Origin of the sequence: Pseudomonas sp. P4795 (genome assembly GCF_048822895.1) — a bacterium.
Taxonomy (GTDB): Bacteria; Pseudomonadota; Gammaproteobacteria; order Pseudomonadales; family Pseudomonadaceae; genus Aquipseudomonas.
In genome coordinates this window covers 1-42334 of sequence record NZ_JBMFBT010000016.1, presented here as the reverse complement: position 1 = coordinate 42334, position 42334 = coordinate 1, and the positions used below count along the sequence as shown (strand labels likewise).

Annotated in this window: 49 protein-coding genes and 1 pseudogene; 25 read left to right on the top strand and 25 right to left on the bottom strand. The window is 54.9% G+C overall.

Translation table 11 applies throughout. From position 1 onward, the window contains the following. Positions 1–217 precede the first annotated feature (217 nt). The 6 genes from ACOI8A_RS27505 (at position 218) to ACOI8A_RS27480 (ending at position 3308) form a co-directional block, all read left to right on the top strand. Positions 218–622, top strand: coding sequence for a hypothetical protein (locus tag ACOI8A_RS27505; protein ID WP_420657947.1), 405 nt, complete (start codon positions 218–220; stop codon positions 620–622). A gap of 53 nt (positions 623–675) precedes the next feature. Beyond that, positions 676–1182 (top strand): single-stranded DNA-binding protein, encoded by a 507-nt coding sequence (locus ACOI8A_RS27500; protein WP_420657945.1) that lies wholly within the window; start codon positions 676–678, stop codon positions 1180–1182. Positions 1183–1376: 194 nt separating this feature from the next. Continuing rightward, entirely contained in the window at positions 1377–2204 is an 828-nt protein-coding gene (locus ACOI8A_RS27495) for a DUF932 domain-containing protein (protein WP_420657944.1), read from the top strand. Between the two features lie 54 nt (positions 2205–2258). Continuing rightward, a complete protein-coding gene (locus tag ACOI8A_RS27490; RefSeq protein ID WP_420657942.1) occupies positions 2259–2681 on the top strand; it encodes a hypothetical protein in 423 nt (140 codons plus the stop codon). Between the two features lie 23 nt (positions 2682–2704). Then, positions 2705–3034, top strand: coding sequence for a TrfB-related DNA-binding protein (locus ACOI8A_RS27485; RefSeq protein WP_011117442.1), 330 nt, complete (start codon positions 2705–2707; stop codon positions 3032–3034). Then, positions 3027–3308: a hypothetical protein gene (locus ACOI8A_RS27480; RefSeq protein WP_420657940.1), complete on the top strand. Its 282-nt coding sequence runs from the start codon at positions 3027–3029 to the stop codon at positions 3306–3308. Before ACOI8A_RS27485 ends, ACOI8A_RS27480 begins: the two co-directional genes overlap by 8 nt. Positions 3309–3496: 188 nt before the next feature. Here the strand turns inward: ACOI8A_RS27480 and ACOI8A_RS27475 are convergent, their stop codons facing one another. From ACOI8A_RS27475 to ACOI8A_RS27465, 3 genes are read right to left on the bottom strand one after another with little or no spacing between them, the layout of a single operon-like run. Continuing rightward, positions 3497–3772, bottom strand: coding sequence for a type II toxin-antitoxin system RelE/ParE family toxin (locus ACOI8A_RS27475; RefSeq protein WP_420657938.1), 276 nt, complete (start codon positions 3770–3772; stop codon positions 3497–3499). Continuing rightward, on the bottom strand, positions 3772–4044 hold the full coding sequence (locus ACOI8A_RS27470; RefSeq protein ID WP_420657937.1) for a CopG family ribbon-helix-helix protein: 273 nt from the start codon (positions 4042–4044) through the stop codon (positions 3772–3774). The genes ACOI8A_RS27475 and ACOI8A_RS27470 overlap by 1 nt, the downstream gene beginning before the upstream one ends. Positions 4045–4062: 18 nt before the next feature. Then, positions 4063–4803 carry a GIN domain-containing protein gene (locus tag ACOI8A_RS27465; protein ID WP_420657935.1) on the bottom strand — a complete coding sequence of 247 codons (741 nt, stop codon included), beginning with the start codon at positions 4801–4803 and terminating at the stop codon, positions 4063–4065. A 254-nt stretch (positions 4804–5057) separates the two neighbouring features. Here ACOI8A_RS27465 and ACOI8A_RS27460 point away from each other — a divergent pair, with 254 nt between their 5' ends. From ACOI8A_RS27460 to ACOI8A_RS27445, 4 genes and pseudogenes are all read left to right on the top strand, one after another. Further along, positions 5058–5492 carry a hypothetical protein gene (locus tag ACOI8A_RS27460; protein WP_420657933.1) on the top strand — a complete coding sequence of 145 codons (435 nt, stop codon included), beginning with the start codon at positions 5058–5060 and terminating at the stop codon, positions 5490–5492. Positions 5493–5574: 82 nt separating this feature from the next. Further along, positions 5575–6135 (top strand): recombinase family protein, encoded by a 561-nt coding sequence (locus ACOI8A_RS27455; RefSeq protein WP_420657932.1) that lies wholly within the window; start codon positions 5575–5577, stop codon positions 6133–6135. A 3-nt stretch (positions 6136–6138) separates the two neighbouring features. After that, positions 6139–9104 (top strand): annotated as a pseudogene (locus ACOI8A_RS27450) (Tn3 family transposase). 212 nt (positions 9105–9316) lie between these two features. Continuing rightward, the gene (locus ACOI8A_RS27445) at positions 9317–9580 is read left to right on the top strand and encodes an antirestriction protein ArdR (protein ID WP_420657930.1); all 264 of its coding nucleotides are present in this window, start codon (positions 9317–9319) and stop codon (positions 9578–9580) included. Between the two features lie 517 nt (positions 9581–10097). On the opposite strand, the gene ACOI8A_RS27440 is transcribed toward ACOI8A_RS27445, so the two are convergent. The 4 genes from ACOI8A_RS27440 to ACOI8A_RS27425 all read right to left on the bottom strand — a co-directional run bounded on the left by ACOI8A_RS27440 (position 10098) and on the right by ACOI8A_RS27425 (position 12582). Then, positions 10098–10883: a SprT-like domain-containing protein gene (locus tag ACOI8A_RS27440; RefSeq protein ID WP_011117444.1), complete on the bottom strand. Its 786-nt coding sequence runs from the start codon at positions 10881–10883 to the stop codon at positions 10098–10100. Between the two features lie 137 nt (positions 10884–11020). Continuing rightward, positions 11021–11407, bottom strand: a complete 387-nt coding sequence (locus ACOI8A_RS27435; RefSeq protein WP_420657928.1) for a hypothetical protein — start codon at positions 11405–11407, stop codon at positions 11021–11023. Positions 11408–11410: 3 nt separating this feature from the next. Next, the gene (gene stbB / locus ACOI8A_RS27430; protein WP_102605293.1) at positions 11411–12130 is read right to left on the bottom strand and encodes a StbB family protein; all 720 of its coding nucleotides are present in this window, start codon (positions 12128–12130) and stop codon (positions 11411–11413) included. Next, the gene (locus ACOI8A_RS27425; protein ID WP_420657926.1) at positions 12127–12582 is read right to left on the bottom strand and encodes a hypothetical protein; all 456 of its coding nucleotides are present in this window, start codon (positions 12580–12582) and stop codon (positions 12127–12129) included. Before ACOI8A_RS27425 ends, stbB begins: the two co-directional genes overlap by 4 nt. Before the next feature lie 428 nt (positions 12583–13010). On the opposite strand from ACOI8A_RS27425, the gene ACOI8A_RS27420 reads away from it, so the two are divergent. The 4 genes from ACOI8A_RS27420 to ACOI8A_RS27405 all read left to right on the top strand — a co-directional run bounded on the left by ACOI8A_RS27420 (position 13011) and on the right by ACOI8A_RS27405 (position 18727). Further along, complete coding sequence (locus ACOI8A_RS27420; RefSeq protein WP_420657925.1) at positions 13011–13403, top strand: hypothetical protein; 393 nt, start codon at positions 13011–13013, stop codon at positions 13401–13403. Next, positions 13396–14952, top strand: a complete 1557-nt coding sequence (locus ACOI8A_RS27415) for a type IV secretion system DNA-binding domain-containing protein (RefSeq protein ID WP_420657923.1) — start codon at positions 13396–13398, stop codon at positions 14950–14952. Before ACOI8A_RS27420 ends, ACOI8A_RS27415 begins: the two co-directional genes overlap by 8 nt. Positions 14953–14962: 10 nt before the next feature. Beyond that, positions 14963–17902, top strand: coding sequence for a MobF family relaxase (gene mobF / locus ACOI8A_RS27410; protein ID WP_420657922.1), 2940 nt, complete (start codon positions 14963–14965; stop codon positions 17900–17902). Between the two features lie 75 nt (positions 17903–17977). Continuing rightward, positions 17978–18727, top strand: coding sequence for a hypothetical protein (locus ACOI8A_RS27405; protein ID WP_420657921.1), 750 nt, complete (start codon positions 17978–17980; stop codon positions 18725–18727). A gap of 328 nt (positions 18728–19055) precedes the next feature. Here ACOI8A_RS27405 and ACOI8A_RS27400 read toward each other — a convergent pair whose 3' ends face one another. Genes ACOI8A_RS27400 through ACOI8A_RS27325 form a run of 16 tightly spaced genes read right to left on the bottom strand, consistent with a single transcriptional unit; the run spans position 19056 to position 31487 of the window. Continuing rightward, entirely contained in the window at positions 19056–19694 is a 639-nt protein-coding gene (locus ACOI8A_RS27400; RefSeq protein ID WP_420657920.1) for a KfrB domain-containing protein, read from the bottom strand. 47 nt (positions 19695–19741) lie between these two features. After that, positions 19742–20224, bottom strand: coding sequence for a KfrB domain-containing protein (locus ACOI8A_RS27395; RefSeq protein WP_420657919.1), 483 nt, complete (start codon positions 20222–20224; stop codon positions 19742–19744). Positions 20225–20238: 14 nt separating this feature from the next. After that, positions 20239–20844 carry a phospholipase D family protein gene (locus tag ACOI8A_RS27390; protein ID WP_420657917.1) on the bottom strand — a complete coding sequence of 202 codons (606 nt, stop codon included), beginning with the start codon at positions 20842–20844 and terminating at the stop codon, positions 20239–20241. After that, complete coding sequence (locus tag ACOI8A_RS27385) at positions 20834–21163, bottom strand: TrbM/KikA/MpfK family conjugal transfer protein (RefSeq protein ID WP_420657916.1); 330 nt, start codon at positions 21161–21163, stop codon at positions 20834–20836. Before ACOI8A_RS27385 ends, ACOI8A_RS27390 begins: the two co-directional genes overlap by 11 nt. Before the next feature lie 29 nt (positions 21164–21192). Then, positions 21193–22095 (bottom strand): lytic transglycosylase domain-containing protein, encoded by a 903-nt coding sequence (locus tag ACOI8A_RS27380; protein WP_420657914.1) that lies wholly within the window; start codon positions 22093–22095, stop codon positions 21193–21195. Then, positions 22079–23107 carry a P-type DNA transfer ATPase VirB11 gene (virB11, locus tag ACOI8A_RS27375; RefSeq protein WP_011475414.1) on the bottom strand — a complete coding sequence of 343 codons (1029 nt, stop codon included), beginning with the start codon at positions 23105–23107 and terminating at the stop codon, positions 22079–22081. The genes ACOI8A_RS27380 and virB11 overlap by 17 nt, the downstream gene beginning before the upstream one ends. Positions 23108–23116: 9 nt before the next feature. After that, a complete protein-coding gene (locus ACOI8A_RS27370; protein WP_420657912.1) occupies positions 23117–24400 on the bottom strand; it encodes a TrbI/VirB10 family protein in 1284 nt (427 codons plus the stop codon). Between the two features lie 2 nt (positions 24401–24402). Next, on the bottom strand, positions 24403–25194 hold the full coding sequence (locus tag ACOI8A_RS27365; RefSeq protein ID WP_420657911.1) for a TrbG/VirB9 family P-type conjugative transfer protein: 792 nt from the start codon (positions 25192–25194) through the stop codon (positions 24403–24405). Between the two features lie 25 nt (positions 25195–25219). Then, entirely contained in the window at positions 25220–25885 is a 666-nt protein-coding gene (locus ACOI8A_RS27360) for a VirB8/TrbF family protein (RefSeq protein ID WP_420657910.1), read from the bottom strand. A 3-nt stretch (positions 25886–25888) separates the two neighbouring features. After that, positions 25889–26752, bottom strand: a complete 864-nt coding sequence (locus ACOI8A_RS27355) for a type IV secretion system protein (RefSeq protein ID WP_420657909.1) — start codon at positions 26750–26752, stop codon at positions 25889–25891. Continuing rightward, the gene (locus ACOI8A_RS27350; protein WP_420657908.1) at positions 26740–27138 is read right to left on the bottom strand and encodes a hypothetical protein; all 399 of its coding nucleotides are present in this window, start codon (positions 27136–27138) and stop codon (positions 26740–26742) included. The genes ACOI8A_RS27355 and ACOI8A_RS27350 overlap by 13 nt, the downstream gene beginning before the upstream one ends. Beyond that, positions 27131–27343, bottom strand: a complete 213-nt coding sequence (locus ACOI8A_RS27345) for a hypothetical protein (protein ID WP_011475420.1) — start codon at positions 27341–27343, stop codon at positions 27131–27133. The genes ACOI8A_RS27350 and ACOI8A_RS27345 overlap by 8 nt, the downstream gene beginning before the upstream one ends. A gap of 28 nt (positions 27344–27371) precedes the next feature. Further along, entirely contained in the window at positions 27372–28061 is a 690-nt protein-coding gene (locus tag ACOI8A_RS27340) for a type IV secretion system protein (RefSeq protein ID WP_420657907.1), read from the bottom strand. Then, positions 28058–30742, bottom strand: coding sequence for a type VI secretion protein (locus tag ACOI8A_RS27335; RefSeq protein WP_420657906.1), 2685 nt, complete (start codon positions 30740–30742; stop codon positions 28058–28060). The genes ACOI8A_RS27340 and ACOI8A_RS27335 overlap by 4 nt, the downstream gene beginning before the upstream one ends. Beyond that, the gene (locus ACOI8A_RS27330; protein WP_420657905.1) at positions 30729–31022 is read right to left on the bottom strand and encodes a VirB3 family type IV secretion system protein; all 294 of its coding nucleotides are present in this window, start codon (positions 31020–31022) and stop codon (positions 30729–30731) included. The genes ACOI8A_RS27335 and ACOI8A_RS27330 overlap by 14 nt, the downstream gene beginning before the upstream one ends. Positions 31023–31025: 3 nt before the next feature. Next, on the bottom strand, positions 31026–31487 hold the full coding sequence (locus tag ACOI8A_RS27325; protein WP_420657903.1) for a TrbC/VirB2 family protein: 462 nt from the start codon (positions 31485–31487) through the stop codon (positions 31026–31028). Positions 31488–32426: 939 nt separating this feature from the next. Between ACOI8A_RS27325 and ACOI8A_RS27320 the strand changes: the two genes are divergently transcribed. The 11 genes from ACOI8A_RS27320 to ACOI8A_RS27270 all read left to right on the top strand — a co-directional run bounded on the left by ACOI8A_RS27320 (position 32427) and on the right by ACOI8A_RS27270 (position 40518). Further along, positions 32427–33200 (top strand): ParA family protein, encoded by a 774-nt coding sequence (locus tag ACOI8A_RS27320; protein ID WP_218585540.1) that lies wholly within the window; start codon positions 32427–32429, stop codon positions 33198–33200. Positions 33201–33210: 10 nt separating this feature from the next. Next, positions 33211–34137: a ParB/RepB/Spo0J family partition protein gene (locus ACOI8A_RS27315; RefSeq protein ID WP_420657901.1), complete on the top strand. Its 927-nt coding sequence runs from the start codon at positions 33211–33213 to the stop codon at positions 34135–34137. Beyond that, complete coding sequence (locus tag ACOI8A_RS27310; RefSeq protein WP_420657900.1) at positions 34134–34484, top strand: TrfB-related DNA-binding protein; 351 nt, start codon at positions 34134–34136, stop codon at positions 34482–34484. Before ACOI8A_RS27315 ends, ACOI8A_RS27310 begins: the two co-directional genes overlap by 4 nt. Then, a complete protein-coding gene (locus tag ACOI8A_RS27305) occupies positions 34481–34966 on the top strand; it encodes a hypothetical protein (protein ID WP_420657898.1) in 486 nt (161 codons plus the stop codon). The genes ACOI8A_RS27310 and ACOI8A_RS27305 overlap by 4 nt, the downstream gene beginning before the upstream one ends. 34 nt (positions 34967–35000) lie before the next feature. After that, on the top strand, positions 35001–35417 hold the full coding sequence (locus tag ACOI8A_RS27300; RefSeq protein ID WP_420657897.1) for a hypothetical protein: 417 nt from the start codon (positions 35001–35003) through the stop codon (positions 35415–35417). Between the two features lie 269 nt (positions 35418–35686). Then, a complete protein-coding gene (locus ACOI8A_RS27295; protein ID WP_420657895.1) occupies positions 35687–36316 on the top strand; it encodes a recombinase family protein in 630 nt (209 codons plus the stop codon). A 473-nt stretch (positions 36317–36789) separates the two neighbouring features. Further along, the gene (locus tag ACOI8A_RS27290; RefSeq protein ID WP_420657894.1) at positions 36790–37359 is read left to right on the top strand and encodes a hypothetical protein; all 570 of its coding nucleotides are present in this window, start codon (positions 36790–36792) and stop codon (positions 37357–37359) included. 39 nt (positions 37360–37398) lie between these two features. Continuing rightward, positions 37399–38160: a hypothetical protein gene (locus ACOI8A_RS27285; RefSeq protein WP_420657892.1), complete on the top strand. Its 762-nt coding sequence runs from the start codon at positions 37399–37401 to the stop codon at positions 38158–38160. Positions 38161–38303: 143 nt separating this feature from the next. After that, a complete protein-coding gene (locus tag ACOI8A_RS27280) occupies positions 38304–38801 on the top strand; it encodes a hypothetical protein (protein ID WP_420657890.1) in 498 nt (165 codons plus the stop codon). A gap of 9 nt (positions 38802–38810) precedes the next feature. Next, entirely contained in the window at positions 38811–40079 is a 1269-nt protein-coding gene (locus tag ACOI8A_RS27275; RefSeq protein ID WP_420657888.1) for a DUF1173 family protein, read from the top strand. Between the two features lie 43 nt (positions 40080–40122). Further along, on the top strand, positions 40123–40518 hold the full coding sequence (locus tag ACOI8A_RS27270) for a hypothetical protein (protein WP_011117394.1): 396 nt from the start codon (positions 40123–40125) through the stop codon (positions 40516–40518). On the opposite strand, the gene ACOI8A_RS27265 is transcribed toward ACOI8A_RS27270, so the two are convergent. Both ACOI8A_RS27265 and ACOI8A_RS27260 read right to left on the bottom strand, forming a co-directional pair. After that, a complete protein-coding gene (locus tag ACOI8A_RS27265) occupies positions 40515–41798 on the bottom strand; it encodes a Y-family DNA polymerase (RefSeq protein WP_420657887.1) in 1284 nt (427 codons plus the stop codon). The genes ACOI8A_RS27270 and ACOI8A_RS27265 overlap by 4 nt on opposite strands. After that, positions 41788–42216 (bottom strand): LexA family protein, encoded by a 429-nt coding sequence (locus ACOI8A_RS27260; RefSeq protein ID WP_011475352.1) that lies wholly within the window; start codon positions 42214–42216, stop codon positions 41788–41790. The genes ACOI8A_RS27265 and ACOI8A_RS27260 overlap by 11 nt, the downstream gene beginning before the upstream one ends. Positions 42217–42334: the final 118 nt, after the last annotated feature.

The window sequence follows — 42334 nt, the reverse complement described above, 5'->3', positions numbered from 1 at the left end:
AACGCTCGGCCTCTGAGCAGTTCTAAAAGCTCGCCAAAAGCAAGAGATTTAGCGAATTTCTCGCATGCGAGAACGACGACAGGCAGTCAACTTAGATTTGACCAATAGTTGACTTGTGGTGGTGGATTTGCGATAATTTCTACGTCGAAGCAATACCGCTAAGACAGCCTGGAACGAGCGGCGGCAACCGCCCAGGCAAATCGCGAAGGAGCATTCAATGAACACTCATACCCAGTTTCAAACCACCGCCTCGATCTTCCACAATTGGCTGACCGCTGATGACTTCCTGGCTTTTGCCAAAGGTATTTCTAAGCCGATGACTTCCAATATCGACGACATGAAAGCCAAGGTCGACGCGATCTTCTCTGACGCTTGCAAGCGCGGTTCGACGTACGAAACTGTCGTGCATAACTTCTTTTGCGCGGGTGTCGAGGGCGAGTTCGGCACAGACGAAACAGCCCCCGAGTACGCGGAAGTTTTCGTGTATGCCCGCGAATATGGCTACATGAATGCAAGCGAAAATGCGGCACGCGAACAGGAGGACGCCGAGAACGGCTATTGCCAACACGGCCTTGATGAAATGACGTGCCCGTGCGGTTGCTTCGAAGGCGACGAATACTAAATCCACCACCCCACAGCCCCGGTACGCCGGGGCATCTAAAAGGAGTTTTCATCATGGCCCGTGGCGTAAACAAAGTGATTCTAGTAGGGACTTGCGGTCAGGATCCCGAGGTTCGTTACCTTCCCAACGGTAACGCCGTGACCAATTTGAGCTTGGCCACCAGTGAGCAATGGACCGATAAGCAAACCGGGCAGAAGGTCGAAAAAACCGAGTGGCACCGGGTATCTATGTTCGGAAAGGTGGCCGAGATTGCCGGCGAGTATCTGCGCAAAGGTTCACAGGTCTACATCGAAGGCAAGCTGCAAACCCGCGAATGGGAGAAGGACGGTATCAAGCGTTACACGACAGAAATTGTCGTAGACATGCAAGGCACCATGCAGCTGCTGGGGGGCAGACCGCAGAACCAGGACGGCACCAACCAGGCGCCAAGGCCGCAGCAACAGCGGCGACCACAACAACCGGCCCCACAACAAGCGGCGCCCCAACCGCAGCCCGCATATGACCCCATGGATGACGAACCGTTCATGGACCCCTATCGTTTTTCTTGCCTGCTGCAGTAGACGTGACGGTCTGCGCAACCAGAGCCCGGCCCAGCGCCGGGCTTTTTATGATCAAAATAAGTACAATTAGATTGTACTAACAGTTGACCAAGTGACGATCTTTTGCGATAATTTCTACGTCGAAGCAATACCGCTAAGACAGCCTGGAACCAGCGGCGGCAACCGCCCAGGCAAATCGCGAAGGAGATTCAAAAATGCGTCTATCCAGCAGCTTCCGCAACCCTTGCATGGTTCGCAGCAACACCCCTTTGACTAACGACGAAATCGCGCGTGTAGCGCCGTCCATTTTTGCCGTCGAAGCGCACGACAGCCGCTCCGATCGCTACCGCTACATTCCAACCGTCGACGTGCTTACCGCGCTGCGCGCAGAAGGGTTTGAACCCTTCATGGCCTGCCAAACCCGCGTGCGTAACACCGACAAGATCCAGCACACCAAACACATGATCCGCCTGCGCCATGCGTCCAACATCATGGACAAGGAAGCCAACGAAATCATCCTGCTAAACAGCCACGATGGCACCAGCAGTTATCAGATGATGGGCGGGTGCTTCCGCTTTGTCTGCGCCAACGGCCTTGTACTGGGCGAAGCCGCGATGGATCAGAAAGTCCGTCACAGCGGTCGCCAAGACGTGATCGGCGAAGTCATCGAGGGGGCATATGAGGTGCTGGATCAATTCGCACTGATCGAGGATCAGCGCGAAACCATGAAACAGGTTCAGATCCGTCCCGAGCTGCAACACGCTTTCGCCGAGGCTGCATTAGCGTACCGCTACGACCCAGCCGAAGGCCCGGCGCCGGTGACAGCTTCACAGCTGCTCATGCCTCGCCGCCGTGAAGATCGCACCGATGATCTCTGGACCACATTCAACCGCGTACAGGAAAACACCATCAAGGGAGGGCTTACAGGTCGCAACAAGCAAGGTCGCCGCACCAGTACCCGCGCCGTCACCGGCATTGACCAGGACGTGAAGCTAAATCGCGCCCTTTGGGTTCTGGCTCAGCGCATTCGCGAAGCCGCCTAACAAGTCCAGGCCGGGCGCTACACGCCCGGCCTACCTCGCAAGGAGATAGCCGCCATGTCGAAAGTTTTCTTTGTACCAGGTCAAACCACAATCATTGACTACGCCCGCGAGATTGGCCCCAACATGTGGGCCGCACGCTGCAGCTGGCTAATGTTGCCGGAGATTCGTGTGCGTCACCCCGGCGCAGTGCTGGACGATCAAACCGCTTTCCTGCAGGCGCAGGAATCGGCCAACGGCACCAAGCCTGCGCGCATCACTGAGGCGCGCTTTGATTTTGCGGTCAGTCATGGCCAGGTGCTGGACTACTTCGCCGATGACACCGGCGATTCATTCATACTGCAGGCCCCCGAGGTCGGCGATTTGGTGCGCGTGTATGCCCGTTGTTTCGGTCATTGTTGGTCGTTCCTGTGTCTGCCGATCATCACCCATAGCGAGATCCGTTCCCGGATCTGCACAGCGGTGGCCACGAATCATTGACCACTGAAAAACGGAGTTACTACATGCAGTCGATTTACACCGCCGAGGACTGGAAAAGAATATCGCCGGTATTCGCCTCGCGTCGCTTGGCGGTCTCTACGGTAGAGATCGCCAAGGCCATCTTGGTAGATGGCCAGCGACCGCAAGACGTGGCCAACGCTAGGGACATGTCTAAACAGACCGTTCACGCAGCAGTAAAGCGAGTTCGGGCAATCCTAGACGAGCACGGGGCCAGTGAGCTGGTGCCCGTTATGGTCTGGTTACCGCCCGAGCTGGCCGCGCAAGTCATGGAGATGGCCAAGCCCTACATGGATGCCAAACCGGCAACGAAAAAGGGAGGCAAGGATGCGTAAGACCGATTTTAAATCATGGCTCAAAGACAACGGCATGGCCCTGCCGGTGCTGTTTGAAGATGATCCGGTGGCGTACACGTTCGCGCCTCAAACTGTGACCCTCACGCCGGAGTTGCTGCACCAGCTCGACCGCGTGCGCCTGTTGCAAGACGCCGCCGATGATCACAACTGCCCGGATCGGCAAGCTTTGGAAAGCGAAATTGAACAGGCGCACCGCTTTGTTAGCTGGACGCTGCAAGGAATCGTTTTCCCTAACCAGTCTGAAAGAGGCTAATGCCATGGAATCGGAACCTTGGAAGTTGATCATTATGTGCATGCTGACGGCAGCTATTTATCCGTTCGCCCATGACCTGATTATCTGGCTGAACTGGATCAGTGCGCCGATTATTTGGGTAAGGGGAGCCTACAGAATTCGGAAAAAATCGTACGCTAAGGTTTTCCGAGCCTTGGTAGGCCATCCATTCACCTATCTTCGCGGGTGTGCCACAGGCGCAGCAGGTAGATAGTCGAATCCACTATCTCGTAGCGCATCTCGTAATGGCCGACCTGGATTCGGCGAACATCCCGTGGTTCAAACTCCTCCAGTCGTTCGCCAATTCGTGGGTTGGCCAGCAGCGTGGTCGGGGCAACGGTAAGCTGCTGCACGGTGCGTGCGGCAGCATGCTGATTCACCGCAGCCAGAAATTCATACAACCGGGCAATGTCGGAAAGTGCCTTGCTTGTCCACTTCAACTCCATCAGCGCGGCACCGGCAACGGAGCATCGGTACTGAGGCTATCTGCCCAGGCCTGGACAGCTTGGTGGTCAATCACACGACCTGCATCAACGTCAGCCAAGGCTTCACGAGTCAGGCGACTCCGCTCTTCCTCCTGGTCAATCCAGGCCGATAGAGCTTGTTTGACGATCCAGTTCTTAGAGCGCTCCAAGCGCTCAGCCATCAAATCAACTTTCTCCGCCAGTTGCACAGGAACGTGAGCGGTGACGGATCGGGTTTTTGCGGTGGATGCCATAACAAGGTGACTCCTGAGTTAATTCTTCTTGAATTTGATGTCGCCAGATCCGGCAACGGAATGGTCGCGGATCGGTGGGTTACCACGGATTACGATGTCGCCAGAGCCCGCGACACGGGCCTTCACGGAGTCGCTGACATAAGCGTCGATATCGCCGGAGCCAGCGACCATTAGTTTCGCGGATGTAGCCACCAGCTCACTGGCGTCCACATCGCCAGAACCGGCCACCTCAGCGTCAAGGAGATCCACTTGGCCAAAGGCCGTGATGTCTCCCGATCCCTGGACGCCGAGATCGAGGACGGTCTGTTGAAGGTCGTACAGGGTCACATCACCACTGCCTTTGATGCGGATACTTGGCGCTTCAGGCAGCGCGATCCCAACGATGCTTCGGCCCTTGAACTGCATAGTGACGCCGCCTTGGCGTCCACCGACATTGATCGATCCACCTACAAAAATGTTGCCGGTACCAGAAATATGAATGTTGCCTCCGGCGCCACTGATGGAAACGCCTTCCTGCTCGATGACCAGCTTGTCACCCTCGAAGCGGGTCTTGATGCTACGAATAGCCTCTTGATTTTCCCCGGCCACGACCAGGTGCGCCGATGACGAGCGAAAGAACACGACATCCACCGCTCCCTTGACCACAATTTTGCGCACAGGGCAGATTGTTCGCTCCTCCTTCTCGTAGCTGGCTGCGCGCTCCCACGCGGAATCCCGATGGGTGGCATCCTGGAGTGTCAATGGGCTGGAATGGTTCATCGGTCTATCCTTGGTGATTTATTCTGCACAGATCTGCGTCAATTCGATTTACAATTAATCATAGTGAATAACTAGGGGCAGTCAAGCGCTATGTCAGGTTGGGCTATACCCTAACCTGATGTCAGGCTGCCAAGACCCATAGCGTCAGGTTAGAGTTAAAAGTACATTTTATTGACACTTGCTAACGAAGATCATAGATTTCAGCCTGACACAATTGACGTGCTGAACGTCATTGACATCAAAAAGGAATGAATATGCCATCGATCAAATCAACACTTGTCGCCGGAGCCAAGCCTGAGGCTGGAACTCTATTGCAGGTGCAGGAAAAAATGAGAACACGCCCAGGACAGTCGCTGGAATTTATGGTTTTTGAGGTCGAGTACGACCGAAAAAAATATTATTGCTGCTGGGCGGGTGGAGAGATAAAGGGTGGTGAACCGCATATGACCTTGGTTGGTCAGGCAGCTGTTGAGGCACTGTCCAATCTGCCGCTGGGCCGTAATGACTCGCTGATTTTCCAGGAGCTGAAGCTCGGATCTACACCACTTCGGAACAAAGTCAAAGCAACGCTTAAACGTGCACCGGCCAATTCAAAAATCTGTTTCATCGGAGATATGCAAGGTGAGTTGGATGGACACCTGGCGCAGGTATTCAACTTACAAAAAGGGTCTATCAGCGTCTCACATTGAGAGTCCCGGTATTGCAAGCAGGCTTAGAGGCAGCGAATGCTGCCTCTGATCATTAACCATTGGCCAAGCCTACGGAGGCACCTTGCAGGGACAACGTATCGGCTATGTCCGGGTCAGCAGCTATGACCAGAACCCGGAACGCCAGTTGGAACAAACCGAGGTGAACAAACTGTTCACCGACAAAGCCTCTGGCAAGGATACCCAGCGTCCGCAACTGGAAGCCATGCTCGGCTTCGTCCGTGAAGGTGATACGGTCGTGGTGCACAGCATGGATCGCTTGGCCCGCAACCTGGATGACCTGCGCCGCCTAGTGCAAAAGCTGACCAAGCGCGGCGTGCGTATCGAGTTTTTAAAGGAGGGCCTGGTATTCACCGGTGATGATTCGCCGATGGCCAACCTGATGCTGTCGGTTATGGGAGCCTTCGCCGAGTTCGAGCGAGAGCTCATCCGTGAACGACAACGCGAGGGCATCGCCCTGGCCAAGCAACGCGGCGCTTACCGGGGCCGCAAGAAAGCTCTGTCCGACGAACAGACCGTCGCAGTCCGGCAACGGGCCGTTGCCGGCGAACCAAAGGCCCAGTTAGCCCGTGAGTTCGGTATAAGTAGGGAAACCCTCTACCAGTACCTTCGCACGGATGACTGATACATGCCGCGTCGCTCGATACTCTCGGCCTCTGAGCGCGACACTCTGCTTGCGCTGCCGGAAAACCAGGACGATCTGATCCGCTACTACACCTTCAACGAGTCCGACCTGTCGCTGATCCGTCAGCGACGGGGTGATGCCAATCGCCTCGGCTTTGCCGTGCAACTCTGCCTGCTGCGCTACCCCGGTTACGCGCTGGCCAGCGACAGCGTGCTGCCAGATCCGGTCATTGAGTGGGTGGCACGACAAATTCAGGCTGCGCCCGAAAGCTGGGCGAAGTACGGTGAGCGCGATGTCACCCGCCGTGAGCATGCTCAGGAGCTGCGAACCTACCTCGGCTTGTTGCCATTTGGGCTGTCGGACTTTCGCGCTCTGGTACGTGAGCTGACCGACTTGGCCCAGCAGACCGACAAAGGTTTATTACTGGCCGGGCAAGCTCTGGAGAGTTTGCGTCACCAACGGCGGATCTTGCCAACCCTGACAGTGATCGACCGGGCCTGCTCCGAAGCCGTGGCACGGGCTAACCGAAGGGTCTACCGTGCCCTGATTGAACCGCTGAGCCAGCAGCATCGCAACAAGCTCGACGAACTGTTGACCATCAAGGCAGGCAGCAACAGTACTTGGTTGACCTGGCTGCGTCAGTCACCGTTAAAACCGAATTCGCGGCACATGATGGAGCACATCGAGCGACTCAAGATCTTCCAACTGGTGGCTTTGCCCGAAGGACTCGACCGGCACATCCACCAGAACCGTCTGCTGAAGCTGGCCCGTGAAGGTGGACAGATGACGCCTCAGGATCTGGGCAAGTTCGAGGATGAACGGCGCTACGCCACCTTGGTGGCTGTTGTGTTGGAAAGCACCGCAACGGTGACCGATGAGCTGGTGGATCTGCACGACCGTATTCTGATTAAGCTATTCAGCAGCGCCAAGAACAAACATCAGCAGCAATTCCAGAAACAGGGCAAGGCGATCAACGACAAGGTGCGCCTGTACTCGAAGATAGGCCAGGCCCTGCTGGACGCTAAAGCGTCGGGGGACGATCCCTTCGCCGCCATCGAGGCGGTCATGCCTTGGGATGAATTCGCCCAAAGCGTCACCGATGCCGAGCTGCTGGCCCGCCCCGAGGCCTTCGACCATCTGCACCTGGTCAGCGAGAACTTCAACACGCTGCGCCGTTACACCCCGGCCTTTCTAGAGGTGCTGCAACTGTGGGCCGCACCGGCAGCGCAACGCGTGCTGGATGCCATTCAGCAGCTGCGCGAGATGAACGCAGATAATCTGCGCAAGGTGCCGTCGGATGCACCGACCGCCTTCATCAAACCGCGCTGGAAATCGCTGGTGATCACGCCGGAAGGCATTGACCGGCGCTTTTACGAGATATGCGCCTTGTCCGAGCTGAAAAACGCGCTGCGCTCCGGGGATATCTGGGTCAAGGGTTCTCGACAGTTCCGTGACTTTGAAGATTATCTCCTGCCACCCGCGAAGTTTGCCGCACTCAAGAAGGAACAGGCGCTGCCATTGGCGATCAACCCCAACAGCGACCAGTACCTGGAAGAACGCTTGCAGCTGCTGAATGAGCAACTGGCCACCGTCGCCAAGCTGGCCAAGGACAACGAACTGCCCGACGCGATCCTCACCGAGTCCGGACTGAAGATCACGCCGCTGGATGCGGCGGTACCGGACACCGCTCAAGCGCTGATCGACAAGATCAGTCAGCTACTGCCGCGCATCAAGATCACCGAACTGCTGATGGACGTGGATGAGTGGACAGGGTTCACCCGTCACTTTACCCATCTGAAGGATGGGGCCTTGGCCAAGGATAACACCCTGCTACTGTCCGCAATCCTCGGCGATGCCATCAACATCGGACTGACCAAAATGGCCGATTCGAGTCGGGCATGACCTACGCCAAGTTGTCGTGGTTACAAGCCTGGCACATCCGCGACGAAACCTACTCGGCGGCACTGGCCGAACTGGTCAACAGCCAGTTCAGCCATTCCTTTGCGGCCAACTGGGGAGACGGCACCACCTCATCGTCCGATGGCCAGCGCTTCCGCGCAGGCGGTCGAGGCGAAAGCACCGGCCACGTCAACCCGAAGTACGGCAACGAACCGGGGCGGCTGTTCTATACCCACATCTCCGATCAATACGCACCGTTCAGCACTCGCGTGGTAAATGTCGGTGTTCGGGATTCGACCTATGTGCTCGATGGGCTGCTGTATCACGAGTCAGATCTGCGGATCGAGGAGCACTACACCGATACGGCGGGCTTTACCGATCACGTTTTCGCCCTGATGCACCTGCTGGGCTTTCGTTTTGCCCCGCGCATCCGCGACCTTGGTGAAACCAAACTGTATGTGCCACAGAGCGTGCAGGACTACCCGACACTGCGGCCAATGATCGGCGGTACGTTGAACATCAAGCACGTCCGGGCTCACTGGGACGAGATTCTGCGTCTGGCTGCGTCGATCAAGCAGGGCACGGTCACCGCCTCGTTGATGCTGCGCAAGCTGGGGAGCTATCCGCGCCAGAACGGCCTGGCCGTCGCCCTGCGGGAGTTGGGCCGGATCGAGCGCACGCTGTTTATCCTGGACTGGCTGCAAAGTGTCGAGCTGCGCCGCCGTGTGCATGCGGGCCTGAACAAAGGTGAGGCACGCAACGCCTTGGCCAGGGCGGTGTTCTTCAATCGCCTCGGTGAAATCAGGGATCGCAGTTTCGAGCAGCAGCGCTATCGGGCCAGTGGATTGAACCTGGTGACCGCCGCCATCGTGCTGTGGAACACGGTTTACCTGGAGCGGGCCACCCAAGGGCTGACTGACGCCGGAAAGCCGGTGAATACAGACTTGTATCAGTACCTGTCGCCGTTGGGCTGGGAGCACATCAACCTGACCGGCGATTACGTCTGGAGGCAGAGCCGCAAGCTTGAAGACGGTAAATTCAGGCCGCTACGACAGCCCGGAAAACCTTAGCGTACGATTTTTTCCGAATTCTCTAGGCTCCCCGGTAAAGGAAGCTGCTGCCAGTTTGGCGCTATCTGTAGTTGGAGCAGCCGCAATCTATGTCTTCTTCGCATGGTTGGGCTCTATACCAGGTGAAGATCCCCGACAACCAAAATGAATGGAACTCAGAAATGAAAACCGCCACATAGCGCAATTTCTACTGATTCGTGACGAGGTGCCACATGCAACACTCAATCTCTGACCTTCGAATGATCGCCCTTGAATGGCGACAAAATAATCAGGAACAGACTGGGGGGATCGTGTGTATTTGGGCGCGGTCTGCTTACTGCTGGAAAAACGAACTGCGCGACCCGAACCATGAAAGACCAGGTGTGTACGCGGTTTTAGAAGATGGCCAAGTATTCATTGCCGAAGGTGGTGATTATCAGAACGGGGCCGAACAGTGGGCAGAGGTTGCCCCAGGAACAAACAACAATCCCGCCTAGCTTTAGCCCCTAATTTCCCTTGCTGTGCGTGCCCCCTTCGGGGGGCGGCTGTCGTGAACCAAGCCCTGGCCAAAAGCGCGCCAGGTCTTGGCCCTTCGGGCTTCCATCCTCACGCCTCCGGCCTTCGGCCTGCGCGCTCCGCTTGCTTTGTAACGTACGGCACAGGGTTTACCTTGGCCGACCTCTCGGTCGGATTTAAAACCATCCGGCCTTGCGGCCGGGCGCTGCAGCAACTCACGGCCTAGATCTGCGCACGGCTCAGGAAATCGTCCTGCAGTTGCCCACCGTCCGGGCAAACAGCACGCCCGGCCCGTGGACAACTGCACCGCTCGCTCTGGCCTTTGTTGGGCCTCGCTCGCTGGACGATTTTTCGTGCGTGAGTTCCTGCAGCGCAAAAGCTGCCTTCGGCGACCAAGAGCTGCGCCCTTGGATCCGCACCTCTTACGTCGCCTGACCGGCAGCGGCCAGCCGCAATCAACTGACGTTCATCCTGAATCGTCAGAAATTCGCGACCGGCTCAACTGGGTGATGGATCTGCAGGGACTTCCACCAGTTCTTTTGAATCCACGAACGGCACATTGCAGTCGACGCATTGCACGCGACCGCTCAAACCTGGCTTGCCCCACAAATTCAAATGACAGCTCGGGCACGTGTATTTGCGTTTGTTCTTCGGATCCTCGGGGTTTGTGGCAGGTGTCAGCAACCCCGCAGAGGTTAGCGCCAGTATGTCTATAGTCGGATCAGCCACAGGCTGTTCGACAGGTTTACCATCAGGCCCATAAAGCTGAGTCGCTGACATGGCCACCCGTTGGGTAACCACGTCAATCCAAGAAAGCATGCCGCCCTGTTCAATCAGTTCCTGGCATGCAACAGCGAATGGCCCACCATCAATGATGTAGTGCGTCATCTGCTGGCCGCATTGCTTACCACCTGGCTCACCTGTATCGGACGGCATCAGTCCGATGGACTTCATTTTGTTGGCCCACTCGCGGTTGTGATAGCCGCTTCGTGATCGCGTGCCGAAGTGGTCTTGCCACTGATGAACCTGTTCATGTGCAAGCGTGGAAAGCGTCTGATCGATCCGACGATGCGCGAAGTACGCACAGTTGAGCGCAATCTCATCGCTTTTTCCCGCGCCGTTCCGGCGCAGGAAACGCGACGGCGAGAAATACCCAAACGTATTGGCTTTTCGCTGCAGGGTGAAGATGCAGCCGGGCAGCTGCCCGCCAAACAACTTTTCATTGAACCAGTCGTAGGCCCCTTCAATTTCTTCGTAAAGCTGCTGACTTGGCGTAGCGGACATAAGGACTCCTTTCTCGCATGCGAGAAAAACCCCAAAGCCTGATTACCAGCGGCGGGGCGGGTGTAATTCGTGGGAAAGCATATCCTGTATCGTACGATACAGGATATGCCCCAAAAAAAGGGGGCGTGCCCCCTCGATCAACCGAACAGCCTGAGCTGCTGCACTACAACCATGAGAAGTGCGCCGATAACCACACCGGCGCCGATGAGCATTGCGCAAAATCCCACGGCGCGGCGCTGCGCTTGCGCCGTGATCAGATTGGCCGAACTCCGGTTAATCTCGTTACCAATCCTTGCGACCGCTTCGCGTCCGGCAAGGATCAGGGCATTGCGCTCCTTTTCCATCATGGATTCGAAGTTCATCTGCGACTGGAGCAGAGCCTTACCCGAGCCATCGCGCACCGCCTCGGAGATCTTTGCCGCCAACTCGCCGTCGACCTGTTCCAGGCGACGGACGAGCGCGTCGAAATCCTCCATCATCTGCCCGACCATCGCTTCACGCGCTGTCGTAGCGTCCTTGGCCATCGCTTACTTCCCCTTTCCAAACAGCGTGGCGTACACCTGATCGAGGTTCTGCCAGGCCGACTTTGCCAGGCGCTGCACAGAGATCATCCGTTTGGCCTGTTCCTTTGCGGCATCGTCTTGCGCGGCTCGCAGTTGCTCGCGGTAATCCGTGGTGTCCTGCACCACAGCGGCGATGCTGGTTTTCAAAGCCCGGAGGCGTTCGAACACTTCGTTCGAGTAAATCACCGCATCACGCTTGAGCGTGAATTTCTTCTCCAGCTCGTGGAAACCCATCAGCGCCGCGAAGGTGTGCGGCAAGTCGTCCGCGTCGTCGATCTCGACCTTGTTGAAGACCACCAGAATCCGGCTGCGCGGAACGCCCAGCGCGGCCAGCGTCTTGATCGTGTTGATCGTGTCCGCTTGCTGTTTTTTCTCGGATACCGTGGGCACCAGGAAGAAATCGAATTCTTCGTGTGAGCCTGCAAACTGGCCCATGTACTTGAAAAAATCCTCGACGTTGGATGCTCCAACGTCGACCACGGCGTTGTCTTCCGTCATGAGAATTTCCGACAACTCACCGAACTGGCGACCCTTGAGCCGCTCGATCTCGGCGGCATCATCCGATGCGCCGGCATTGATCGTTTCTACTGCGAAGCGTACGCCGCCCATGCGTGGCGACAGCAGCGAATCGGACAAGGTTGTCTTGCCGGTGTTACCGCTGAAATTGACTACTGCGATTTTCATTTTGGCGTCCTTTTTCGACGGCCTGCATTCTCATACATGGCCAGATCTGAGGCGTTCTGATCATCCCCAGGATTCATAATCTTGCTCAGCTCATTCGGCCCCAACGGGGCCGCTTGACTGACCTTCGTTTCTCCATCTGTATCGTACGATACACCTCCTTCTATTTCTGGCTCCCCTCGCTCAACCACTGGCTGCATGCTTGGCGCTGGATTCGTAGTTTGGTTCGATTGCGTGGGCTTCTGTCGTTGCGTTTTTCGATACCGATACAGGTAACTTTTCAGCGTCTCCATGCTCAGCTCGATCCCCTGTTGTTTCAACACATCCAGGATCACTTGGCGACGTACACCCGCGCTCAGTTGTTGCTCAATCAATGGCATCACCTGGCGTATTTTCGCTGCCTTTGACTCAGGCCCTACCGCCATCAGTGCATCCGTTAGATCTTTGTCGCCCATTTTGCACCCTATCTGCACCCCTATTGCACTCTATGTGCATCTTACTCGCCCCCTACCTGTAGTCAAGTTGCACCCCTCTTGCACTCTCTTAGCACCCTTCCTGCACCCTTTCTGCATACCATCTGTGCTACCCCCCTACGGCCTACGGCCTGACTAGTGGATACGCCCTTAACAAGAGCTTCAACTTTTCCCCTTAACAGGGTCAAAGTCTCAATACACAACACGCACCCCCCTAGCGGGAGGTGACAGCCGCGCTGTGCGCGGCCTGCAGAGCAAAAGCGGTTTATTTGTGTGCTATACACATGTATTACAAAAGTACCATCTAGCCCAGCAAAATCAAGCTTTTTGTGTATTACATTTGCTATACACCTTTCCGACAGTTATCGTAAGCCTAAATATGTCCCATTTTTGGCTCAGAGAGGACCACCGTGGCGAAGACACTTCCCATACGTTTGAACGACGACCAAGAGGCTCGCCTTGAGCAAGCGGCAGCGTTGGCAGGCTACAAACACCTGTCCACCTACGTGCGTGACAGGGCTCTGGCCAACGAAAAATCGGGGGGCCGACAGACCGATTTGGACAGCTGGGCAGATCAGCAACGCATGCTTGGTTTGCTCGAAAACGTCAGCCAGGCACAGGCGCAAAATCAAACCCTTTTGACCATTGCTGTCTACTTGCTGCGCCAAGGTTTACAGCAAGGAAAGGTCAACCAATTGCGTGCCGAACTCAGCCATTTGGCCGATGCCGATCAGCTGATCAGTACGCTGTTGCCAGAGCTGGCCAGCGATATCGAACGTCTATCAGGAGAGGACAATGCATAAAAGAGAAGTCGATTCTGCAGTGATGACAGCCGGTTTCGGTTTGCCGATCGCTGGATGGGCAGCAGGCGTTTATTTGGCACAGATGCCGCTGACGCCATTCCCTGCAGCGTTCAAGGAAACGCTTCACAACGGCTGGCACAACCCGATTGTACTAGGGGCCACAATTGCCACGTCAGCGGTCGCCGCTTCGTTGGTTTATTACCTGTACGAATATTGTGACGATGGATTCCGGGGCGAGCAGTACCAGGAATTTTTACGGGGCTCGGAGATAAAAAATTGGCATACCGTCAAGGCAAAGGTGCGCCGCCGTAACGAGAAGACCAATCGCGAGCGGAAAAAGCGGGGGTTGGCCAAGTCGGACCCGATCATGATTGGCAAGCTGCCTATGCCTCTGCACCTTGAAGATCGAAACACGATGATCTGCGCGTCTATCGGTGCCGGTAAATCGGTGACCATGGAAGGCATGATCGCCTCAGCATTGAAGCGTGGTGATCGCATGGCCGTTGTCGACCCAAACGGTACGTTCTATTCGAAATTCAGTTTCAAAGGCGATTACATTCTCAACCCATTCGACGCTCGGTCCGCTGGCTGGACGATCTTCAACGAGATCCGTGGCATCCATGACTTCAACCGGATGGCCAAGTCGATAATTCCGCCCCAGGTAGATCCGAGTGACGAGCAATGGTGCGCGTACGCACGCGACGTATTGTCCGACACCATGCGCAAGCTGAAAGAAACCAACAACCCGAACCAAGACACACTGGTGAATTTGTTGGTGCGGGAGGATGGCGACACCATCCGCGCTTTCCTGGCCAACACGGACTCCGAGGGGTACTTCCGCGACAACGCAGAGAAAGCAATCGCCAGTATCCAGTTCATGATGAACAAATACATTCGTCCGCTGCGCTATATGAGCAAGGGCGATTTTTCCATCTACCAATGGGTGAACGATCCGAATGCCGGCAATCTGTTCATCACTTGGCGGGAGGACATGCGGGACACCATGAAACCGCTGGTGGCCACGTGGATTGACACCATCTGCGCCACGATCCTCAGCTCTGAGCCGATGACAGGCAAACGGCTATGGCTGTTCCTCGATGAGCTGCAGTCCCTCGGCAAACTGGAAAGCTTTGTTCCAGCGGCGACCAAAGGCCGGAAACATGGTCTGCGTATGGTCGGCAGTCTCCAGGACTGGTCACAACTCAACGCCAGTTATGGCCGTGACGATGCGGAAACCCTGCTTTCGTGCTTCCGAAACTACGTCATTCTTGCTGCAGCGAACGCCAAAAACGCAGGCATGGCCAGCGAAATCCTCGGCTCTCACGATGTGAAGCGTTGGCGGAAATCCTACACCGCGGGCAAGTTGACCAGGACAGAGGAAGTCACGCGGGATGAGCCGGTGGTTCAGGCTTCTGAAATCTCCAACCTTCCAGATCTGGTCGCCTACGTGAAATTCGGTGAAGACTTCCCGATCACCAAGGTGAAGACGCCGTACATCGATTACAAAGAGCGCGCCCAGGCAATCATGATCACCGGTCAAGCCGCGTAACGAGGTAGCCATGTTCAACGTTACCTCTATCAAGGGGAGCAACCAGTACGCGGCAGCTGGCTACTACACAGCTGCAGACGACTACTACGCAAAAGAGTCCCCCGGCGAATGGCAGGGAATAGGCGCCGAGCTTCTAGGACTGGAAGGGCCAATCGACCAGAAGGAGCTGGCCAAGCTTTTTGACGGCAAGCTTCCGAACGGCGAGGTGATGCCCAAGACCTTTGATAAGGAAACAGGTAATCGCCGGATGGGTTTGGACCTGACCTTCTCAGCTCCAAAATCTGTCTCGATGCAGGCCCTGATCGCCGGTGACAAGGACGTGGTAGCGGCGCACGACCGCGCAGTGACCAAAGCGATGGAGCATGTCGAGAAACTGGCGCAGGCCCGCCGAAAGGAACATGGCAAGTCCATGCTCGAACGGACGGGCAACCTGATTATCGGTAAGTTTCGGCACGAACTCAGCCGCGCCAAAGATCCTCAGTTGCACACCCACGCCGTGGTCATGAACGCGACCCGGCGTGAGGATGGTAAATGGCGAGCAATACACAACGACGATATTTTCAAGATCCAACCGCAGATTGACGCCATGTACAAGGGCGAGCTGGCCAAGGAGCTGCGCGAGCTGGGTTATGAAATCCGGGTTTTGGACAAAGAAGGGAATTTCGAGCTGGCCCATATTTCGAGGGACCAGATCGAGGCATTTTCGAGCCGTGCCAAGGTGATCGAGGAAGCGTTGGCCAAGGACGGTAAAACACGAAGCAACGCCACGGCCTTGGAGAAGCAAATTATTGCGATGGCCACCAGGCCACGCAAAGACGAGCGCGACCGTCATTTGGTCAAAGAATACTGGGTCACCAAGGCGCGAGATCTAGGTATCGAGTTCGGTGGCCGCAGTCAGCTTGATAACCGCGAGTACGGTAGGCGCTCAGAGAGCATCCATGCAGAACACAACCTGCCGGAAGGCATCACCGCTGGCCAAGCAGTGGTCCAATACGCCATCAACCATCTGACCGAACGTGAGCAGGTTGTCGGCGAGTCAGATCTGCGCACAGCTGCACTACGGCGCGCTGTTGGTCTGGCTTCGCCGTCCGAAGTAGACGATGAAATTAAGCGTCTGGTGAAACAGGGATCGCTGATCGAGTCCCCACCAACCTACAGGATGGCCACCGGTAAGGAGGGGGCAGCGGCGCTGTCACCTGCAGGTTGGCGTGCATTACTGAAAGAACAAAAGGGCTGGAGTGAAAAGGAAGCCCAGCAGTACGTCAAGATGGCGATCAATCGTGGCTCTTTGGTTGAAGCCGAAAAACGGTACACCACTCAACGAGCGTTGAAGCGGGAAAAGGCAATCCTCGCCATCGAGCGCAGCGGACGTGGCCAAGTCGCGCCGCTGTTGAGCAAAGAGCAGGTAGCGAAAGCACTGGAGGGCTCAACACTTTCTGCAGGCCAGTACCAGGCCGTGGAAGTGATCGTCAGTACGAGCAACCGATTCGTTGGCATCCAGGGCGACGCAGGCACCGGCAAAACTTACTCAGTTGATCGCGCTGTTAAGTTGATCGAGTCAGTCAATAACGCCATGACCGAACGGTCCACAACGACCGATGCGGTTTTCCGTGTCGTTGCTTTGGCTCCCTACGGGAACCAAGTAACCGCACTGAAAAACGAAGGGCTGGACGCTCACACACTCGCTAGTTTTTTCCATACCAAAGACAAGAAGCTGGACGAGCGGACAATCGTGGTCCTCGATGAGGCTGGTGTAGTCGGCGCTCGCCAGATGGAGCAGCTGATGCGAATCATCGAGCAGTCCGGCGCTCGACTGGTCCAGCTGGGCGACACCAAACAAACGGAAGCTATCGAGGCTGGCAAACCATTCGCCCAGTTGCAGCAAAACGGTATGCAAACTGCGCGGATCAAGGAAATTCAGCGACAAAAGAACCAGGAGCTAAAAATCGCTGTTCAGCATGCGGCTGATGGCAACCCGGGAAAGTCGCTTGAGCATGTCAATCATGTTGAAGAATTCCGGGAACCTGGCCAACGGCACCAAGCCATCGTTCGTGACTACATGTCGTTGACACCGCAAGAACGAAAAGAAGTATTGATCGTCGCCGGTACGAACAAAGACCGCAAACAGATCAACGCAATGACAAGGGAGTCGCTTGGCCTCGTTGGCAACGGAAAAGAGCTGCCAACGCTCAACCGCGTCGACACCACACAAGCCGAACGCCGGTACGCTCCAAGCTACAAAAAGGGAATGATCGTACAGCCCGAGAAGGATTACATAAGGGCTGGTTTGTCCCGAGGGGAGCTGTACACCGTTGACCAGGCCCTGCCCGGAAATGTGCTGGTGGTGAAGGACAAGAACGGAAACCGCGTTGAATTCAATCCTCGGAAGTTGACCAAACTCAGCGTCTACAACCTTGAGAAGCCGGAATTTTCCGTTGGCGATCTGGTGCGGATCACCCGTAATGATCAAAAACTGGATCTCACCAACGGCGACCGAATGCGCGTGGTTGGAACCGCCAATGGCGTCATCGAGCTGGCATCCCTCAAGGAGAAAGACGGCACGCCTGAACGGGTAGTGGCCCTCCCAACTAACCGGCCATTGCATCTAGAACACGCCTATTCCGCTACCGTCCACAGCGCCCAAGGTCTTACAAATGATCGAGTGATGATTTCCATCAACACGAAAAGCCGGACGACTTCACAAAACCTTTGGTACGTGGCCATCAGTCGGGCAAGGCACGAAGCGCGCATCTATACGGACTCAATAGCCGGATTGCCTGCCGCCATTGCAAACCGTTACGACAAAACCACAGCCCTCTCGTTACAGCAGGCGCGTGAGCGTCAGCGTAACGAGTCGATCAAGCCGCGCACGGTGTTGGACGGCAAGGCGCTGGAACGCAAACAGCGTTCGGCACTGGATGGAGCGAGCGCAGGAAAATCAGGCGTCTAGATGATTTTTTGAATTGTGTTGAAAATATGGGTTCCGGTGTTGCCGGAACCTTTCGCATTTAGATGACGGGATTTTATGGCTGATTGGAAGAATATAGGCCAGGCCAGGTGGTATGACTGCAAGCTGGGGACCATGAGAGACGAGGACTTGGCTCAGCTTGTCGGTACGAAAAAGAACGTAATTCGTTACCGGCGTCAGCTATTCGATATCGACGCTTGGAATGTAAGAATGGCCATCGAGCCCTACCGGCATTTGTTGGGCATAGAATCAACTCGCACTGTAGCGCGCCTTTGCGGGGTTTCAGCCTACAGCGTTGATCAATACCGCAAATCTTTAGGGGTCAAGGCCAAGCCGGGACCGCCCTCACTCCCAAAGCCAAAGCGTTTCCCGGTCAACCATCCGTTGCGTCCCTACAAGCCACTCTTGGGCATCGTGCATGACCAGGACGTGGCAGATCTCGCAGGCGTTTCAAAAACAACGGTTCGAAACTGGCGTGAAACGTTGGGGCGTCCCCCTGCCAAACCATTACCCAAAGAGCCAGCAACGCCCCGGCTAAAAAACTATGTTGGTCCATGGCTTGGTTACGAATCTCTGTTCGGATCGATGTCGACAGCGAAGATTAGCCGCGCCGTGGGCGTGCCCTTCGCCGTTGTAGAACAGCGGCAGAAGTTTCTAGGGGCGACTCCATATCAGCGGGTTTCAAAACTGGTCCGGTACCAACATTTGATTGGTCTGATCCCAATTGGCCTGTTAGCGAAACTCGCCGGCGTTTCCATCAGTCGCGCCAGTGAATTCAGAAACAGGGTGTTGGCTGAGCAGAGCTAGGATCGCCGCTGGCAGCCAGGGGTGCCCCCTGGACGGCAGAACAAAGCAACACCAAGGGCGCGGCCCTTGTCAACGCGCTGGGGTCGCCCAGGCCTCGGGTGCGCGGGGTGGTGAAGCTACCCCACACACCCCGGCGCAGACTGGGGGTCACTGCGCACCGTCAAGCAGAATACGCCTGCGGCGGTCCTGCGGACGCGGAACCCACCTTCGGCGGGGCCCCCGCCATTCCACTTGACCGCGCTTCGTTCTGACAGCATGGCGCGGTATGTCATTTATCGCAGGCAGCAAAAAGGGGGCTAAGCCCCCTTTTCAAACAATCTCCCTATGTTCAGCCTCGGCCCATTCCGCCAAATCCCTTGGGTTGGTGCGAAGGCACCTTTTGTTCATGCTGCAGCTGACGATCTTTGACGATGCCCACACCGGCGAATGGGTAACGAATGGACAAGTCTTTGCCAGGGTGAACAAGGCCGGACTTTGCACTGCTCAGCGCGGAGCGATCATGCGCAACGTGCGTGACGCGATCACCGTTCACGATCTGCTGTATGACTTGGTTCTCCTTGAACCCAACCACCTTACCTTCGTAGGTTTTGCCAGCGACAGCGCGCTCGTACGCAGGCATATCCATCGGTTTTGACTTGGCAAGTTCCTGTTCTGCAGGCTTACCAACTGCAGCACCGGCATGCTCCTTTTTGCTCAGCTCAAGAGCGCCTTTGAACGACGCCTTGAACTCAGCTGCACCAGGTGCATTATCAAACGGCAAATCCTTGTATGGCTTACCTTCATGCACACCGGTGCCAGCGTACATTTTCGGACGATCACCCGGCTCTTGTACCAGGATCATCGGTTTATTAGTCAAGTCAGCCTTGAACCACGCTTCTCCAGCGGCCTTTGCGTCAGTGAATACCTGACGTTCTTTGCCTTCCTGATTGATGGTGTAGGTGGTTTGGGTAACGTCTTCTTTGGCCATGTCCTAATCCTCTTATCTGTCCTAGATCTGCAGCAATTGAACGCGGTTTAAACCCGCCCTATTCCAGCGGCGCCTTTCGGCAGGTGTTCGGGTGATCTTTGCCCATCCAGCTCCATGGCTGGCTTCGCTATGCCGACGCTTTCAGACACATAGCGGATGCTCACTGACCTGTCACTGGTGAACACATTTGCTTGCACGCTGTTGAGTGACGTGCGCTTGTGTTCAATCAAAACATCGTAACCATTGACCCGCGAAGCTTGATAAAACGACTGTGAATCGCGGTGAACGATTGGGCCATCGTAGGCCCTGCCAATGTCCGGCTGAATAGCCGGACCGTACTTTTGAAACAGTTCGAAGGATGGCTCACTACTGCGCTTGTGATCGGTTGCCCAGTCTTCGGCATTCCGTGGCGAAGCGTTGACATGCTCCGCCACGTTCTCACCAGGTCGCTTGCCTCCAGTCAGCTGATAAGCACCACGTTCACCCTGTTGCGTTCGATCCTTGTCCATTGGGTTTTCGTCTTTTTCCATTGGTAGACCCTCGCTCAATACTGCGGTTTGAAAGCTTTGCCCTGATCCCAACGGCTTTGCCAGTGGTTCAGGTATTGCTCGGCGAGATCGGCATCATTCCAAACCACCAATGCGTTCTCGCTGTTGCTCTTGGCTGCTGCAGCGGAGTAGTTGAAGCTCCCGGTTTCTACCGCTTTGCCATCCACAACGATGAACTTGTCATGATGAATCGCGTAAGTGCTGATCGTGCGCGTCGGTATGCCAGCACGTACCAGGAGTGACAGCGCGTGTTTCCCTGCCCGCGAGCCGTTGCCCTGCAGGTTGCCTTGGTAATCAGCAACCACCGCCACATCGACCCCGCGCTGTTTCGCTGTGATCAATGCTTTCGCTACATCAGGACTGGTGAACACATAGGCCGAGAGCCTGATCGAGCTGGAGGCTGAATCGATGGTTCGCAGTACCAGGTCGCGGGCAGATCCTTCCGGAGAAAACCCCACCTCGATGCGACGAGCACCGTCAACCTCGACCGTCGCCGCTGACGGCTGGGCGTCCGTGGACTGGTCCGCCCAGGCAATTGGAGACACCAAGCCAAAGAACGCGGAGAAGGCAAAAGTGCGGACGGCGTGCAACTTAGAAACCATAGCGTGAGCCTCCCCACTTATCGTTTGCTTGTTTGGCCCCGGCCTGATCGTCAACACATTGCGCCACGAAATCACCGCGAGCAGCTGCAGTGCGTGAAGGGCTGAAGTTGCCGTGCTTGAATTTCACGATGCTGAAATAACGCTTGAGATACTTGTCGCAATCACCGTCGCGGGACATGCCAAGCAGACAGAGAGTTGCCCCGCAAGCATCCTCATCACTGTTTTGCCCATACGAAAAGTCAGTAGGGGGCTGCGCGCCTGCTTGGGCAACACCGGCAAATGCCAAAGTCGCCAGGAAAGCTAAAACTTGTTTGCGCATTGGGATCTCCTTTTCTCGCATGCGAGAAATCAATTAATTATCTGTACGAACGATGGGGTGGCTTGCTGCTGTACGGGCATTGCCGCTGGCTCAGCATTGGCAGGCGACGCGTCGAAGGCTGTGAAATGACGTTTTTCCTCGGGCGCATCGCCGGTATCCAACTGAACCTGAATCTGCGGCTTTTGCTGTGCTTGGGGCTGTGCCTGTGCTACCGCCTGACCATTTGCATCCGTGAAGGTCAGCCACGGGGCTGCAGGCTGCTCAGAGGCTCCCTGAGCGCGCTTACGCGCTTTCGAGGGGGATTTTGTGCTAGTGACTACAGGAATGGCTTGCGCGGCTTCCTGAACGTCGAACGCGGGCACAATCGGATCCTCTGCCGTTGGGTTACTTGCACGGTCGACCACTTTTTCGACGTAGGACATTTCCCCAGGATGGTCTGGTTTGAAACCGCGCAGTTCGTTGCCGCTGTAATACATCGACGTTGCTTTCAACAACGCTTCTTGTTTTGTGCTGCTGGTCTTGAGGGCCTGACTGTAATACTCGATCAGCAAATTGCTGATCGCCTGCAGGTTGCGGCAGGGCTCGAAAACGTCCTGATAGCTCAGGCCCCGGGCGCGCATGTTCGTGACAAGCAGTTGCCCCAAGCCCATCGCGTAACGGTGGCCATCCCGCTCCAGCTGTTCAGCCGTCGCAACGGCTTCACTTAGGGACTGCGGTTGACGCTCAAGACGAGTACCAACCACACCAATGGCGTAGGGGTTGAAAGAGGATTCATTGCCTATCAGCGCTTTGAGCGTTGACGCGTGAACGTTCGGGGCGCACTTGGCTGCCAGTTCGGAGAAACGTTTAGGCTGTGATTCTTCGGCGGCAACGTGGCCAACAAGGCAGGCCGATGCGAGGATGGCCAGCGCGAATTTAGGCAGCTTTTGCATATTGCACCTCCGTGATGAAACGACGGCCATCAAAGCCGTATTCCCACTGGATCACTACGTCGATCAGGTGACGTGAGAATTCCACAAGTTGGTTTTTGGTCATGTCGGAGCCGCCACGCGATGCCATCGACGCAAGCCGGTCAAACATCAGGTCGGGGCTGTCCGAGTGGATAGTGCTGAATGAACCGCTATGGCCGGTGTTCAGCAATTCAAGATAGGGGTAAGCCTCAGCACCGCGAAGCTCACCCATGATTGCGCGGTCAGGCGTAAGACGGAGAATCGACTCAAGGTGATCAAACGGCGTGACTCGCGCTTTGCCTTGGCCACCTCGGGAATAGATCAAATGAACCACGTTCTCGCTTTTGAGACGGATCTCGCGTGTATCTTCGATTGTGACGATCCGCTCATTAGGGTCTACATGCTGCAACAGCATGTTGAGGAAGGTGCTTTTGCCCGCGTTTGTCCCTGCCGAAATCATGATGTTTTTGTGGGCCTTGACGCACCCAATGAAAAATTCCGACCAGCGCTTGGCGCGGTACAACTCGACCAGGTGATCATCGCTGTACTGATCTGGCGTGCGTGCCTCGTTGATCTGGTCAAACGCTCCCGAAGCGATGTATTGGTCCATCGTCAGCTGAACGCGGCCAGGTTTACGAATACAGACGATGCCGCCGATATGTTGCTCAACGGCAGGCGCAAGCACGCACTGGACCCGATAGTCGCCACGTTCCGAGTCCGCTACGTGGTCGCTCATGTCCATAGGGATGCGACCGGACAGGATCGGCGTATAAGCGTTGACCTCTTGCTCTGTATGCGCCGCAATCAACTCGGCTAGCGACTTGATCAGCGGAAGGGTGACGCCATCCACAGCGACGGGGCGCATGAAGCGGCTACCGCGATACGCGGCCCATACGTTGCCTGGACCGTTGATAGCAATCTCGGATACCGCTGGGTCATCGAGCAGAAAATCAAAACTGCGCAGCTTTTGGCGGAACGAAGCAATCTCAGACATGGAAAAACCTCAGTTAATGAATTTCACGCCGCCGTTGTCAGCCTCTTTGGCTTCCTCGGCGAACTGTTCGGTGAAGTCCAAATCACGCTGCAGGTAGATCACCACGCGTGAGCCATGAGGAACGGTGACTGTCGGTTGAATGTTTGCGTACCGGCTAAGAATGGTTTGCGAGGACTCAGCAGCAGCCTCTTGCACTTGAGTGCGGTACTGAGACGCCGAGTTGTCTTGATCGCCCGAAGAAACGCCGGAGTTGGAAGCCCCCGCACCGATGATCGAGACGGCAGCAGCAACACCGAAGATTTGCGCCCAGTGATTGTCGACGACACCACCCTGCCCAGCTGAACCCAGCTGATCAGATCCAGCGCTATCCAATGGAATTTCCATCGCTCGGCGACCTGGCAGCTTCGGCATACGCAACCAGTTCCAAACGGTGAACAGGCGCTCTTGACCAGGTGCCAGACTGGCGTTGTAGCTGCCGCACACCGAAGACCCCCAAGGGATCAATACACGGCGACCCTCAGCTGCATAAACGTCCTGCGCGACGCTCACGCAGATCTGGCCAGGCAATTGACTCTGCGCACGCGGCTGCAGAGTCGCTTCGATGACGGCACCCTGCAGAACCTTGAACTGCAGGTTTTCCAAAGCGCGTGCTTTGGCCACCGGTACACCGCTGGAATAGGTCGACGAGGCGAAATTCTCGTTGGCATTGCGGGAGACGCGCCCGGAATTACCCGAGTTACCACCCAGCAACGACCCACCGGCTGGTTGTTGAGCTAGATCTTGATCGTCACGGCCTTGCGCAAAACCATCGTCCTTTGCAGTAGCAAAGATCGCGGAGCGTTGGCGCGCAGCGAGCATCTTTTTGCGCGCCACCTCTTCTTGCAATTCCAATGCTTGACGCTGACGTTCAGCTTCGCTCAAGCCTTCCTGTTGAGTCTGACGCTCAGCTGTTGAACGCGGAGTGTCAGCAGGTGCACCGGGCTCGCCATCGTTGCTCACTGGCTTGACCTTCGCCGCTTCGCGCTTAGGTGTTGGGTCTTGGACCTTACGGCGCTCAGCCGCGACGATCTCATCGTTTTTTCCAGGGGCAGCAGGCTCGCCACTGTCATGCTTGAGCCAGTACACAAAACCACACGCCACAACAGCTGCGGCAATCATGAGAACGCCGCTGCGCTTTCCACCAGAGCCAGCCTTTAGCATCGAGTTCGATTGCGACTCGTTCCATTCGGCCATTTCTTCTTCGCGGGTTTTATCCGCTGGCTGATCAGTTGGTTTGATAGGTTCCTTCGCCATGGTTATGCCCCTCCCCCATCACGCGCACCCCGAGTAACCGTGCGCTTGTACGGATTCGCCAGGTTTTCAACACAGATATAGGAATTGCCGCTGCGCACCACGAACATGCTGGCCAGACGCTGAACGACCCAGTACTCGCCTTCGCGGCGTGCATTGACCATCGCCTCGGTGCCATCAGGCAGAACGCGATAAAACTGCGGCAGATCCGCGCCTTTTTTCATCAGAAACTTGGTGAACTGACCGTCATCCATGACGCCCTGCAGGCCGATGGCTTCTTTGTCACCCGAATAGCCGTAGTTGATGTTCGGGGAGGTCGGAGTACCGGTGCTGGTGACTGGACCAGCAGCGGAAGCCGCAGGGGTTTCCGCTGCATCGTTATACGAGGTGACACGGCTGGTTGGATAAACGAATCGGATCAAGTACGACTGGCTTGTTTTCGAGTTCGTACTGTTGAGCTGAAAGTAATACGTCCGTTTGGATGTAATCACCGTCATGTTTGTGTCTGCTTTGTCTTCCACCGGCTTCAAGAAAACCCGGTTACGGAATGGCATGCTCTGCCAGGAGATCGTGTCACCAAGTGCAACGACTTTGACCATTTCATCCGCTTCGAACTCAATGGATGTTTGGTATCCGTAAGTCCCGACCAGCTCATAAACTTGGTTTGGGTCATAGGGCACTTGTTTGACACGGTTGTCAGAGGACAGAGCCCTCGGCAACTTTGCAGCTTGTGCATTAAATGCACACAGAGCCAAACTCAGGGCAATAGCTGTCGGTAGAACGAACTGTTTTTTCATGATTAGTTTCCTTGTGGGGAATGAATTACTGGCGGCTCAGTTCTTCACTCTTACGGTATAAAGTTGCCAAGGTGCCAAACGGGTTTTCCCAACGATCACCCAAAGCCCTAGGGATCATCGTATGTGCAACCTTTATCGTTGCCAGGTAGGAAATAACCGTTGGCTCTTTGTCACCCCACTTGTGATTGGTTGAAAGGAACATCACCTGATACTCATCGCCAACCTTGTTCATGCGCTTGGGTTGGGCTTCGATCCAGTCGTTTTCCCCGAGCGATGCGTATGGATTGCGCGCGTTATCAGGGCTGATCTCCTTCTCATATTCGACAGCGACATTGCGGGTCATGTACGTGTGGCAGGTGTCGGACAGCTGTTGCTTGCGCCGAGGGTCAAAGGTGTTACAAGCACGAATGAAATCAAACAGAACGCCTTCGATGACAGCCTGCTCTTTGTCGACGTTTTCCGCCGTAACCGTGCGCTGCTTGAGCACTTCACCATCGGCGCCGATCACCGTCACCACATTGATGAACGTCTTTGTTTCAGCCAGGAACGCGATGGCTAGGGCTGACCCGACCAGGGCTAGTGCGAACGCACCATTCAGAAAGTAACTACGGTTACGTTCTTGTTTTACCTTTTTGTGTTCGAGTTGACGCTTACGGCGCGCAATCTCATCTTTCTTCAATGTATTGTCCATTGCTTATTTCCCCAATCCTACGGTTCGCAATGCCATCATCGCCAACGATGAACCACCGACTGTTGCGCTGGTAGCAATCGCAGCTGCCCACCCACGAACTTGCAATAAGCAGATGATCAACACGCCTTCAACGATGATAAGAGTTCCCCATTGTTGAGCGGTGATCAATGCAGCATCCGAAATGGTGGCTGTATTGGCGATCTCATCAATTGCTTGGCCGAAAATCGCATAACCAAAACGAACAATTGCGATGGACAATATGTAGATCAGAGAGAAGTTCAGCATTTTGCTAAACCAGCTCATTGTCCATTGCCGCGTTTGTTCGAAAAATATGAAACCGAGCAGTATTGGCAATATGCACATAATGATTGCTGCGCCAAACTTGGCAATCAGCATATTCAGGATTGCAGCGATAAACAGAATGCAGTTCACCATAAACAAACCGGAACCCATGATGATCATGCCAAACTGACGCCAGCTAACGTTCATCAGCGTGCTTGCAACCTGACCGACATTCACATAAAGCGCGTCAAGCATTGAAGTGCTATCAACACCTCTGCTCATGATTTGTGCCGCAATGGTTTCAGTCCAAGTACCCCAAATCTGATAGAGCGCCGACCCACCCGTTGACCAATTAAGCGTCAGGAAGACCATAAACGTGAGCATTGCCCGTTTAACAATGTCCCACGGCGCAACAGAGATTTTGCCGTTATAGGTCTGAATACCCAGGACTGCCCAATAAGCGACGGCGATTGTCCAGACCAGGGGCTCTACCAAGCCAGCGAGATTTGGGAAGACCTCGGCGACAAAGCTAGTTGTCACCTCATCGGTCGCCCCTATCAGGCCCTTGAGGGTTAGGTCCGCCATGGATTCGATGCCCCGTACACAGACTTGAAGTGCGTGATGACCTCGGATGAACGGAAGTCATCAGCACCAAGTGTCATGCCCGTTTCGGCTTTGATCTCTTTCGACGTTTTGTCGATACAGCCAGCGACCAGGCCCCCTTTGTACGATGGGTTCTTCATGTAGATCTCGGCGAAGCATGTCCCCGGAAACCACCTGGCCACATCAGCTTTAGTGGCTTTCAACAACGGGTTGCCCGAGGACGTTTCGATCTGTACCGGAGCATCGCCATTGGCAGGAGCCTCACTACCGAACTGAAAGGTGGTGGTGTTGACGTAGATGATGGTCCCCATGACAAACCCGGCGATTACCACGCACACGGTATTCGTTACGGTGAAGAACTTAGACATTGCGGGCCTCCTTGGCCTGAATAACGAAAGGCTTGAACTCACAGGCGCATGGCGACTTGTCGATCTTGCCGGTGTTGGTTACACAGCCCGACGCGGCAGACACGATGACGAGCAGCAGCATGAACTTGCCAAACCGGTAGAACAGCCACAGAGGCCCCCAGGCCGGTACGGTGAGGATCTTGAGAATCAGCCAAAGAGTTTTCATGTGATCTCCTTTTTCTCGCACGCGAGAATTAGTCTTTTTTCCAACGGAAGAACTGTTCGTTCTGCGACGTTGCTTGGTTTTCCTGATTAGCCAGGTTCGCCTGCAGGTTCATGTTCAACGCCTGCAGCTTGGACTGGGCCGAAGTCAGCATCCCGTTTTCAGTGGCGATCCGGTTTTGCAGATCGGCGGCGTCCTTCGCGTTGGTGGTGTTATCCACTTGCATTGAAAGCGTGGTCAGGTTGTTCAGGTGAACCTGTACCTCGCTGTACAGCGCTTCACCGGCAGACATGGCGGCTACGACAGAGTTAGAACTGAGCTGGTAGCCCCGTGCGCGGTTGCTGTCAGGATTGGCGAACAGCTCTTGCGGCAAGGTGTTGACCAATTCCTCGTAATACGACTGCTTACTGCCGTATGCACCAGAGTTCTGACGCGAAACTACTTCTTGCCAGGAACCGGGCACCACCGATGCAGAGTTGATCGAATCGCTCAGACCGATAGCACCACGGCCATAGGAACCGCGCATGTTGTTCATAATGTCGGTCTGCGTTTCGTACTGCTGTTTCAACACCTTGTATTGCTCGCGCAGCTCTGCGAGGTTTTGAGCCAGTGCAGCCCAGGTGCCCGCATCGCCAGTTGGCACGCCTGTAGCGCCTGCCTGACCGGTAATCGCCATGGTCATGGCAATAGCCAAACTCAGTTTCTTTATCGTCTTCATCATCGAATAGCCTTCAAGTTGTGGGTGTTATTGGCCTTGGCCTCTGCCATGAAAACTGGCACCCAGACCTCGGGGTCATTGGTGCCCAGGCGCTCAATGATTGAGTACATCAAGGCCACACCAACATCGTTTGAAGACAGGACCGGAATGAAATCGGACAGGTCTTCGTCAGGGTTATCGGAGGACAGGTCGAAGCACGCACGAATCGATTCCTGACCGCGACGAATCAAGAACTTGCGGTCCTTTGGATTCAGCTCGCGCAACCACTTCTTTTCTTCCTCCGTCAGGTTCTTGTGGTCTTCGTCTTTCACCGAGTCGCTGGCCAGGTAGATCTTGGTTACGGTCTGCTTGTCGATGGAGTCGGTTTCACTGTGGAAGTACTTCGCGTCCGGGGTGATGAAGATCAAAATCCCGTTTTTACGGCGGATCTGCATGATGAAATTGTCAATTCGATTGCGCCAAAAATCGTTTTTGACCAGGTTCTGCCCTTCATCCAAAACCAGAATGAAGGGTCTGCCATTCATGGCCTGCTCAATGCAGTGCAATGGGTAGCTCATCACTACCGGCAGTTCCGGGCGTGCTTCGCCGCCTTTCATCAGCTCTGACATTTCAAAGCAGTAGTGCCGGGATTTACTGAGATCGAAAGTATCGGTTTCGTTATCAAATACGCCGGCGTTTGCACCTTCAATGCCTTTGGCCCCGTGCCAGATGGCCATGATGTCGGCTAATGCACCGTGCCCGTAGGTCCAAACGACATTGCGCAACCGGCGATTTTCGTAGGGCAGCTCGTAGTTCTCGTTTACTGCATCCTTGAACCGCTTGATATCGTCGGACTCAGTGGCGGTGCTTGCGTAGCACTCCCGCATCTGGATCTGCAGATCGATCAAGTAGGCACGGTTCTCAGCCGTGTCAGGCAGCTTGAAGGGGTTCCAACCCATGCTGTTGTGCGGGGAAAGGATGGAGTGGACGCCGCCCATGGCCATCATGAAAACGGTGGCCCCGTAGCGCATGTCAAACCAGTACACAACCGGCAAAGCTTTGTCCGCCTCACTGACTGTTTCAGCGATCAATGCCGTTTTACCCGAACCGGTGCCTGCAGCTACACCAGTGTGGCCAGCGACCATCCCTTCCAGTTCACGGTGGTAGTTGAAGTTGTATTGAGTACCGCTTTCCGTTTCGAAAGCAGTGATTGCAGGGCCCCAAAGGTTGCCGTCACGACGCCCGCGAGCAAAGTTGTGCAACGATGCGAAGCCCGCAAAGTTGGTTGACTTGATCTTTCCCCGACGACCGATAAGAGCTTCTTGTTGACCAGGTAGCTGCGACCAGAAGAACGTCTCAAGGGCCAACCACTCACGAACCGACTTGACGTTCAGGTCGACAAAGCACCCTTCGATCAAACCAACCGCATCATCCAGTCGCTTCACATTCGCTTTGCGACTCTCGGCGGTGGTGTTTGCGTCTGATGGAACGTGAATGAAAATGGTCAGGTGATGTTTACCATTGACCGTATCGCCACGGCGCAAAGCACGGATACCCTCGGCCAGTTCCTTGGCATCGTCCTCGGAGATTTTGTGTGGATCCGCAACCTTGAGACGGCGAGTTTCATCCATCATTGCCGACTCAGCTTCAATACGGTTTTCAAAGAAAAACGATTGAGTGATGATGAATTCCACAGGCTGTTGCAGGAATTTGTTCATCATGCGAGACGGTGTACGACGCGGCCATTCGGCCATGCTCAACATGGAACCGATGCGCGCTGACGTACTGCCGCGAATCTCACACATGTTTGCCAGGATGCGGAAGTTCAACCGGGCGTAGGGCAAAGCCTCCTTGATTTTCAGTTCTGTGACCGGAATCTTGCGGTACTCAAGATTGATCAGGTAGTTGAAGAAGCTGCTCAGCTCGCAGTATTCCTCGCCCAGGTAATCGTAAACAGCTTCAGCGTCGTACTCGGCGTGATCGCCCAGCTGGACCTTGAAGTCGTCCCATTTCCACTGGAAGCGGGCCACTGCTTGATACGCAGCTTCGCGATCAACTACACCGTTGGTTGCGGTCGGATGACGCTGGATGCGCAGACGGGTAGCGCCGTAGTCGGACAAGCCCCGCAGTACAAGGTTTGCGGCCTTGTAGAGTGAGTCGGCCATCGCTTCATGTGTCTCGCCTGCTTCATCTGCAGCTGAGTTACCAGTGACCAGCGCAATTGCCCGATCCATCAGTCCTGGCACGCCAGAGCGAAAGCGATTCCGAACCAGCGAGATATAGATCTCGTTGACGTAGAAACCTCTGTTCTCATAGCGCTTGCGCAACCGGGCATTGAAATACTTGGAGAACCAAGTACCGCCCTGCCCTTCTGGAAAGTCGATCACCTTACGGCGGATGACATGAACGTAAATGGCAAAATCACTGCTTGCCACTGTGCGTAGCACGGTATTGCGGCGTTCTTCGAACAGCTTGATTTGCGTGCTAGTGAGCGAGTCGAACATCAGGCCATCAATCTTGATGACCTGCACCAGCGAATCCTCGCCGGTGATGACTGTTTGATCGTCATAATGCACGTCATACGGCACCATCTCGCTGACCACCAACTCATCGAGATCCTGATCGGACCCTTCTGGATGTTGGACACCAAGCGAAAGATCCATATTTCGCACTAGCTTATTAAAAGCTTTATCAACGAGGCGCATAACTTCTATATCCCCACAGTTTACGTAGCCGTGATGCTCTCAACTTGAATGCCGCTCTAAGCACACCAAACAAGTACACGTCTTTGCTACAGATCCAGTACGCAGCGGCAAACAGTATTGGCATCGTAGCGAGCACATAAAGTGATCGAAGTAACAGTGCTGCCAACACTGGGGTTATGAGGCTGATCAAAATACTCGATAAGGTAAACGGCCCCACCATTGATGGCCGGGCCATCGCCACTACGAGCACTTCACCTTCATCAGGATCTTGCTCGGCCATGGTTTACCTCAAGCTTGATTGAGCGCCTTCTTTGATCGTGTCGACAAAGTTCGGGGCAAAGAACACCAGGAAGATACCGAATACCGCCCAGCCAAACTGGCCCCACGACATACGACCGGACTTCGCCTGGAAGCCGCAGAACGCAATGGCTGCGATACCCAGGTAGTAACCAACGTCAAAGATGAGGAAGGACACGAAGTCCTTGGCCATGCTTTTCAATCCACTGAAATCCAGTGCCGCATTGGCGAATTCAGGGATCAGGGCCAGCGAGAGAATCGACCCCAGCGTCGCTAACTTGGTGGCCTTGGCCATCCAGTCATTACGCATCAGCGCTTTGTGCGACGGGGTCTTTTGCGAGAGAACGCTTTGCAGGGTTTGTGATGCCTTGGCCTTGAGCCAAGTACGCCAACTTTCTTTGTGCAGTCCTTCTACGGTGCGTCCAACTTTGGAAGTTTGAGATTGCATACCATTGCCTCTTTCATCATGACGGGGAACCCCCGTACGTTACTGTTATTACTCTAAAAGGGTTGTTAGGGCAGGTTTCCTTTATGAAGTCGATAGCAGTATCGGCATTCTTGAATAACCTGGTTTTCCCTAACGCGGTTACAACGTTGTAAACCTGTCCCGTCGAAGGACTTTCAATAATTAATGCCCACTTTCGTCCGTCGCTGTCGATTCGTTCCTCAAGAACGACCCGGTAGTCAGGCTGTGCGACGGCGAAAACCGCCAACTCTCTTTTGTCTAGGCTCTGCATCATTTCCCCAGGGCAACCGTTCACTAGATACAGGGGCGATACTGGAGTCCTACACGTCTTTGATCTAGATCCCACCTCTCATTTCTTCCCTCTATCGGGTTTTATTCCATGAAATCGCCTTTTCGTGACACAGAATAAGCATTTCATTTAACTAAATCAAGGTTTCATTTGTAAAAAATTGGATCCATGCAGATAAAAAACGAAAGGCCTAGCCCCAGGCATTAGCCCGGCTACGGTTAAGGTTCTATAAGTGTTTGAAAGGGTTGCGAATTTCCATATTCACGTCATCGAGTGGTGCAAGGCATCGCCTCGCCTAAGAGCGGTAGTGGCACCAAGACAGTGCTTCACGCGCTAATGACAACGGAAATGACATTTTGTTACGAACAGGAGACGAACGGTCAGAATGCCCGGTCTAGAGAGGTCGGGCGGCGGACAGGAGCCGCCCTGATCCGCCACCCTTGATCAGTGCCCTATAGATGCGCAAGGAAACGCCCCGCTCTATAGACCCCCGACCCGGTGCCGATTTTAGCAGGCTGCCTTTTTCTCGCATGCGAGAAAGAATGCAAAGTAAACCCTATCAAGGTGTTGACCAAGGGGTTTACCCATGCAAGGATGTGCCTACACAAATCAACGCTCACCGGAGAATACCCATGGCGATGAAAGTCACAACCGTGGCGAACCAGAAAGGCGGCGTCGGCAAAACGACTATTGAAGTCCATCTTGTCAGTCTCGCAGCCGAGCAAGGTAAACGCGTTCTTGTCGTCGACCTCGATGAAGGCGATCTGTCGCAGTTCTACCCGCCTCTCGAAGACGGGGACGACACAACCTATGTCCAATCAAGCATGCTATTCAGCGACGAATATAAGGGCTTGTACCCTCGCCAGGTCGCGGCAAACATCTGGCTAATCGAGGCCGATGTTCCATTGCTGGATGTTGACGACATGGATCTCAGCATCGTGACCAGGTTGAAAGAAGCGCTCGATCACTTCTCCGCTGATTTTGACCTCTGCATGATTGACACACCGCCCAACCTACAACGCCGGATGATCGCCGCGCTCGCAGCATCTGACGCGGTGGTGTCGCCCTTCAATATCAGCGGTTTCACACTCGCTCGCATGCCCAAGCTTCTGTCCACTATCGAAGCTGTGCGTGAGCAGTACAACCCGAACTTGCAGTTCCTCGGTTTTCTTCCAAACCAGATCAACAGCCGATCAACCAATGAAATTGACCTGTTGCCAAGCCTTCAGGAGAGCTATGGCGATGCCATGTTTCCGGTCCATATCGTTCACCGGCCATGCATCAACTCGGCACTCGCTAGCGGCAATCCGGTTTGGTGGAAAGCGAAATCCGGTAGTCAGCGTGCTGCAGGACGGGAAATGAAATCTGCCTGTGCGGCTGTTCTTGAGAAGGTCTGGTCAATCTGAGGTAGATCACATGACGACGACACCAAATCCTTTTGGCAGGGCCGTTTCTGCGACTGCCAAAAAACTTTCGGATTTTCAGAAGAAACCGGCGCTCAATGATGGTGAAACCATCATCGGCGTCAGCACCGGTGAAATCCAATGCATCAAGCAGATTCGAAACCGTAATAACCCCGGCTTTTCCAAGGAGTCGCTTGAGGAGCTGGGCGACGACATAGAACAGAACGGACAGATCGAGCCTGCAATTCTCCGTCCCCACCCCAACCCCGAATCAGGTTTCAAATACCTGATGGTTGCAGGTGAACGCCGTTACCTGGCTTGCGAGCTGAAAGGGATATTGCTGAAAGCGGTTGTGCGAGAACTTACAGACGCACAGGCCAAGCGGATCCAGCGTTCCGAGAACGTACATAGCGAAAACCTCAGTCAGCTGGACATTGCACTCGCTCTGAAAGCCGACAAAGACGAGCTGGGTACGCTGCAGGCAGTTGCTGACGAATGGAACAAGAGCCTCAATTGGGTAGCGGAACGGATCGCGTATCTGGAAAACGTAACCAGTGAAGGGGCCAGCCGTGAGGCTGTTACCAAGGGCATCACTGCGGATATATCGACCGTCAATGATCTTGGTCGCCTTGACCGCTTGGACAGCAATGCAGCTGCTGACCTGCTACAGCGTGCAGACGCAAATCCAGATATGAACTTGCGGACAGAGGTAAGAACTGCGCTGCGCACCACCAAAGCACTGCGCGTCCACGGCGGGTCTAAGACAAAAGCGAAACCGGTTGGCCCTGCCCTTCTGGATGATGCACTCGACAAGCTCCGCGAGGCCAATACCGTCCTGTCCGCACAGGTTGAAACCCTGCAATCCGAAATCGACTATCTCAAAACCGAGCTGGATAAAACGCGAGCCGCCCAGGCCGAGAACTGGAAAGCACCGGAATGAGTAGCCGAGTTGCTGACCAGGACCTACGGATCCCGCCCGATGAATTCGAGCGGATCCGTTCAACTTCAAAGATGCATGCCCGCAACCTCGATGTTGCCTATGAGCTGCTGGTTGAAGGCAAGGGCCTTGTAGCCGTTGCAAATGCACATGGGCTCACCAAGCAACGGGCACTTGCCATTCGCGACAAAATTTATTCGGCCTACCTGATGAAGACCCCCGAAGGCTGGAAGTGCGCGCAGATCTGCGCACCCACCGACATGATCGATCGCTTCGTCAAGGAAGCAGATGCAGAGCGATTGCTCTATTGGCAAACGCACTCAAGTACCAAAAAGGAATTGAACCGATGAAAACCGCTCTATTTGCAGCCCTGCTTGGTTTGACAGTTATGCAGGCCCAAGCGGGAAACGAGCCAACCCTGTTAGAAGTCTATCCAGGCGCATCGTCGCAACTGAAAGGGGATGGCTCCAGTTGGGAAATGACAGTTTCTACTGTGTACAAAGACAATACCGGCAAGCTCGTTACGAAACCCGCTTACACGCTCACAACAACGTCGGGCCAATGCGCTTTTGGGCGGGACCAGGTTCTGGACATGAAGGGCGACTTCAAAGTCAAAGTCGTTGACCAGTTTTGTGTGGGTTCTGAAAAGGGCGATCAGACCTACGTGGGTGCATGGATGACGTCCCCATATCCGAAAGATGCCGCAGACTGGCCAACGCAGGATGAAGCCCACTTTGTCTACGGAGAACGCATCGACGTACGTATGGACAAGGTAAACACATCGTTGAAGTCAAAATCTGGAGTGTTCGAATACAGTGTTCGACGGCTGTAAATCAACCCTTCCGTAAATACATACGAGCCCGACCATGAACAGTGACAAACCAGTAACCATGAAAGAGCTGTCCGAAATCCTACGCCCTGTATCCGAAGCTGTGAGCAGAATCGACCAATCCTTGTGGCTGATGGCTCAGCTTCAACTTGCCGCTGAATTCGAACCCGACCAAGCCCAGCGGCAGAAGCACTATCAAAAACTGGCAGATGCAGATCTCGCTCACAAGAAAGCACGGGAAGCACTGACCGAAGCGCAGAACAACAAATCATTGCCTTTACCTGATGTTGGCCACACCGAGCTGGTGAAGCAGTACGGTAAGGAGAAGGCTGACGAACAGTACAAACCCGTAGTTGATGCTATGGCGCTGATATCAGCAGCATCTGATCACCGCACGGCAATTGAAAATGCTGTGCCGGTACTGACAAGGCTTCGTGAAGCTTGGAAGCGCTGAAAACGGCAACGATGTGTCCCTGTATCGTACGGCACAGGGGCCTTACCCTCCCCGCCTGGCGACATCCTCACCCACCGCAGCGCCTGCACGAAAAAGCGAGTAATCAATGTGACGGGGTGCCCCTCCGAGGTGTGACCACCCTGTCATATTTGGGTATATCTTAAGTAAGACGCGGCCGCGTTCTCAATCGGCCCGAGCAATTCAAATTAAGTGACAACCTTTCTGATACACTTTGACGAACACACCCAAAATGATACAGAGAGGATCCCATGTTCGTCCGTGCCTACCTCCGAGCATCCACCGAGGACCAGGACGCAAGTCGCGCCCGTGATCAACTGGAGGAATTTGTGGCCAGCCATGGGAAGGTTATCGCTGCCAGCTACATGGAGAACATCAGCGGCACTCTAGCTGATCGGCCAGAGCTACAACGACTTCTAAACGATGCGCGCCGGGGTGACGTCATTCTGGTTGAAGCTATTGACCGGCTGTCTCGTATGAATGACCAAGATTGGCGGTCATTGCGAACAGCTATAGACAGCCGAGGCTTGAGGATCGTAGCTGTCGACCTTCCCACAAGTTACCAGGGACTCACGTTGCCATCTGGTGACGAGTTCACTGATCGGATGTTGGCTGCGATCAATTCAATGATGACCGATATGATGGCGGCAATCGCACGGAAAGATTATCTGCAGCGTCGGCAACGGCAGTCTCAGGGAATTACCAAAGCAAAAGCCGCAGGGGTCTACAAGGGCAGACCGGCAGATCTGGAGCTTCGCAAGCGTGTCCGTGAGCTTCTGGCTGCTGGCTTGGGTATCCGAGCGATAGCCCGTCATGCAACTTGTTCAACCACGACTGTGATGCGTATCCGGGACGAACTCGTTGAAGGTTTTTCCAGTTGAGCCGGTCGGGAATGAGTGACTAGCGAAGGCGTAGCCGGAGTCTGTCATTCATTCCCGACTGGCCGCCGCCGGCAGGCGACTTTGAGTACCTAACAGCCACTGCATAAATTGGAGTCGTTAGAGATCATAAGAACCAGGAGATAGAAGCCCTTGAATTACGGGGCTTCCAGAGCATTACCTAGCTCACGTCTTGCACCAACCTCAGTTCACCTACTATGCACCACCATCGCTCACTATCCATGAGCTAACCCCCGCTCACTATCTGTGAGCTAGGTTAGCTCACTATATGAGCTACCCCCCCCCATGAGCTACCCTTCGCTCATCCTTGAACGATATCCCCCATTTTGTGAGAGATAACGTGCATGGATGCACTACATATCGCTCACGGCATGAGCTAAGATAGACCTAACTTGTACGATATCTTCCAAATTTGCACGATATCTAACACGCAAACACAGCTTGCCGGAGGCACAATGATTGATGACGAAGGGGAAGTCCGCGCACTGGTCCAACCGACACAACGCGGCACATGGGTTCAGACCGAACGAGCGGGGCATGAAGCATGGGCAGCTCTCATTGCTCAAGCGCCGAGGGCCGGGCAATTGATGCACATCATCGTTCAGCATATGGATAAGTCCGGCGCATTGATCGTCAGCCAGTCGACCTTGGCCAAGATGATGGACACATCCATTGCGACTACAAAGCGTGCTATCAGCGTCCTATCCAAGCACAACTGGATTCAAACCATCAGTGTTGGTGGCCAACGTGGTGGAACCCTTGCGTACGTGGTGAATAGCCGAATCGCATGGGCAGATAAGCGCGAAAACCTACAGTACGCCCGCTTCAATGCCAGGGTGCTTATATCGTCCGAAGACCAAGCCGATCTCGGCAGTGACAAGCTAAAGCAACTGCCGACCATGAGCGATGGGGAAATCCAATTGCCAGCTGGCCCAGGTATGGAACCACCGGCCCAAGAACCGCTGGATGGTGTCTATCTGCCTGATATGCCCTCGATACCGCATCACGGAAAAAACGATGTTTGAACCCTTGACCCACTAACGGCAATTAGGCGGAAACGAATCATGGCAGATAAGCGCGATGAGCTGACGAAGGCAAAAGGCATTACAGCTGATGTTGTAATGGAGATAAGCACTTATTACAGCGCCAAAGACATGCGCGGCGTACAGACTGGGCTTAGCAGCGCTGCCCGCGAACTACGTGCCTTTACACAGAACAATTCACTGCGTGGACGGCTGGGCGCCAAGCTTTCCCTAGAGCAGCATGAATTGCTGAAAAACGCTGCTGCACTCCTGGACTCAATTAAGTACAACGTGGAGCACGTCAAAGAGAGCAAGGACCGCACTGAGAAAGCGACGGCCAAAAAACGTCAGTTGTGGGAACGAGAAGCCGAACAATTGGTTAAAACCCATTTCAAGCTGCCCATGGACACTGTAACCGAGCAAATCCGGGTGCTTGAACTATCCCTGATCGCTCAGGAAGTTTTGGGGCAATCAATCTATTTCAAGGATCATTTGCAACTTCGCAAATTGATGCAAGACGAACCCCCAAAGTGGGGCAACCATTCTGTAGCGCAATGGCGTCGTAGTGAGGTTTCAAGCCTCTTGGCAGATTTGCATTATGCCTTTCGTTCCTATCTAAGCTGGGATCTGAACATAACCCCCGGCGAGCAGTTGAAGGAGCTGGATCGCAGCCTAGAAGCAGCCCGCGCCGAAATTCTGGCCAGACCTGTGTCCGTAGAAACTCTGCGCATTTGGAACGATGAGCTAAAGAGCGCCGCATTCATGACCAGCGCGATGCCTTCTACCGATAACTCTAGGCCCTGAAATGACGAAACCCGCAGCACGGCAATGCTTGCGGGTTTCTAGGTTTTTTGCGAAGGAGCAAAAATCCACGGCCTGAGTATACACCGGGTACGTGGGGTTTTACAGCGAACGGATATGCGTTCCCAACCGGAAAGGTACTTACCATGACCATCATCAGATTCCACGAAAACCCCGCAGAGTATGCGCCGAGCTTCTTTTTCAATCATTGCGGCTCGATGCCTTGGAGCGGACGCCATGAATCAGAATTCAGCGGGCTTGAACTGATCGAGCTGTTCCAGTTCTGCGAAGAAGAAGGCCACCGTCAGGGCTTGAATGACGCCAACCAGGACCGTATTGGCAGCCGGGAACACGCCCCGTTCCACCAAGACTTTATGGGTGGCTACCCGAAAAGTCTTTGGGAAAACGCCTATTGGATCGGGGTTCAAGCCCATGGCGACACCTCACCGGCAGCGATAGAGCTGGAAATCCAGAAGGTCTTGAGCGCACCGGATACCAGTCGCTGGCTTTGCGATGCGCTAAACAGCGCATTGGATCGTGATTCGACCGACGCAACGAATGACGCCGAGTACCTGTGTGACTTGCTAACGCGGCGCACTAACGCGCTCTCACTGGCCAGTGATGCAAATTGGGACGATCAGTAGGAGGCTTCTATGTCTGATCAACGATACGCCGTGTCCATAGCACACGGCGATTCAGTCAAGCAGTACAGTGAGCAGTTCCAGACCCAGGCCAGCTATGCAGCACCATGGAAAGCGGTACTGCAGAAAGCACACAAGCAGGCAACTGTCAGTTGCCAATGCTCTGGCACTGGTTGCCGCCTCCTTGCTGTACGGCATATGTCGGATAGCGATTCATTCCACCTTTCGCGTTATCCACGCACCGGCGCCGAACACGCCTTGGATTGCGTTTACTACTCGCCAGATCCCGATAAATCGGGCCTTGGCTCGTACAGTAAAGGCGTGGTTGAAGAAACGTCCGAGGGTGATCTCAAGATCAAGCTCACCCTCTCGTTACGCAAGAAAGAGCCCGCAGACACTGGACACGCACCCGAAGCCACCGGCAGCAGCTCGGGCAGCGGCAAAGCCACCAAACCGGCCATGACCCTCTTGGGCTTGTTGCACCTGCTTTGGAATGAAGCCGGGCTCAATACATGGTCGCCGGGCATGGCAGGTAAACGCGGGTTGGGCCTCGTTCATAGCAGGCTGCAGGACGCAGCAGATCGAATGCTTGCGTCGAGAATGCGGATCGGTGATGCGCTTGTCATTGCGGCAGGGTCGAAGGGGTTTCAATCCGAGGCCAACGAGCGGAAGGTCAAGAGCGCGATCAAGAACAACCGTCGCTTATTGGTGATCGCTCCGCTTGCAGGCCATACCGAAGACAGAGAAATGACCGCAGCTCGCTACCTGACAATCACAGGTTTCAATGGCGTACCTCGCATGTTCCTCGATGACGAGATCTGGTCGACCGTTGCTCGCCGATTCAAGCGTGAGCTGTCGGCCTGGAGGCAAGGACGGCGGGTTATAGCGATTGTTCAGACAGATCAACCCACAGAACCGGGTAAAGCACAGGCGCTCAATGTCGCGTTGATGGTGGTCAGTGACGAGTGGATCCCGGTGGAATCGTCCTATGAAGCGGTGATCGAGGCGAGGTTGCGTGAGGAATCACGCAGGTTCGTCAAACCCTTGCGGTTCGACTCAAGCGAAGACCAGGTATTCCCCGACTTCTGGTTGATGGACGCCAGTGCCGGCACTGAGTATCCGATGGAAGTCTATGGCCGTGCTGATCCCAAGTATCTGGCACGAAAAGAGGTAAAGGCTGATTACTACCGGACCCACTACGGGACCAGGTGGTGGGCATGGGACGCAAGCACCGACCCGAAGGGAGAGGCGATTCCTGCATTTCCCCCAGCCAGAAACTAAGACAATTCTCGCACGCGAGAATGCCCTGAATAGGAGGCTGCGCATGAGCGAAGTCCTTGTTAGCACCGTCCATCCAACGCTTGGCGCGTTGTATTGGGTGTATACGTCAAACGCCGGTTGCAACTACCCCGACCACTACACCATCACCGACTGGAGCGAGGTGGCCACACGGTTTCCGCACTACTGGCGGGAACACGAACACCTCCGCTGGGTTCACGGCAAGCACATTGGCCAGGTCTTCAATTCTGATGACCCCTACGGTAGTTACGCAGAGGTTGAAGACGAGGAAACCTTTGAAACGTCTTATGGGAAGCTGTCGGGAATGCTTGCGGATCTTCACGCCAAAAGCGGGCAGTCCGTTGATGAATTCGTGCAATGGATGAAAAAGGCTGACTGGGTTGATGTTCCAGCCCCGGCCAAAGAATTCTTAGACGACTAGCATTGCACCGTCCACATCTGATCCCAACTGGTCATGTAACTAGGGCTCAACAGAGCCCTACGCATGCCCCAGTCCGGCGACAGGGGCACAGCTGCAGTGCGTAAGCAGTCATGTCCCCACCGTCTGTTGATCTTGTCCATAACGCTCATGAGCGCGTCAGTACGCGCCGGTTGACTCGGGGTGAACAGATCTTGCGTGTACTCACCTCGCTTTCGCAGATCCATCAACATGACCTCTGCTTTGCTGTACGCAAAGCCCGGCCTATAGATGCCTTCCAATGCACGCAGCGCGTGCTTTGTCAGCACGCGCACGTCATCTGTTGGGTAGTCGGGAATGACCGTGGCTGCATTGGCGTACTTCGGACCGTCTCCATGGAACGAGGTCTGTATGCCGATCCGCAGGCCACCGCACAAAGATCGCTGCTTGCGCAGCTTCTCAGCGGCCTTGTGGATATAGGTGGCCAACGCCTGGCCAAGCCCCTCGATTGTGTGGACGCGCTGACCAAACATCTTGCTTGAGCAAATGGTCTGTTTGTCCGGTGGGCTTTGTTCCATGTCGATGCAGGACTCGCCGCGAAGCTCCCTGATCGTTCGTTCCAAGACCACTGAGTATTTGCGGCCCATTGTTCGCGGCTCTGCGTGGGATAGCTCCCACGCTGTTTTAATGCCTTCACCGGCCAGGTTATCGCGCATACGCCTGCCAATGCCCCACACTTCTTCGACAGGCATCCGGCGCAACAACCACTCAACAGCCTCCGGCTTGCGCAGGTCTACAACACCACCGGTTTTCTCTCGCCAGATCTTCGAGGCATGTTGTGCTGCCTTGGCGAGCGTTTTGGTGTGGCCGATGCCCACACCTACCGGCAACGCGACCCACTGCAGCACGCGCGCCTGAATAGCTCGGCCCACGTCCACCAATGGTTCGCGCTGGTCCTCTAAGCGTACGAAGGATTCGTCAATTGAATACTGTTCCACGGCACTGACCAGGGACGCTGTAGCCATGGCCATCCGGTGAGATAACTCGCCGTAGAGCGTGTAATTGCTGCTGAACGCTGCAACACCGTTGCGCTCCAGAAATGCCCGGATCTTGAAATATGGATCTCCCATCTTCAAACCAAGCGCCTTGGCCTCATTGGTGCAAGCCACGATGCAGCCATCCGAGTTCGAAAGTACCACCACTGGTTTACCCCTCAGCTCGGGCCGGAAGATGCGCTCGCAGCTGCAGTAAAACTTGTTGGCGTCGACCAGGCCGAACACAGGTCGCCGGGGTTCAAAGTTCATGAGGCGACAGACTCCAAGTCACGACGCCAAACACTTCGACGGTGCTGTATTCGTCGGGAGTGACGGCCTTGTATGTCGGGTTTGCTGATTCGAGTGTCCACCCTGCAGCTGACTTGGCCAGCCGCTTTACCACGGGTTGGTTGTCGACATACGCCATTACGATGTGTCCGGAACACGCCGTCACTGTCCGGTCGATGATCAACCGGGTTCCGGTGAAAATTCCGGCATCGCGCATGCTCTCGCCTTCGACTTTCACGATCCAGATATGAGGTGCGCGAATGTTCAACAGTTCGTCGAGCGAAATGGGCGGTTCGTAATAATCAGCCGCTGGACTGGGAAAGCCACCGGCAGCGGTGCAGGACAACAGTTGAAGCGGGATGCCAGATCCCAAGAGAGGCTGGATTGCTACGACTTTCATAAATCACCGGAATACTGTTTGCATGTACAGTAATCCAGCCTTTACGCGACAGCCAGCGGGAAGTGATAGAAGGAACGACAACCTGCAGGCGTGCCCCCTTCGGGGGACGGCTCTCGTA

Excerpts from the sequence above, each read along its gene's own strand:
- ACOI8A_RS27355 (WP_420657909.1), bottom strand. The coding sequence starts at position 26,752 with ATGGCGGACCTAACCCTCAAGGGCCTGATAGGGGCGACCGATGAGGTG.
- ACOI8A_RS27365 (WP_420657911.1), bottom strand. The coding sequence starts at position 25,194 with ATGAAAAAACAGTTCGTTCTACCGACAGCTATTGCCCTGAGTTTGGCT.
- stbB (WP_102605293.1), bottom strand. The coding sequence starts at position 12,130 with ATGAAAATCGCAGTAGTCAATTTCAGCGGTAACACCGGCAAGACAACC.
- ACOI8A_RS27370 (WP_420657912.1), bottom strand. The coding sequence starts at position 24,400 with ATGGCGAAGGAACCTATCAAACCAACTGATCAGCCAGCGGATAAAACC.
- ACOI8A_RS27345 (WP_011475420.1), bottom strand. The coding sequence starts at position 27,343 with ATGAAAACTCTTTGGCTGATTCTCAAGATCCTCACCGTACCGGCCTGG.
- ACOI8A_RS27440 (WP_011117444.1), bottom strand. The coding sequence starts at position 10,883 with ATGTCCGCTACGCCAAGTCAGCAGCTTTACGAAGAAATTGAAGGGGCC.
- ACOI8A_RS27390 (WP_420657917.1), bottom strand. The coding sequence starts at position 20,844 with ATGGTTTCTAAGTTGCACGCCGTCCGCACTTTTGCCTTCTCCGCGTTC.
- ACOI8A_RS27435 (WP_420657928.1), bottom strand. The coding sequence starts at position 11,407 with ATGGCCAAGGACGCTACGACAGCGCGTGAAGCGATGGTCGGGCAGATG.
- ACOI8A_RS27280 (WP_420657890.1), top strand. The coding sequence starts at position 38,304 with ATGACCATCATCAGATTCCACGAAAACCCCGCAGAGTATGCGCCGAGC.
- ACOI8A_RS27475 (WP_420657938.1), bottom strand. The coding sequence starts at position 3,772 with ATGGAGTTGAAGTGGACAAGCAAGGCACTTTCCGACATTGCCCGGTTG.
- ACOI8A_RS27340 (WP_420657907.1), bottom strand. The coding sequence starts at position 28,061 with ATGATGAAGACGATAAAGAAACTGAGTTTGGCTATTGCCATGACCATG.
- ACOI8A_RS27425 (WP_420657926.1), bottom strand. The coding sequence starts at position 12,582 with ATGGGCGACAAAGATCTAACGGATGCACTGATGGCGGTAGGGCCTGAG.
- ACOI8A_RS27325 (WP_420657903.1), bottom strand. The coding sequence starts at position 31,487 with ATGCAATCTCAAACTTCCAAAGTTGGACGCACCGTAGAAGGACTGCAC.
- ACOI8A_RS27320 (WP_218585540.1), top strand. The coding sequence starts at position 32,427 with ATGGCGATGAAAGTCACAACCGTGGCGAACCAGAAAGGCGGCGTCGGC.
- ACOI8A_RS27500 (WP_420657945.1), top strand. The coding sequence starts at position 676 with ATGGCCCGTGGCGTAAACAAAGTGATTCTAGTAGGGACTTGCGGTCAG.
- ACOI8A_RS27445 (WP_420657930.1), top strand. The coding sequence starts at position 9,317 with ATGCAACACTCAATCTCTGACCTTCGAATGATCGCCCTTGAATGGCGA.
- ACOI8A_RS27310 (WP_420657900.1), top strand. The coding sequence starts at position 34,134 with ATGAGTAGCCGAGTTGCTGACCAGGACCTACGGATCCCGCCCGATGAA.
- ACOI8A_RS27460 (WP_420657933.1), top strand. The coding sequence starts at position 5,058 with ATGCCATCGATCAAATCAACACTTGTCGCCGGAGCCAAGCCTGAGGCT.
- ACOI8A_RS27285 (WP_420657892.1), top strand. The coding sequence starts at position 37,399 with ATGGCAGATAAGCGCGATGAGCTGACGAAGGCAAAAGGCATTACAGCT.
- ACOI8A_RS27300 (WP_420657897.1), top strand. The coding sequence starts at position 35,001 with ATGAACAGTGACAAACCAGTAACCATGAAAGAGCTGTCCGAAATCCTA.
- ACOI8A_RS27290 (WP_420657894.1), top strand. The coding sequence starts at position 36,790 with ATGATTGATGACGAAGGGGAAGTCCGCGCACTGGTCCAACCGACACAA.
- ACOI8A_RS27470 (WP_420657937.1), bottom strand. The coding sequence starts at position 4,044 with ATGGCATCCACCGCAAAAACCCGATCCGTCACCGCTCACGTTCCTGTG.
- virB11 (WP_011475414.1), bottom strand. The coding sequence starts at position 23,107 with ATGTCTGAGATTGCTTCGTTCCGCCAAAAGCTGCGCAGTTTTGATTTT.
- ACOI8A_RS27260 (WP_011475352.1), bottom strand. The coding sequence starts at position 42,216 with ATGAAAGTCGTAGCAATCCAGCCTCTCTTGGGATCTGGCATCCCGCTT.
- ACOI8A_RS27490 (WP_420657942.1), top strand. The coding sequence starts at position 2,259 with ATGTCGAAAGTTTTCTTTGTACCAGGTCAAACCACAATCATTGACTAC.
- ACOI8A_RS27465 (WP_420657935.1), bottom strand. The coding sequence starts at position 4,803 with ATGAACCATTCCAGCCCATTGACACTCCAGGATGCCACCCATCGGGAT.
- mobF (WP_420657922.1), top strand. The coding sequence starts at position 14,963 with ATGTTCAACGTTACCTCTATCAAGGGGAGCAACCAGTACGCGGCAGCT.
- ACOI8A_RS27265 (WP_420657887.1), bottom strand. The coding sequence starts at position 41,798 with ATGAACTTTGAACCCCGGCGACCTGTGTTCGGCCTGGTCGACGCCAAC.
- ACOI8A_RS27415 (WP_420657923.1), top strand. The coding sequence starts at position 13,396 with ATGCATAAAAGAGAAGTCGATTCTGCAGTGATGACAGCCGGTTTCGGT.
- ACOI8A_RS27395 (WP_420657919.1), bottom strand. The coding sequence starts at position 20,224 with ATGGAAAAAGACGAAAACCCAATGGACAAGGATCGAACGCAACAGGGT.
- ACOI8A_RS27480 (WP_420657940.1), top strand. The coding sequence starts at position 3,027 with ATGCGTAAGACCGATTTTAAATCATGGCTCAAAGACAACGGCATGGCC.
- ACOI8A_RS27335 (WP_420657906.1), bottom strand. The coding sequence starts at position 30,742 with ATGCGCCTCGTTGATAAAGCTTTTAATAAGCTAGTGCGAAATATGGAT.
- ACOI8A_RS27350 (WP_420657908.1), bottom strand. The coding sequence starts at position 27,138 with ATGTCTAAGTTCTTCACCGTAACGAATACCGTGTGCGTGGTAATCGCC.
- ACOI8A_RS27495 (WP_420657944.1), top strand. The coding sequence starts at position 1,377 with ATGCGTCTATCCAGCAGCTTCCGCAACCCTTGCATGGTTCGCAGCAAC.
- ACOI8A_RS27315 (WP_420657901.1), top strand. The coding sequence starts at position 33,211 with ATGACGACGACACCAAATCCTTTTGGCAGGGCCGTTTCTGCGACTGCC.
- ACOI8A_RS27385 (WP_420657916.1), bottom strand. The coding sequence starts at position 21,163 with ATGCGCAAACAAGTTTTAGCTTTCCTGGCGACTTTGGCATTTGCCGGT.
- ACOI8A_RS27330 (WP_420657905.1), bottom strand. The coding sequence starts at position 31,022 with ATGGCCGAGCAAGATCCTGATGAAGGTGAAGTGCTCGTAGTGGCGATG.
- ACOI8A_RS27305 (WP_420657898.1), top strand. The coding sequence starts at position 34,481 with ATGAAAACCGCTCTATTTGCAGCCCTGCTTGGTTTGACAGTTATGCAG.
- ACOI8A_RS27270 (WP_011117394.1), top strand. The coding sequence starts at position 40,123 with ATGAGCGAAGTCCTTGTTAGCACCGTCCATCCAACGCTTGGCGCGTTG.
- ACOI8A_RS27295 (WP_420657895.1), top strand. The coding sequence starts at position 35,687 with ATGTTCGTCCGTGCCTACCTCCGAGCATCCACCGAGGACCAGGACGCA.
- ACOI8A_RS27505 (WP_420657947.1), top strand. The coding sequence starts at position 218 with ATGAACACTCATACCCAGTTTCAAACCACCGCCTCGATCTTCCACAAT.
- ACOI8A_RS27275 (WP_420657888.1), top strand. The coding sequence starts at position 38,811 with ATGTCTGATCAACGATACGCCGTGTCCATAGCACACGGCGATTCAGTC.
- ACOI8A_RS27400 (WP_420657920.1), bottom strand. The coding sequence starts at position 19,694 with ATGGCCAAAGAAGACGTTACCCAAACCACCTACACCATCAATCAGGAA.
- ACOI8A_RS27360 (WP_420657910.1), bottom strand. The coding sequence starts at position 25,885 with ATGGACAATACATTGAAGAAAGATGAGATTGCGCGCCGTAAGCGTCAA.
- ACOI8A_RS27485 (WP_011117442.1), top strand. The coding sequence starts at position 2,705 with ATGCAGTCGATTTACACCGCCGAGGACTGGAAAAGAATATCGCCGGTA.
- ACOI8A_RS27380 (WP_420657914.1), bottom strand. The coding sequence starts at position 22,095 with ATGCAAAAGCTGCCTAAATTCGCGCTGGCCATCCTCGCATCGGCCTGC.
- ACOI8A_RS27405 (WP_420657921.1), top strand. The coding sequence starts at position 17,978 with ATGGCTGATTGGAAGAATATAGGCCAGGCCAGGTGGTATGACTGCAAG.